39 protein-coding genes and 1 tRNA gene are annotated in these 42,764 nt (G+C 66.0%); 18 read left to right on the top strand and 22 right to left on the bottom strand.

The window, feature by feature from the left end; genetic code table 11:
• Nucleotides 1-329: 329 nt before the first annotated feature.
• From DCO49_RS07980 to DCO49_RS07970, 3 genes are all read right to left on the bottom strand, one after another.
• Entirely contained in the window at nucleotides 330-2,048 is a 1,719-nt protein-coding gene (locus tag DCO49_RS07980; protein WP_116863580.1) for a thiamine pyrophosphate-dependent enzyme, read from the bottom strand.
• A gap of 110 nt (nucleotides 2,049-2,158) precedes the next feature.
• Entirely contained in the window at nucleotides 2,159-3,016 is an 858-nt protein-coding gene (locus tag DCO49_RS07975; RefSeq protein WP_116863582.1) for an SH3 domain-containing protein, read from the bottom strand.
• A gap of 36 nt (nucleotides 3,017-3,052) precedes the next feature.
• The gene (locus tag DCO49_RS07970) at nucleotides 3,053-3,529 is read right to left on the bottom strand and encodes a DUF3574 domain-containing protein (RefSeq protein ID WP_116863579.1); all 477 of its coding nucleotides are present in this window, start codon (nucleotides 3,527-3,529) and stop codon (nucleotides 3,053-3,055) included.
• Nucleotides 3,530-3,773: 244 nt separating this feature from the next.
• Between DCO49_RS07970 and DCO49_RS07965 the strand changes: the two genes are divergently transcribed.
• From DCO49_RS07965 to otsA, 4 genes are all read left to right on the top strand, one after another.
• Entirely contained in the window at nucleotides 3,774-6,206 is a 2,433-nt protein-coding gene (locus DCO49_RS07965) for a TonB-dependent receptor (RefSeq protein WP_116863578.1), read from the top strand.
• A 223-nt stretch (nucleotides 6,207-6,429) separates the two neighbouring features.
• Entirely contained in the window at nucleotides 6,430-7,188 is a 759-nt protein-coding gene (otsB, locus tag DCO49_RS07960) for a trehalose-phosphatase (RefSeq protein WP_116863577.1), read from the top strand.
• A gap of 39 nt (nucleotides 7,189-7,227) precedes the next feature.
• The gene (locus DCO49_RS07955) at nucleotides 7,228-9,009 is read left to right on the top strand and encodes a glycoside hydrolase family 15 protein (RefSeq protein ID WP_116863581.1); all 1,782 of its coding nucleotides are present in this window, start codon (nucleotides 7,228-7,230) and stop codon (nucleotides 9,007-9,009) included.
• The gene (gene otsA / locus DCO49_RS07950) at nucleotides 9,006-10,370 is read left to right on the top strand and encodes an alpha,alpha-trehalose-phosphate synthase (UDP-forming) (RefSeq protein ID WP_079222928.1); all 1,365 of its coding nucleotides are present in this window, start codon (nucleotides 9,006-9,008) and stop codon (nucleotides 10,368-10,370) included. Before DCO49_RS07955 ends, otsA begins: the two co-directional genes overlap by 4 nt.
• Nucleotides 10,371-10,490: 120 nt before the next feature.
• Here otsA and DCO49_RS07945 read toward each other — a convergent pair whose 3' ends face one another.
• From DCO49_RS07945 to rluD, 3 genes are read right to left on the bottom strand one after another with little or no spacing between them, the layout of a single operon-like run.
• Nucleotides 10,491-10,910 carry a thiol-disulfide oxidoreductase DCC family protein gene (locus DCO49_RS07945; RefSeq protein ID WP_116863576.1) on the bottom strand — a complete coding sequence of 140 codons (420 nt, stop codon included), beginning with the start codon at nucleotides 10,908-10,910 and terminating at the stop codon, nucleotides 10,491-10,493.
• A complete protein-coding gene (gene pgeF / locus DCO49_RS07940; protein ID WP_116863575.1) occupies nucleotides 10,907-11,674 on the bottom strand; it encodes a peptidoglycan editing factor PgeF in 768 nt (255 codons plus the stop codon). Before pgeF ends, DCO49_RS07945 begins: the two co-directional genes overlap by 4 nt.
• On the bottom strand, nucleotides 11,674-12,663 hold the full coding sequence (gene rluD, locus DCO49_RS07935; RefSeq protein WP_116863574.1) for a 23S rRNA pseudouridine(1911/1915/1917) synthase RluD: 990 nt from the start codon (nucleotides 12,661-12,663) through the stop codon (nucleotides 11,674-11,676). Before rluD ends, pgeF begins: the two co-directional genes overlap by 1 nt.
• Before the next feature lie 113 nt (nucleotides 12,664-12,776).
• Here rluD and DCO49_RS07930 point away from each other — a divergent pair, with 113 nt between their 5' ends.
• Nucleotides 12,777-13,661, top strand: coding sequence for an outer membrane protein assembly factor BamD (locus DCO49_RS07930; RefSeq protein WP_116863573.1), 885 nt, complete (start codon nucleotides 12,777-12,779; stop codon nucleotides 13,659-13,661).
• 127 nt (nucleotides 13,662-13,788) lie between these two features.
• Here DCO49_RS07930 and DCO49_RS07925 read toward each other — a convergent pair whose 3' ends face one another.
• The 3 genes from DCO49_RS07925 to sucC all read right to left on the bottom strand — a co-directional run bounded on the left by DCO49_RS07925 (nucleotide 13,789) and on the right by sucC (nucleotide 17,695).
• The gene (locus DCO49_RS07925; protein WP_116863572.1) at nucleotides 13,789-15,423 is read right to left on the bottom strand and encodes an NAD+ synthase; all 1,635 of its coding nucleotides are present in this window, start codon (nucleotides 15,421-15,423) and stop codon (nucleotides 13,789-13,791) included.
• Nucleotides 15,424-15,628: 205 nt separating this feature from the next.
• A complete protein-coding gene (gene sucD / locus DCO49_RS07920; protein ID WP_116863571.1) occupies nucleotides 15,629-16,504 on the bottom strand; it encodes a succinate--CoA ligase subunit alpha in 876 nt (291 codons plus the stop codon).
• A 21-nt stretch (nucleotides 16,505-16,525) separates the two neighbouring features.
• Nucleotides 16,526-17,695, bottom strand: coding sequence for an ADP-forming succinate--CoA ligase subunit beta (gene sucC, locus DCO49_RS07915; RefSeq protein WP_079222939.1), 1,170 nt, complete (start codon nucleotides 17,693-17,695; stop codon nucleotides 16,526-16,528).
• Nucleotides 17,696-18,080: 385 nt separating this feature from the next.
• Here sucC and DCO49_RS07910 point away from each other — a divergent pair, with 385 nt between their 5' ends.
• Nucleotides 18,081-19,694: an ATP-binding protein gene (locus tag DCO49_RS07910; RefSeq protein ID WP_116863570.1), complete on the top strand. Its 1,614-nt coding sequence runs from the start codon at nucleotides 18,081-18,083 to the stop codon at nucleotides 19,692-19,694.
• A gap of 55 nt (nucleotides 19,695-19,749) precedes the next feature.
• Nucleotides 19,750-21,123 (top strand): sigma-54 dependent transcriptional regulator, encoded by a 1,374-nt coding sequence (locus DCO49_RS07905; RefSeq protein ID WP_116863569.1) that lies wholly within the window; start codon nucleotides 19,750-19,752, stop codon nucleotides 21,121-21,123.
• A 280-nt stretch (nucleotides 21,124-21,403) separates the two neighbouring features.
• Here DCO49_RS07905 and pilB read toward each other — a convergent pair whose 3' ends face one another.
• The 3 genes from pilB to DCO49_RS07890 form a co-directional block, all read right to left on the bottom strand.
• Nucleotides 21,404-23,134 carry a type IV-A pilus assembly ATPase PilB gene (pilB, locus tag DCO49_RS07900; RefSeq protein ID WP_116863568.1) on the bottom strand — a complete coding sequence of 577 codons (1,731 nt, stop codon included), beginning with the start codon at nucleotides 23,132-23,134 and terminating at the stop codon, nucleotides 21,404-21,406.
• 353 nt (nucleotides 23,135-23,487) lie between these two features.
• Entirely contained in the window at nucleotides 23,488-23,895 is a 408-nt protein-coding gene (locus DCO49_RS07895; RefSeq protein WP_116863567.1) for a pilin, read from the bottom strand.
• 140 nt (nucleotides 23,896-24,035) lie between these two features.
• Nucleotides 24,036-24,482: a pilin gene (locus tag DCO49_RS07890; RefSeq protein WP_116863566.1), complete on the bottom strand. Its 447-nt coding sequence runs from the start codon at nucleotides 24,480-24,482 to the stop codon at nucleotides 24,036-24,038.
• Between the two features lie 356 nt (nucleotides 24,483-24,838).
• On the opposite strand from DCO49_RS07890, the gene DCO49_RS07885 reads away from it, so the two are divergent.
• The 4 genes from DCO49_RS07885 (at nucleotide 24,839) to DCO49_RS07870 (ending at nucleotide 28,763) form a co-directional block, all read left to right on the top strand.
• Nucleotides 24,839-26,098 (top strand): type II secretion system F family protein, encoded by a 1,260-nt coding sequence (locus DCO49_RS07885; RefSeq protein WP_116863565.1) that lies wholly within the window; start codon nucleotides 24,839-24,841, stop codon nucleotides 26,096-26,098.
• An 8-nt stretch (nucleotides 26,099-26,106) separates the two neighbouring features.
• On the top strand, nucleotides 26,107-26,970 hold the full coding sequence (locus DCO49_RS07880; RefSeq protein WP_116863564.1) for an A24 family peptidase: 864 nt from the start codon (nucleotides 26,107-26,109) through the stop codon (nucleotides 26,968-26,970).
• Nucleotides 26,971-26,980: 10 nt separating this feature from the next.
• On the top strand, nucleotides 26,981-27,592 hold the full coding sequence (gene coaE, locus DCO49_RS07875) for a dephospho-CoA kinase (protein ID WP_116863563.1): 612 nt from the start codon (nucleotides 26,981-26,983) through the stop codon (nucleotides 27,590-27,592).
• Nucleotides 27,593-27,695: 103 nt separating this feature from the next.
• Nucleotides 27,696-28,763 (top strand): AI-2E family transporter, encoded by a 1,068-nt coding sequence (locus DCO49_RS07870; protein ID WP_116863562.1) that lies wholly within the window; start codon nucleotides 27,696-27,698, stop codon nucleotides 28,761-28,763.
• A gap of 116 nt (nucleotides 28,764-28,879) precedes the next feature.
• Here the strand turns inward: DCO49_RS07870 and DCO49_RS07865 are convergent, their stop codons facing one another.
• The 9 genes from DCO49_RS07865 to DCO49_RS07825 form a co-directional block, all read right to left on the bottom strand.
• The gene (locus DCO49_RS07865; protein WP_116863561.1) at nucleotides 28,880-29,296 is read right to left on the bottom strand and encodes a hypothetical protein; all 417 of its coding nucleotides are present in this window, start codon (nucleotides 29,294-29,296) and stop codon (nucleotides 28,880-28,882) included.
• 265 nt (nucleotides 29,297-29,561) lie between these two features.
• Nucleotides 29,562-30,890 (bottom strand): HAMP domain-containing sensor histidine kinase, encoded by a 1,329-nt coding sequence (locus DCO49_RS07860; protein WP_116863560.1) that lies wholly within the window; start codon nucleotides 30,888-30,890, stop codon nucleotides 29,562-29,564.
• A 4-nt stretch (nucleotides 30,891-30,894) separates the two neighbouring features.
• The gene (locus tag DCO49_RS07855) at nucleotides 30,895-31,572 is read right to left on the bottom strand and encodes a response regulator transcription factor (RefSeq protein WP_005410804.1); all 678 of its coding nucleotides are present in this window, start codon (nucleotides 31,570-31,572) and stop codon (nucleotides 30,895-30,897) included.
• 127 nt (nucleotides 31,573-31,699) lie between these two features.
• The gene (locus DCO49_RS07850) at nucleotides 31,700-32,182 is read right to left on the bottom strand and encodes a hypothetical protein (protein WP_243402691.1); all 483 of its coding nucleotides are present in this window, start codon (nucleotides 32,180-32,182) and stop codon (nucleotides 31,700-31,702) included.
• Nucleotides 32,183-32,288: 106 nt separating this feature from the next.
• Nucleotides 32,289-32,768 (bottom strand): hypothetical protein, encoded by a 480-nt coding sequence (locus tag DCO49_RS07845; RefSeq protein ID WP_116863558.1) that lies wholly within the window; start codon nucleotides 32,766-32,768, stop codon nucleotides 32,289-32,291.
• A 268-nt stretch (nucleotides 32,769-33,036) separates the two neighbouring features.
• Nucleotides 33,037-33,915, bottom strand: a complete 879-nt coding sequence (gene rimK / locus DCO49_RS07840) for a 30S ribosomal protein S6--L-glutamate ligase (RefSeq protein ID WP_116863557.1) — start codon at nucleotides 33,913-33,915, stop codon at nucleotides 33,037-33,039.
• A gap of 88 nt (nucleotides 33,916-34,003) precedes the next feature.
• Complete coding sequence (locus tag DCO49_RS07835; RefSeq protein WP_116863556.1) at nucleotides 34,004-34,246, bottom strand: hypothetical protein; 243 nt, start codon at nucleotides 34,244-34,246, stop codon at nucleotides 34,004-34,006.
• Nucleotides 34,247-34,379: 133 nt separating this feature from the next.
• Nucleotides 34,380-34,453: transfer RNA gene (locus tag DCO49_RS07830), tRNA-Gly, on the bottom strand.
• A 92-nt stretch (nucleotides 34,454-34,545) separates the two neighbouring features.
• The gene (locus DCO49_RS07825) at nucleotides 34,546-36,378 is read right to left on the bottom strand and encodes an autotransporter domain-containing protein (RefSeq protein ID WP_116863555.1); all 1,833 of its coding nucleotides are present in this window, start codon (nucleotides 36,376-36,378) and stop codon (nucleotides 34,546-34,548) included.
• Nucleotides 36,379-36,584: 206 nt separating this feature from the next.
• Here DCO49_RS07825 and thiS point away from each other — a divergent pair, with 206 nt between their 5' ends.
• The 4 genes from thiS (at nucleotide 36,585) to DCO49_RS07805 (ending at nucleotide 40,280) form a co-directional block, all read left to right on the top strand.
• Nucleotides 36,585-36,785 (top strand): sulfur carrier protein ThiS, encoded by a 201-nt coding sequence (gene thiS, locus DCO49_RS07820; protein ID WP_116863554.1) that lies wholly within the window; start codon nucleotides 36,585-36,587, stop codon nucleotides 36,783-36,785.
• 91 nt (nucleotides 36,786-36,876) lie between these two features.
• Nucleotides 36,877-37,671 (top strand): thiazole synthase, encoded by a 795-nt coding sequence (locus DCO49_RS07815; RefSeq protein ID WP_116863553.1) that lies wholly within the window; start codon nucleotides 36,877-36,879, stop codon nucleotides 37,669-37,671.
• Nucleotides 37,671-38,405: a tRNA (guanosine(46)-N7)-methyltransferase TrmB gene (gene trmB, locus DCO49_RS07810; RefSeq protein ID WP_116863552.1), complete on the top strand. Its 735-nt coding sequence runs from the start codon at nucleotides 37,671-37,673 to the stop codon at nucleotides 38,403-38,405. The genes DCO49_RS07815 and trmB overlap by 1 nt, the downstream gene beginning before the upstream one ends.
• A gap of 27 nt (nucleotides 38,406-38,432) precedes the next feature.
• The gene (locus tag DCO49_RS07805; RefSeq protein ID WP_116863551.1) at nucleotides 38,433-40,280 is read left to right on the top strand and encodes an SLC13 family permease; all 1,848 of its coding nucleotides are present in this window, start codon (nucleotides 38,433-38,435) and stop codon (nucleotides 40,278-40,280) included.
• Nucleotides 40,281-40,585: 305 nt separating this feature from the next.
• On the opposite strand, the gene DCO49_RS07800 is transcribed toward DCO49_RS07805, so the two are convergent.
• Entirely contained in the window at nucleotides 40,586-40,921 is a 336-nt protein-coding gene (locus tag DCO49_RS07800; protein WP_079222968.1) for a Rieske (2Fe-2S) protein, read from the bottom strand.
• A gap of 179 nt (nucleotides 40,922-41,100) precedes the next feature.
• On the opposite strand from DCO49_RS07800, the gene DCO49_RS07795 reads away from it, so the two are divergent.
• From DCO49_RS07795 to mscL, 3 genes are all read left to right on the top strand, one after another.
• Entirely contained in the window at nucleotides 41,101-41,385 is a 285-nt protein-coding gene (locus tag DCO49_RS07795; RefSeq protein ID WP_116863550.1) for a hypothetical protein, read from the top strand.
• Between the two features lie 70 nt (nucleotides 41,386-41,455).
• A complete protein-coding gene (locus DCO49_RS07790) occupies nucleotides 41,456-42,178 on the top strand; it encodes a fumarylacetoacetate hydrolase family protein (protein ID WP_116863549.1) in 723 nt (240 codons plus the stop codon).
• A gap of 53 nt (nucleotides 42,179-42,231) precedes the next feature.
• Nucleotides 42,232-42,636: a large-conductance mechanosensitive channel protein MscL gene (gene mscL / locus DCO49_RS07785; protein WP_116863548.1), complete on the top strand. Its 405-nt coding sequence runs from the start codon at nucleotides 42,232-42,234 to the stop codon at nucleotides 42,634-42,636.
• Nucleotides 42,637-42,764: the final 128 nt, after the last annotated feature.

The following is a 42,764-nucleotide window of genomic DNA, read 5'->3' as shown; positions in this document are numbered from 1 at the left end:
TGCGCACCCCATCCCGCCCGGCCCTGACAGTTTCCTGCGCGCGGCAGCCACGGAAGAGAATCAAAAGATCGAAGGCAGGCTCTCGTTGTAGAGCCGAGCCCATGCTCGGCTGCTGTACGCGCGAGTCTTGAGCCGAGCATGGCTCGGCTCTACAGAAGATCACTCCGATCACTCTTTCGATATCCACGCATGGCGTGGCTCTACTGTGCCGACCAACGGTCGGCCCCCACCCTCAACCGGACCCACCCCGCCATCCCACGAATAGCGGGCTCTTGATCTTGCTCTGGCCTCGGCAGGTGCAGGGCGCAGCCCTGCATCAAAACCCACCCTTACTTCTTCAGGAAGTTGTCCACCAGCAGGTGCTTCACATCATCGAAGCGGCCATTCAACACCGCCTTGGCCGCATACAGCGCCGTGCCCGCCACCTGCTTGGCTTCGATCTGCGGCGGCATCACCAGCTCCGCGCGACTGGTGTGCACATCCAGCAGGGCCGGGCCGCGCTGGGCCAGGAAGTCCAGCACCGCTTCCTCCAGGTCCTCGCTGCGGGTCACCGTGCGGCCGTGGAAGCCGATCACCTCGGCCAGGCGACCGAAATCGGGATTCTTCAGGTCGGTGTAGTTGTCCAGCAGGCCCTCCACCTTCTGCTCCAGCTCGACGAAATTCAGCGAGCCGTTGTTGAACACCACCACCTTGATCGGCAGGTTTTCCTGCACCGCGGTCAGCAGGTCGCCCAGCAGCATCGCCAAGCCACCATCGCCGGACAGGGAAATCACCTGCCGGCTGGGGAATGCCTTCTGCAGGCCCAGCGCCTGCGGCATCGCGTTGGCCATCGTGCCGTGCAGCAGGCTGGTCAGGGTGCGGCGGCGGCCGTTCACCCGGATATGGCGCAGTACCCAGACCATCGGCGAGCCACCATCGGCAGTGAACAGCGCATCGTCGCTGGCGTGCTTCGACAGCAGCGCAGTCAGGTGCTGCGGGTGGATCAGCTCGCCTTCGCCCGGCTGTTCTTCCTGCTCGCGCTTCTGCAGCGCCTTGTCGCGGTGGGTGATGCACTCGTCGAGAAAGGTGCTGTCCTCGCGCGGCGGCAGCATCGGCAGCAGCGCGTCCAGGGTCGGTGCGATATCGCCCACCACGCCGAGGTTGACCGGGTGGCGACGGCCCAGGTGGCTGCCATCGCGGTCGACCTGGATGATCGTCGCCTTGTCCGGGTAGAACTGGCCCCAGGCAAAGTCCGCGCCGAGCAGCAGCAGCGTGTCGCACTCCATCAGCGTGTGGAAGCCCGACTCGATGCCGAAGATGCCGGTCATGCCCATGTTGTAGGGGTTGTCCGGCTCGACGAAATCCTTGGCACGCGAGGTGTGCGCCACCGGCGCCTGCAGCCGCCGTGCGAGTTCCAGCAGCTGCGCATGCGCGCCCTGGCAGCCGGCGCCGGCATAGATGCCGATGCGCTTGCCCTGCCCCAGCAGCTCGGCGATGCGCTGCAGCTCCGCATCGGAGGGGCGAAGTACTGACTGGGCGTAATGCACCGAGAACGGCACATCGTGCTTCACCTCGGCCTCGCTGATGTCCGCCGGCAGGATCACCACCGCCACGCCGCGACGGCTGATCGCAGCCTGGCAGGCCAGCGCCACCACGCGTCGTGCCTGTTCGGGGCTGTGCACCTGCTCGCAGAACACCGTGCAGCTGCCATACACCGCTTTGAAATCCACTTCCTGCGGAAACTCCATGCCCAGTTCGCTGGTGACGATCTGGCTGGCGATCAGCACCATCGGTGCGCGGTTACGGTTGCTTTCGAAGATGCCGTTGATGAAGTGCAGGCCACCGGGCCCGCACGAGCCCGCGCAGGCAGTCAGCTGCCCGCTCACCAGCGAATCGGCACCGGCGGCAAACGCAGCCACCTCTTCGTGGCGCACGTGCACCCATTCGATATCGCTGCGATGCATCGCATCGGTTACGTGGTTCAAGGTATCGCCCACGATGCCGTAACAGCGGCGGACACCCGCCTGCTGGAGGGTGTCGATGACGATCTCTGCAACGCGCTTGGTCATGAGGGCACAGCCGGTTCGGGGGAGAAACCCGAGGCTAGACCCGGCCAGGTGATGCTCCCGTGGGCAAGAAGCCGACCGCCTTGTTGAGCAAACTGCGGACCGGCGACGCGTCAATCGTTGACGTTGATCCAGCCTTCGATCGCGCCGTGCTTGGGGCTGCGGTAGCGCAGCTTCACCCAGCCGTCCTGCTCATCCAGCATCTCCACGCGGTCGCCCTGCACCAGGTAGCGCTTGGTGCTGGCGGCAGCGGGCCGGTCGAACAGGAACAGGCGCTTGGGCACCACCGTGGCCTGCTGGCCGCGCAGCGGTTCGCCAGTGGCGGGCGCGCTCAACCCATCGGCAATGGCACTTTCCAGCACGTGGCCGGATACATCGTGGGTACGCCATACCGCGAGCGGCCCCTGTTCGTCGGCCTGCTCCCACTGCAGGGCGGTATCAAGCGCATCGCCCAGCCGCAGCACGTCTTCGGAGCGATACAGGTACAACTTCGTACCGTCGAACCGATACTGGTCCGTGTACCACATCGGTCCACTGCGGCAGCTGCTGGTCAGGGTGCGGGTGGCGGCGTCGACGGTCAGGCCCATCAGGCCGCCGCAGTTGTCATGCCCGTGGGTTTCGGCCTGCAGCGCGCGGAATCCGCCGCTGGCCGGATCGAGCCGATACACCGCCACCGCTTCGTTGACCATGCCGACCGACGCCCGCGCCACCAGTTCGGCACGCCCGTCGAAATCAACATCCTCGGCCGACAGCCGGGAATTGCCGTCGGCGTCAGGGGCACCCGGCAGGCTCAGCCGTGTGCCCGAGGGCAGAAGCTGCACGTCGATGCTGCCGTCCTCGATTACCTCAGCCTGCACGCGAACGCCGGGCGCTGCCTCGAAGCGCAACGGCGCATCGCTGTCAGCAGCCTGCGCCAGCGGCACCAGCAGACCCGCCAGCAGCATGCCAACCACCGTCTCGCTGTGTTTCATCGTCATTCCCTGCGGCGCCAGGCTGGCGCCTCCAGGTCAGAACGATACGTCAACCGCCTGCCGCGACCACAGCACCGACTGGTGCTTGGTCTGCTGCTTCCACGCCAGGCGGATGGCTTCGATGTCGGCGCGGCGCTGCGGGCTGTCTTCGTGCAGCACCACCAGCACCTTGGTGCGCAGGCGGTTGGGCGAGGCATCGCCGCGGAACAGCCACTGGCCGTAGGCATCAAACACGGTCAGGCCATCGGGGAAGCGCGGGGTCACTTCCTTGTCCAGGAACGCGCGCCATTGCGCCTCGCTGATGGTATCGGCCTGCGGACGGTCGCCGGCACCCTGCTCCTCGCCCACGCCGAAGTACAGCTCGCTGCGCACCCAGCCCGTGCCGTTGGACGGCCGCGCGGCATCGCCCTGCATCTCGGCGGTAGCGGCGTAGGCGCTGGGTGTCTTCGAGGACAGGCTGGCGCAGCCGCTGGTGGCCAGCAGCACGGCAAAGATCAGGCCAAGGTGTTTCATGGGGGACAGCACTCCGGGGAAGGGGAAAAAGCGGATCGAAGGGGCACGGAGGGTACACCTGCGTTTCGGTTGCGGTTGCAACCGATCACTCATGCCACAGGGGCATCAGCTGATGCGATCGGAAACGGGGCTTGCGTCACACCCCCTCCTCACGCCAAGATAATATATCGCTTCATCCGGATGGATGTAAGTGAAACCATCTCTCCCCCCGCCCCTTCCCCACGTCGTAGTTGCTGGAGTCCGCATGTCCCTCCGCCTGTCCGCGTCGCCGCTCGGCCTCGCCATCGCGCTCGCCCTGTCCCCTGCCCTGGCCTCTGCCCAGGATGCAGCCACCAACCTGGACACGGTGATCGTCACCGGTACCCGCGCCGCTGACCGCACCGTGCTCGAATCCACCTCGCCGGTGGACGTGCTCACCGCCGAGGACATCCGCAAGGCCGGCGTGGTCAACGGCGAGCTGGGCAGCGCGCTGCAGGCCCTGCTGCCGTCGTTCAACTTCCCGCGCCAGTCCAACTCCGGCGGTGCCGACCACGTGCGTGCCGCGCAGCTGCGCGGCCTGTCGCCGGACCAGGTGCTGGTGCTGGTGAACGGCAAGCGCCGCCACCACACCGCGCTGGTCAACACCGACAGCAAGATCGGCAAGGGGACCACCCCGGTCGACTTCAACTCGATCCCGGTCAGCGCCATCAAGCGCATCGAAGTGCTGCGTGATGGCGCCGGCGCGCTGTACGGCTCCGATGCGGTGGCCGGCGTCATCAACGTGATCCTGGACAACGGCGGCGACGGCGGCGAGATCGAAGCCAGCTACGGTGCCAACCACACCGATCTCAAGCCGATCGGCCGCACCCTCACCGATGGCCAGACCGGCAACTTCAGCGCCAAGGTCGGCACTTCGCTGGGCGACGATGGCGGTTTCCTGCGCGTGGGCCTGGAATACAAAAAGCGCAACGGCACCAACCGCGCCGGTTTCGACCAGATTCCGCCGTGGGACCAGACCGACGCCAACCTGGCGCTGCAGGGCAAGCGCAATTATGTGCTCGGCGATGGCGCCAGCAAGGACATCAACCTGTGGCTGAACACCGAGATCCCGGTGGGCAAGACCGCCACGTTCTATGCGTTCGGCACCTTCAACCAGCGTGATACCGAAGGCGCGAACTACTTCCGCTACCCCGACAGCGACGCCAACTGGAAGGAGGTGTACCCGAACGGCTACCGCCCGATTTCCGAAGGCGAGAACCGCGACGTGCAGGCCGTGGCAGGCGTGCGCGGCCAGTGGGGCGAATGGAGCTACGACGGCAGCGTGGATTACGGCCAGAACGACTTCACCTACCGCCTGCGCGATTCGATCAACGCTTCGCTGGGCCCGACCAGCCCGACCCGCTTCAAGACCGCTGATTACCAGTACGCACAGACCGTGGGCAACCTCGACCTGAGCCGCGTGTTCTCGCAGAGCGACAGCGTCACCCACACCCTGGGCCTGGGCGCGGAAGTGCGCCATGAGCGCTACCAGACCCGTCCGGGCGACCCGTCCAGCTACGCGGCCGGCCCGTACACCGATCGCCCGACCGGCTCGCAGGCCGGTGGCGGCCTGACCCCGCAGGACGCCGCTTCATTGGCGCGTGACGTGGCCAGTGCCTATGCCAGCCTGGCCAGCCAGTTCGGCGACCACTTCTCCACCGACCTGGCCGCACGCTACGAGCACAGCGACGACTTTGGTGGCGAGCTGACCGGCAAGCTGGGCCTGCGCTACGAGTTCACCCCGGCCTTCGCCCTGCGCGGTGCCATCTCCAACAACTTCCGCGCGCCGTCGCTGGCGCAGATCGGCTACGAATCCACCTCCACCGGCTACAACGCCGCCGGCCAGCTGGTGCAGGGCCGCCTGCTGTCGGTCAACAACCCGATCGCCCGTGGCCTCGGTGCGCAGGACCTGAAGCCGGAGAAGTCGCTGAACACCTCGCTGGGGTTCACCAGCCGCATCGGTGAACACTTCGACCTGTCGCTGGACTTCTTCCAGATCGACATCGACGATCGCATCGCGCTGTCGGAAAGCATCACCGGCGATGCGCTGACCAATTTCGTGGCCGCCAACTACGGCGTTACCGGCCTGCAGAGCGCCAGCTTCTTCGTCAACGCCGCCGACACCCGCACCCGCGGTGCCGAGCTGGTGACCAACTGGCGCCAGGCGCTGGGCGATGGCCAGCTGCTGCTGACCGGCACCTACGCCTACACCAAGACCACGCTGAAGAACGTGCTGGCCACCCCGGCCCAGCTGCAGGCGCTGGACGCGGACTACGTGCTGTTCGGCATCGAAGAAACCAACACGCTGACCGATGCGACCCCGCGTACCCGTGCCAGCCTGTCGGCCGCCTGGAGCAACGACCACTGGTCGCTGAGCAGCCGCGTCAACCGCTACGGCAGTGCCACCCGCGTGTTCAACTTCGGTGATGGCTATATTCCGCGCCAGACCTACCAGGCCGAATGGCAGCTGGATGCCGAAGTGGAATACCGCTTCAGCAAGCAGTGGAGCGTGGCCATCGGCGGGCAGAACCTGACGGACAACTATCCGGACAAGTCCAACGAGGATATCTACTACTACGGCAATCTGCCGTACGACGTACTGTCGCCGATCGGCAGTAACGGCGCGTACTACTACGGCCGCGTGCGTTACACGTTCTGACCGCTCTCGGTGGGTGTGAAACCCACCCCTTCTGGTGGGTGCGGACCGTTGGTCCGCACCACCCTCCGTGCCGACCAACGGTCGGCACCTACTCACCTTTTCTGGTGGGTGCGGACCGGCCGGTTGGCAACGGTCGGCCCCACCGGACAATGATCGGCATCCCCGACGAATTGTCGCCTCGCCTCGACCTGCCCTACACGCCGCTGCTGGCAATCTGGTCGGTATGGCTGAACCGCTCCCCCTGCGTCCGCCACCGCCATTGCTGGACGACGCCTGTGCGTTGTTCCTCGATGTCGACGGCACCCTCATAGAATTCGCTGCGCGCCCGGATGCCGTGCAGCTCCTGCCTGATGTGCGTGAAGCCATCGGCCGTATCAGTGACCGCCTCGAAGGCGCGGTCGCCCTCGTCAGTGGCCGCCCACTGGAACAGCTGGACCAGCTGTTCGCTCCCCTGCAACTGCCGGCCGCCGGCCTGCACGGCCACGAACTGCGTGGCGAGGATGGGCGCGTGCTGCGTGAAGAACAGGACGACGACACCGCCGAATGGCTGCATGCCCTGCACCAGCAGGCCATGCGCTTCGCGCATGGTTACCCCGGCGTGCTTGTGGAAGAAAAAGGCGCTGGCATGGCCCTGCACTGGCGGGGTGCGCCGCATGCCGCCAACGAGGTCCGCACGTTCGCCGAACGCCATGCCCGCGGCCGGCCAAGCTATCGGCTGCAGCCCGGAGACCACGTGATTGAATTCGTGCCCGTCGGCACCGACAAGGGCCGCGCCGTGCGCCGGCTGATGCAGTACCTGCCCTTCCGTGGCCGCCTGCCGGTGTTCCTCGGTGATGACCTCACCGATGAGTTCGGGTTCGAGGCCGCCAACGGACAGCACGGCTGGAGCGTGCTGATCGGCGAACGTGAACCCAGCGCGGCGGTGTTCGCGCTGCCTGACATACGCAGCGTGCACGCCTGGCTGCGTGAAAATGCGTATTGACCCGGCCACCCCACGGCCGCAACCGAGATGTACCGCGTGATGACCCAACCCGATCTTGATCTGGGCGTGGTCGGCAACGGCAGCTTCGGCGCCCTGGTCGACAAACATGCCCGCGTTGTCTGGAGCTGCCTGCCCACCTTCGACGGCGACCCCACCTTCTGCGCCCTGCTCGGGCCCAACCAGCAGACCGGCGGCGACTTCGCCATCGAGCTGGAAGACTTCGCCAGCAGCGAACAGGAATACCTGACCAACACCGCGATCCTGCGCACCGTGCTGCATGACAGCCACGGCGGCTCGCTGGAAATCCTCGATTTCGCCCCGCGCTGGCGGCAGAACGACCGCTTCTACCGGCCGGTCAGCCTGATCCGCCAGGTACGCCCGCTGACCGGCAGCCCGCGCATCACCGTGCTGGCGCGCCCCTTGGCCGACTGGGGCGCACGCGTGCCCGAATCGACCTGGGGCAGCAACCACGTGCGCTGGATCCTGCCCGAGCACGTGCTGCGGCTGACCACCGACGTGCCCGTGCGCATGGTGCGCGAGGGCCTGCCGTTCGTGCTCAACCACCCCGTCCACCTGATCCTGGGCGTGGATGAATCGCTCAACCGCTCCATCAGCGGCTACGTCCAGGAAGCCTTCCAGCGCACCGCCAATTACTGGCGCGAATGGGTGCGCTACCTGTCCATTCCGCTGGAGTGGCAGGACGCGGTCATCCGCAGCGCGATCACCCTGAAGCTGTGCCAGTACGAGGACAGCGGCGCGATCATCGCGGCGATGACCACGTCCATTCCCGAGGCGCCCGGCAGCGTGCGCAACTGGGATTACCGCTACTGCTGGCTGCGCGATGCGGCCTTCGTGGTGCGTGCGCTGAACCGCCTCGGCGCCACCCGCACGATGGAACAGTTCCTCGGCTACATCTTCAACCTGGCCACCACCGACGGCACGTTGCAGCCGCTGTACGGCATCGGCTTCGAAGCCAAGCTGGACGAGGATGAAGTACCCACGCTGTCCGGCTACCGCGGCATGGGCCCGGTGCGCCGCGGCAACCTGGCCTGGGTACAGCGCCAGCACGATGTCTACGGCAGCGTGGTACTGGCATCGACCCAGCTGTTCTTCGACCGCCGCCTGCAGGATCCGGGCGATGCGCACACCTTCGCGCGCCTGGAACCGCTGGGCGAGCAGGCGTTTGCGCTGCACGACGTGCCCGATGCAGGCCTGTGGGAATTCCGCGGCCGCACCGAAGTGCATACCTACACCAGCGCGATGTGCTGGGCGGCCTGTGACCGCCTGTGCAAGATCGCCGTGCGCCTCAAGCTCGACGACCGCGCGAACTACTGGCGCGAGCGTGCCGACACCATCCACGCACGCATCATGGAAAAAGCGTGGAGCGAAGACCTCGGCCACTTCACCGATACCTTCGACGGCCACCGCCTGGATGCCTCGTTGCTGCTCCTGGCCGACATCGGCTTCATCGATGCGCTGGACGCGCGCTTCATTGCCACCGTCGAAGCCATCGGCCGCGATCTCAAGCACGGCAATTCGCTGTACCGCTACGTGGCGCCGGATGACTTCGGCGAACCGGAAACCAGCTTCACCATCTGCACGTTCTGGTACATCGACGCACTGGCAGCGATCGGTCGCATGGACGAAGCGCGCGAGATGTTCGAGCTGCTGCTGAAGCAGCGCAACCACCTGGGCCTGCTGTCCGAGGATCTGGCCTTCGATGGCGGCGAAGCCTGGGGCAACTTCCCGCAGACCTATTCGCACGTCGGCCTGATCACCGCCGCCATGCGCCTGTCGCGTTCCTGGCAGGAGGCCTCGTGAGCCGTCTGGTGGTTGTCTCCAACCGGGTCGCGGTGCCCGGGGAAAGCCGCGCCGGCGGCCTCGCCGTGGGCCTGCTGGCCGCGCTGAAAGAGCGCGGCGGCATGTGGTTCGGTTGGAGCGGCAAGAACGCGAAGGATGCCAGCGGCACGCTGCACCAGCAGAAGGACGGTGACATCGAGTACGTCACCATGGACCTGGCCAAGCGCGATGTGGATGGCTACTACAACGGCTTCTCCAACCGTACGCTGTGGCCGCTGCTGCACTTCCGGCTGGATCTGGTCGACTACGACCGCGGCACCCGCGAGACCTACCACAAGGTCAATGCGCTGTTCGCCGACAAGCTCGCGCCGCTGCTGCGCGAGGACGATATCGTCTGGATCCACGATTACCACCTGATTCCGTTGGGCGCGATGCTGCGCGAGCGTGGCATCGGCTGCAGGATCGGTTTCTTCCTGCACATCCCGATGCCGTCGGCCGACCTGCTCCAGGCCATGCCCGACCACCTGCGGCTGTTCTCTTCGCTGTACGCCTACGACCTGGTCGGCTTCCAGACCCAGCGCGATGCCGACCGCTTCCAGACCTACCTGCGCCTGTTCGGCGGCGGCCGCGTACTGGAAGATGGCCGGCTGGAAGCCCCGGGCGGGCGCCGTTTCCGCGCGGCCGCCTTCCCGATCGGCATCGATACCGACCTGATTGCCCGCCAGGCCGCCACGGCAGCGACCAAGCCCTCGGTGAAGAACCTGCGCAGCAGCCTGCGTGACCGCCAGCTGGCGATCGGCGTGGACCGCCTGGATTATTCCAAGGGCCTGCCCGAACGCTTCCAGGGCTTCGAGCGCTACCTGGAGCGGCACCCCGACCAGCGCGGCTCGCTGACCTACCTGCAGATCGCCCCGGTGTCGCGTGGCGATGTCACCGAGTACCGGCAGCTGCGCAGCCAGCTGGAACAGATCGCCGGGCACATCAACGGCGGCCATGCCGAGCCCGACTGGACGCCCCTGCGCTACGTCAACCAGAACTTCACCCACGCCACGCTGACCGGTTTCTACCGCGCTGCGGCGGTGGGCCTGGTGACTCCGCTGCGTGATGGCATGAACCTGGTGGCCAAGGAGTACGTCGCCTCGCAGGACCCGGACGATCCTGGCGTGCTGGTGCTGTCATTGCTGGCCGGTGCGGCCGACGAACTGAAGCAGGCGCTGCTGGTGAACCCGCACGACCTGGACGGCGTGGCCGATGCCATCGCCACCGCGGCAACGATGTCGCTGCGCCGCCGCCAGGAACGCTGGCACGCGATGATGGACCACCTGCGGACGTACGACATCAACCACTGGCGCCGCAGCTACCTGGAAGCACTGGAAGGGTAACCGCTCCTGTTCTTGTAGAGTCGAGCCATGCTCGACTGCTGGAGGAGCAGTCGAGCATGGCTCGACTCTACAAATACGGCAGAGCATGGCTCGACTCTACAAAAGAGCAGACGGCGTCGGTCAATCGAGGAAGCGCGTGGCCTGTCCGGGAGTGGGCAGGTAGCAGGTGTCGTGGCGGCCGAACCAGCGGTAGCGGTTGCGCGCCAGCGCGCGGTAGGCTACGTCGCGCCAGGCCCGCGGCAGCAGGCGCAGAACGCCTGCCACGCGCCACAGGCCACCCAGTCCCGTCAGCACGCGCAGGATTGCGTCGGTATCGGTCCAGGCACCCTGCGCGTCCACCAGCAGGAACGACAGTGGGTCGTTGGGGTCCAGGCCGTGAGCGCGCAGCAAGGCACTGCCCTGCGCGCCCTGCATCGCCGCGAAGCGGTACCGCCCCTGCCGGTCGAACCGCAGCAGGAAGCGCACCCAGCGGCTGCACAGCGCACAGACGCCGTCGAAGACGATCACCGCCGTCTGGTTGGGACCGCCAACGGGCTTCATTCCATCCACACCAGGGTCGCCATGCGCCCGGTACGGCGGTCGCGACGGTGCGAGTACAGATCCGGGTCGGTCATGGTCGAAACCGTGCCGCCGTGGATGTTGAGCGGGTCCAGCCCTGCCGCCTGCAACCGCTGCCGGGCCAGGGCGAACAGGTCCACTTTCCAGTGCCCTTCGCGGGTGGCGACGAAGGCCTCTTCCGCGCCCGGGCCGTGGCCGACGAAGGCGTGGTAGACCTCTTCGCCGATCTCATAGTCCTGCGGGCCGGCCGCCGGGCCCAGCCACGCCCGCAGCTGCGCCGCCGGAGTGTTCATGGCGGACACGGTGTCTTCCAGGATGCCGTCGGCCAGGCCACGCCAGCCGGCATGCGCCGCACCGATCTCGCTGCCGTCGACGGCGGTGAACACCACCGGCAGGCAGTCGGCGGTGAGGATGGCCAGCACCACGCCCCGCACCGAGGTCACCGCGGCATCGGCCACCGGCTCGCTGGCGCCGGCCACCGGGGCTGCATCGAAACGCAGCACGGTGGTGCCATGCACCTGGCGCAGCCAGTGCGGTGCCGACGGCAGGGACAGGCCCTGCTGCAGCAGCTGCCGGTTGTGCTCGACGTTGGCCGGGGTATCACCATCGGCCGCGTGCCGGTTGCCCAGGTTGAACTGCGCGAACGGCGCCGGCGAGATGCCCGCGCCATGCCGACGCGTGGTCAGCGCGCGGACGCCCGGGGGCGCCGGCCAGTCGGCCTGCAGCAGCGGCAGCGCGGCATCCATCACCAGCGGTCCCGCTCGCGCTCGGCGAAGGCCGCGCTGTCTTCGCGCAGCACCTTCATCAGGTGCAGCATGTCGGCCGGCACCGGTGCGGTGTTGCGCACCTGCTCGCCGGTGATCGGGTGCACGAACTCCAGCGTCTCGGCGTGCAGGGCCTGGCGCTTGAAACCGCGCAGGGTGGCAACCAGCTCGTCGCTGGCACCCTTGGGCAGCTTCAGCGCGCCACCGTACAGCGGGTCACCCACGATCGGGTGGCGGATATGCGCCATGTGCACGCGGATCTGGTGGGTGCGGCCGGTTTCCAGGCGGCATTCCAGCGCGGTGTGCGCACGGAAGCGCTCGCGCAGGCGGTAATGGGTGATCGCTTCCTTGCCGTCCTCGCGCACGCCCATCTTCAGGCGGTCGCGCGGGTGGCGGTCGATCGGGGCATCGGCGGTACCGCCGGCGACCAGGGCGCCCATCACGATGGCCAGGTACTGGCGGTGCACGTCACGGGCGGCCAGCTGCTCGACCAGCGCGGTCTGCGCTTCCAGGGTGCGCGCCACGACCATCACGCCGCTGGTGTCCTTGTCCAGGCGGTGCACGATGCCCGCGCGCGGCAGCACTGCCACCGACGGATCGCGGTACAGCAGCGCGTTGACCAGGGTGCCGCTGTGGTTGCCGGCGCCCGGGTGGACCACCAGGCCGACCGGCTTGTTGATCACCAGCAGGTGCTCGTCCTCGAACAGCACGTCCAGCGGGATGTCCTCCGGCTGGGCGTCGGTCTGGGTTTCCATCACCACGGTCAGGGTGACGACTTCACCGCCGCGCAGCGGATCGCGCGGGCGGGCCTGGGCGCCGTCCAGCAGCACATCGCCGGATTTGATCCATTCAGTCAGGCGCGAGCGCGAGTATTCGGGGAACAGCTCGGCCACGACCGCGTCGAAACGACGGCCGGCGGAGGTATCGGGGACGATGGCCTGGCGGGCCGATTCGGAGGATTGTTCAGACATGGCAGGGGGGTATCTTCGAAATTTTGGGGTCCGGCCGACCGGTTTCAGTCGCTGGACAGGACACTAGGCTATCATCGACCCTTCGTATTCCAGACGCGTCCCGCCTTGACCCCATGATCCGACGCTCCTCCATGCTCTCTGCGCCCGTCCGCCTCACCGCCCTGCTGCTGGTGCTGGTCATCGCCGCCACTGGTTGCCATCGCGGCGCCAAGGGTGATCGCCCCGATGAAGGAACGCCGGTCGAACAACTGTACGACAAGAGCCACAAGCTGATGCAGGGTGGCAACTGGAGTGGCGCCGAAGCCAGCTTCCGCCGCCTGGTGGCCCAGTACCCGTACGGCCCGTACACCGAGCAGGCGATGATCGAAACCGCCTACGCCCAGTACAAGGCCGGCAAGCACGATGACGCCGTGTCGAGCATCGACCGCTTCATCCGTACCTACCCGACCCACCGCAACATCGCGTACCTGTACTACCTGCGCGGCCTGGCCAACTCCAACCGCAATACGGTTTTCCTGCGTCGCGTATGGTCCCTGGACCCGAGCCGCCGCGATCTGTCCACGCCGCACCAGGCGTATTCTGACTTCAACATCGTGGTCGACCGCTACCCGAACAGCCGCTACGCCGCCGATGCGCGCCAGCGCATGATCGAGCTGCGTGACGTGTTCGCCCAGCACGAGCTGGACAACGCCCTGTACTACCTGCGTCGCGGCGCCTACGTCTCGGCCGCCGGCCGCGCCAACTACCTGCTGGAAACCTACCCGCAGAGCGCCTTCCAGTACGACGCCGTGGCGGTGCTTGGCGAGTCCTACACCCATCTGGGCAACAAGACCCTGGCCGACGACGCCCGTCGCGTGCTGACGCTGAACCAGCCGCAGCACCCGTGGCTGGAAGGCAAGTGGCCGAAGTACCCGTGGATGATCCGCAAGCTGAACCCGTTTGCCGGCGAGAAATCGGCCAGCACCGGCCAGCGCAACGCGCGGCTGGAAAAGAAATAAAGAAAAGGGCCCCGCAAGGGGCCCTTTCCTTTTGTAGAGTCGAGCCATGCTCGACTGCTTCCGGCTTCAAGCCGAGCATGGGCTCGGCTCTACAGCAGATCCACGCCATGCGTGGATGGCCGTTACCTCACCCCTCGAACCCATTGCTGATCGGGTACCGACGCTCGCGGCCGAACGCCCGGCGCGAGACCTTCGGGCCCGGCGCGGCCTGGTGCCGCTTCCACTCGCTGATGCGCACCAGGCGCAGCACGCGATCGACCACGGCCGCATCGTAGCCGGCGGCCACGATCTCCGTGCGCGACTGCTCCTGGTCCACGTAGCGGTACAGGATGCCGTCCAGCACGTCGTAGGCCGGCAGCGAATCCTGGTCCAGCTGGTTGTCGCGCAGCTCGGCCGACGGCGGGCGGCTGATCACCGCCGGCGGGATCACCGGCGCGCCGCCCACGGTGTTGCGCCACTTGGACAGGCCGAACACCTCCGTCTTGTAAAGGTCCTTCAGCGGCGCGTAGCCACCGCACATGTCGCCGTAGATGGTGGCGTAGCCCACCGCGTACTCGCTCTTGTTGCCGGTGGTCAGCAGCAGGCCGCCGAACTTGTTGGCCAGCGCCATCAGGATCACCCCACGGCTGCGCGACTGCAGGTTCTCCTCGGTCACGTCCGGCGTGGTGCCTTCGAACATCGGCGCCAGCGCTTCCATCAGGCCCTTGAAGGCCGGCTCGATCGACACCGCTTCCAGCTTCACGCCCAGCGCTTCGCACTGTTCGGCGGCCAGGTCGTTGGACATGCCGGCGGTATAGCGCGACGGCAGGCGCACGGCGGTGACGTTCTCCGCGCCCAGCGCGTCGACCGCCAGGGCCAGCACCAGCGCCGAGTCGATGCCGCCGGACAGGCCCAGCCACACCTTCTTGAAGCCGTTCTTGCGGCAGTAGTCCTGGATGCCGCGGGTCACCGCACGCCAGGCCAGCGCGTCCATGCTCTCGTCGCCATCGTCCATCCACACGTGCGGCAGGAAGCGGCGGGTTTCGCCGTCGTAGTCCACCACCAGCCACTGGTCGACGAAGGCCGCCGCCGCCGGGTGCACGGTGCCGTCGCCGTCGGCAACCACCGAGGCACCGTCGAACACCAGCGCATCCTGGCCACCGACCACGTTGAGGTAGGCAATCGCCGCCCCGCTCTCGCGGGTGCGCGCGGCCAGCACCGCATCGCGTTGGGCATGCTTGCCGCGCTCATACGGCGAGGCGTTGGGCACCACCACCAGCTGCGCACCCTCGCGCACGGTGTCGGCCAGCGGCTCGGCGAACCACAGGTCCTCGCAGATCAGCAGGCCGACCGGCACGCCGTTGACCTCGAACACGCAGCTGCCGCCGTCCGGGTCCACGTCGAAGTAGCGGCGCTCGTCGAATACGGCATAGTTGGGCAGCTCGCGCTTGCGGTAGGTGCGCTCGACCAGGCCATCACGCAGCACGCTGGCAGCGTTATAGACCACCGCACCGGCGGCCTGCGGCCAGCCGACCACGGCGGTGATGCCACGGCAGGCAGCGGCGATGCGGCCCAGCGCCTGTTCGCACTCAAAAAGGAAGCCCGGACGCAGCAGCAGGTCCTCCGGCGGATAGCCGCTCACCGCCAGCTCGGGGAACATCACCAGCTCGGCGCCGTACTCTTCGCGCGCCTGGCCGATCATCTCGATGATGCGCTCGGTGTTGCCGGCGACATCGCCGACGGGAAAGTCGAACTGCGCCATCGCGATGCGGATCGAAGCCATGGGAATCCAGCCTGTGGTTGCAATGACCCATTGTAACGCCGCACCGTGCGCCCGCCTGACCATCCCCAGTAGATCCACGCCATGCGTGGATGGGCCGGCCGGCATACCGCCAGACGCAGAAAAGCCGCCCGGAGGCGGCTCTTCTGTTTCAAGCAAGTCGAGCATGGCTCGACTCTACAAGAGCGTCTGCCAGAGGCAGTCGATCTTATTTCACCAGCTTGGCGATGGCAGCGCCCAGGTCGCCCGGCGAGCGGACGGTGACGACACCGGCAGCTTCCATGGCGGCGAACTTGCCTTCGGCAGTGCCCTTGCCGCCCGAGGCGATCGCACCGGCGTGGCCCATGCGCTTGCCGGCCGGAGCCGACGCACCGGCGATGAAGCCGACGACCGGCTTCTTCACGTGGTTCTTGATGTACTCGGCACCGGCTTCTTCAGCGTCACCGCCGATTTCGCCGACCATGATGATGCCTTCGGTCTGCGGATCTTCGTTGAACAGCTTCAGGCAGTCGACGAAGTTCAGGCCGTTGATCGGGTCACCACCGATGCCGATGCAGGTGGACTGGCCCAGGCCGACTTCGGTGGTCTGCTTGACCGCTTCGTAGGTCAGGGTGCCCGAACGCGACACGATGCCGATCTTGCCCGGCTTGTGGATGTGGCCCGGCATGATGCCGATCTTGCACTCACCCGGGGTGATGACGCCCGGGCAGTTCGGCCCGATCAGCACGGTGTCCGGGTGGGCACGGGTCAGCACGTTCTTGACGCGCAGCATGTCCAGCACCGGGATGCCTTCGGTGATGCAGACGATGACCTTGATGCCGGCAGCCGCGGCTTCCAGGATCGCGTCAGCCGCGTACGGCGGCGGCACGTAGATGACCGAAGCGTTGGCGCCGGTGCTCTGCACGGCGTCGGCAACGGTGTTGAAGACCGGCAGGTCGATATGGGTGGTGCCACCCTTGCCCGGGGTCACGCCGCCGACGACCTGGGTGCCGTACTCGATCATCTGAGTGGCGTGGAAGGTGCCCTGCTGGCCGGTGAAGCCCTGCACGATCACCTTGGTGTTCTTGTTGATCAAAACAGACATTGGAATTCCTTGGTGTCGGTATCAGGCAGCGTTCTTGACAGCTTCAACGATCTTCTTGGCGCCATCGTTGATGTTGTCAGCCGGGATGATGGCCATGCCGCTGTCACGCAGCAGCTGCTTGCCTTCTTCCACGTTGGTGCCTTCCAGGCGGACCACGACCGGAACCTTGACGCCCACTTCCTTCACGGCGGCGATGATGCCTTCGGCAATCATGTCGCAGCGGACGATGCCGCCGAAGATGTTGACGAAGATGCCTTCGACCTTGTCCGAGGACAGGATCAGCTTGAAGGCTTCGATGACGCGCTGCTTGTTGGCACCGCCGCCCACGTCCAGGAAGTTCGCCGGCTCGCCGCCGTTGAGCTTAATGACGTCCATGGTGGCCATGGCCAGGCCGGCGCCGTTCACCATGCAGCCGATGTTGCCGTCCATGGTGACGTAGTTGATGTCCAGTTCCGAAGCGATCACTTCGGTCGGATCTTCCTGGGTCTTGTCGCGCATGGCTACCAGGGCCTTCTGGCGGAAGGCGGCGTTGTCGTCGCTGTCGAACTTGCCGTCCAGCGCGTACAGGTTGCCGTCGTCCAGGATGGCCAGCGGGTTGATTTCAACCAGGGCCAGGTCCTTTTCGTTGAACAGGCGGTACAGGTTCACCATGATGCTGGCGAACTGGCCGGCCTGCTTGGCGGTCAGGCCCAGCTTGAAGCCGAAATCACGGCCGTGGTAACCCTGCACGCCTTCGACGAAGTCGACGTTCAGCGAGTGGATCAGCTCCGGGGTTTCAGCAGCAACCTGCTCGATCTCCACGCCGCCTTCCGAAGAAGCGATGTAGGTGATGGTCTTGGTGCCACGGTCAACCAGCACCGACAGGTACAGTTCCTTGACGATCTCGCCGGCGGTGGTCACCAGCACCAGGTTGACCGGCAGTTCAACGCCTGCGGTCTGGTAGGTAGCCATCTTGGTGCCGAGCATCTTGGCCGCAGCGGCCTTCACGTCGTCAGTGGTCTTGCAGAACTTGACGCCGCCAGCCTTGCCGCGGCCGCCAGCGTGGATCTGCGCCTTGACCATCCAGGGGCCCTGGCCCAGGGAGTTGGCAGCTTCGACTGCTTCGTCCGGGGTCGCCGCGACCTTGCCGGCCGGGACCGGGATGCCGTACTCGGCAAGCAGCTGTTTTGACTGGTATTCGTGGAAATTCATGCGTCACCGTGGGAATAGGAACGACCGCACGCAATTCCTCAGGGGCCCCGGCGGGGCGCCGGCATGGACCGCGGCGGGCCCACTATTGTGGCCGAGCCGGCGCCGGGGCGCAAAGAAGTATGGACAAAAGGCCAGACCCGGCCAGATTTCCACCGTCATTCAGGCAGTTGCGCCGCCCTGGCGGGGCGGCCCCGTGGGCCCGGCCCGGTCCGATTGCGCAGGAAACCGCTTCCACAGGCCTATACTGGGAGGCGTGGCGTCGAGGTAGAGTCGAGCATGGCTCGACTCTACAAAGCATGCGTCCGGTGGTCGGGGGAACATCGGGTACGCTGCAGTGCCAACGCCGTCAGATCCAGTTCCAGGCAGCCAGAAGGGGAGTTCCGGCGTGTCACCCAGTGCTTCATTGATCGACCGCATCGAATCGATTCCCCGGCGCGAGCTGTATTTCTTCGCGCTGTACCGCGTGCTGATCGCCTCGGTCATCGCCGCGCTGCTGTACAGCCCGCTGTCGGCCATGGTCGGCGAAGCGCACCACCCGCGCCTGGCGTACGGCGTCGGGGCCACCTATCTGGCGCTGTCCCTGCTGCTGCTGGTGGTGGGCCGCAGCGAGCGCTGGCTGTTGCCGATCGTGGTCACCGGCGTGCTGCTGGACATCATCGCCGCCAGCCTGCTGGCCCACGCCCTGCCCGGTGCCAGCGCCGGCATCTCGATGTCGCTGCTGTTCAACATCGCCGCCGCGGCCACCCTGCTGCCCCTCAGCTGGGGGCTGGTGCTGGCCCTGGCCGCCAGCGTCGCCACCGCCGCCGAGTACCTGTGGAAGGTGCTGGAGGGCGGTGACCCCACCCGCACCCTGGCCGAACTGGCGATGTTTGCCACCAGCTACCTGGCCCTGGCCTTCATCAGCTACCAGGTCGGCAACCGCGCGCGCCGCAACCAGCAGCTGGCCAACCAGCGCGGCGATGAAGTGGCCAACCTGTTCCAGATCAACGAGCTGATCATCCGCCGCATGCGCACCGGGGTGATCGTCGTTGATGGCGACAACCGCATCACCCTGGCCAACGAAGCAGCCTCCCAGCTGCTGGGCGACAACGACGGGGTCGGCGAGACCGGCCAGCTGGACCTGGCCAGCATCGCCCCCGAACTGGCCCGGCGCCTGACCCGCTGGCGCAACGGCTGGGCCCAGGACGAACTGCCGCTGCAGCTCAACCCCGACCAGCCCGAGGTACAGCCCCGGTTTGCCCGCCTGCTGGCCGGCAGCGAGCTGGCCCTGGTCTTCCTGGACGACTCCAGCGTGGTCTCGCGCCGTGCCGAGTCGCTCACCCTCTCGGCCATGGGCCGCTTCTCGGCCAGCCTGGCGCACGAGATCCGCAACCCGCTGGCGGCCATCAACTACGCCGTGCAGCTGCTGGAAGAAGGCACCGGTTTCAACGAGAGCGACCGCCGCCTGCTGCAGATCATCCACCAGCAGTGCCAGCGTACCAACGGCATCGTCGAGAGCGTACTGGGCCTGGCCCGCCGCGAGCGCGCCAACCCCGAAAACGTCGACCTGGCCGCCTTCGTGCGCCGCTTCGTGCTGGAGTACAAGCAGGGCCAGACCCTGGAAACGGACAGCATTGAGCCGATCATCAACGACACCTCGGTGCCCGCGCTGGTAGACAGCCGCCACCTCTACCAGGTGCTGACCGTACTGGTCCACAACGCGCTGAAGTACGGCCGCATCGGCGAGCAGCCGGCGCGCGTGCGCCTGCGCGTGGCCCAGCACGAGCGCAGCGCGGTGATCGATGTGATGGACCGCGGCCCCGGCATCCCCGAGGCCGTGGCTGCGCAGCTGTTCCGCCCCTTCTTCACCACCTCCGAGCACGGCACCGGTCTGGGGCTGTATATCGCCCGCGAGCTGTGCCGGGCCAACCAGGCGCGCCTGGATTACATCCCCGTGCCGGCCGGCGGCTCCTGCTTCCGCTTGGTTCTGCCCGGCCCGCACACCCTGCTTCCGCATTGATCCGCCGCGTCAAACATTTGTCGCTTCCAGCCCCCCTCGTTTATCTTCCCTGTCCATGAACGAAACCCGCAGCGCCCTCGTCGTCGACGATGAACGCGACATCCGCGAACTGCTGGTGTTGACCCTTGGCCGCATGGGCCTTCGCATCAGCACCGCCGCCAACCTCGCCGAAGCCCGCGAACTGCTGGCCAGCAACCCGTATGACCTGTGCATCACCGACATGCGGCTGCCGGACGGCAACGGCATCGAACTGGTCAGTGAGATCGCCCACCACTACCCGCGTACGCCGGTGGCGATGATCACCGCCTTCGGCAGCATGGACCTGGCCGTGGAGGCGCTGAAGGCCGGCGCCTTCGACTTCGTCAGCAAGCCGGTGGACATCAGCGTGCTGCGTGGCCTGGTGAAGCACGCGCTGGAACTCAACAGCAGCGAGCGCCAGGTGCCGACGGCTGCCACCGAACAGGCCGCCCGCCTGCTCGGGGTTTCCCCCGCCATGGACGTGCTGCGCGCCACCATCGGCAAGGTCGCCCGCAGCCAGGCGCCGGTCTACATCCTCGGCGAATCCGGGGTGGGCAAGGAGCTGGTCGCACGCACCATCCACGCGCAGGGCGCACGCGCCTCGGGCCCGTTCATTCCGGTCAACTGCGGTGCCATTCCGACCGAGCTGATGGAGAGCGAGTTCTTCGGCCATCGCAAGGGCAGCTTCACCGGCGCCCACGCCGACAAGCCCGGCCTGTTCCAGGCCGCGCACGGCGGCACCCTGTTCCTGGATGAAGTGGCCGAGCTGCCCCTGCAGATGCAGGTCAAGCTGCTGCGCGCCATCCAGGAAAAGTCGGTGCGCGCATTGGGCGCAGCCAACGAAGAACCGGTGGATGTGCGCATCCTCTCGGCCACCCACAAGGATCTCGCCGAGCTGGTCGAGGACGGCCGCTTCCGCCACGACCTGTACTACCGCATCAACGTCATCGAGCTGCGGGTCCCGCCGCTGCGCGAGCGCCGCCAGGACCTGCCGGACCTCGCCGGTTCGATCCTCGCCCGGCTGGCCCGCAGCCACGGCCGCGCCACTCCGCTGCTGGCGCCCTCGGCGCTGGATGCGCTGGCTCATTACGGCTTCCCGGGCAATGTGCGCGAACTGGAGAACATCCTTGAGCGCGCCCTGGCCCTGGCCGAGGAAGACCGCATCGGCGCCGACGACCTGCGCCTGCCGCAGCACGCCCCGCGCACCGTCGGCGGCCCTGCCGCACCCGAAGCCGTGGTCGACCTGCCCCCCGGCAGCGCCGCCCTGCCCTCCTACATCGAGCAGCTCGAGCGCAGCGCGATCCAGCGTGCGCTGGAGGAAAACCGCTGGAACAAGACCCGCACGGCCGCACAGCTGGGCATCACCTTCCGGGCGCTGCGCTACAAGCTGAAGAAGCTGGGGATGGAGTGAGAGCCAGGGGCCGCGCCATCCACGCGTGGCGTGGATCTACTGAACCCGGCCATGCATTTGTAGAGCCGAGCCCACGCTCGGCTGCTCTGGCGGCTGCGCCGCCGCCCGAGCATCGGCTCGGGCGCTACAACCCCGTCAATCCTTGGTCACGCGGTTGATCTCGGCCACGCATGGCGTGGATCTACTGAACCCGGCCATGCATGTGTAGAGCCGAGCCCACGCTCGGCTGCCTTGGCGGCTGCGCCGCCGCCCGAGCATCGGCTCGGGCGCTACAACCCCGTCAATCCTTAGTCACGCGGTTGATCTCGGCCAGGCTGGTCACACCCGCCGCCGCCTTCTTCAGCGCGGACTGGCGCAGGTCATTCACCTTGATCGCCTGTGCCGCCTCGGCAATCTGCAGCGCATTGCCGCCGGCCAGGATGATGGTCGAGATCTCGTCGGTCATCGGCATCACCTGGTAGATGCCGGTACGGCCCTTGTAGCCCTCGGTGCACTCGTCGCAGCCCACCGCTTCGTACAGCTGGATGCCGGCATCGAGCTGCTCCTGGGTGAAGCCCTCGGCCAGCAGCGCATGGGCCGGCAGATTGGCCGGCCGCTTGCAGTTGTTGCACAGGCGCCGCGCCAGGCGCTGGGCGATCACCAGGGTCACCGAGCTGGTGATGTTGTACGGCGCGATGCCCATGTTCATCAGGCGCGCGATGGTCTGCGGCGCGTCGTTGGTATGCAGGGTGGACAGCACCATGTGGCCGGTCTGCGCCGCCTTGATCGCAATCTCGGCCGTTTCCAGGTCGCGGATTTCGCCGACCATGATGATGTCCGGATCCTGTCGCAGGAAAGAGCGCAGCGCGGCCGCGAAGGTCATGCCGCGCTTGTTGTTCTGCTGCACCTGGTTGACACCGGGCAGACGGATTTCCACTGGGTCTTCCGCGGTGGAGATGTTGCGGGTCTCGTCGTTGAGGATGCCCAGCGCCGTATACAGCGACACGGTCTTGCCCGAACCGGTCGGGCCAGTCACCAGCACCATGCCGTAGGGCTTGTGAATCGCATCCAGGAACAGCTTCTGCTGGTCCGGCTCGTAACCCAGCTTGTCGATGCCCAGCTTGGCTGCGCTGCCATCCAGGATACGCAGCACCACCTTCTCGCCGAACAGCGTCGGCAAGGTGCTGACGCGGAAGTCGATCTGCTTGGTCTTGGACAGGTTCAGCTTGATGCGTCCGTCCTGCGGCACGCGCTTTTCAGCGATATCCAGCTGCGCCATCACCTTCAGGCGCGCGGCGATGCGCTGGTTCAACTTGACCGGCGCGCGCGCGACCATCTTCAGCAGGCCATCGATGCGCAGGCGCACGCGGTAATCGTCTTCGTAGGGCTCGAAATGGATGTCCGAGGCGCCCTTGCGGATCGCGTCGACCAGCACCTTGTTGACGAACTTGACCACCGGGGTGTCATCGCCCTTGGCGTCGATGCCCGTGTCGCCGCTGGCGGACAGGTCATCGTCGCCGCCGGACGACTCCAGGTTCGCCATGCCCTCGTCATCGCCACCGAGCGCGTCGCCCATGGTGTCGTGGCTGGCGTGCCACTGCTCCAGCGTGCGCCGGATCTGGTCCTCATCGACGAGGATCGGCTCCACCACCAGATTGGTGTGGAACTTGATCTCATCCAGCGAATGGGTCGGGTTGCTGGTACCGACGAACAGCCGGCCGCCGCGCTTGAACAGCGGCAGCACGTTGTGCTTGCGCAGCAGCTCCTCGCTGACCAGCGACATGGCGTTCAGGCTGGCGTCGAACGTGGACACGTCGAACAGCGGCATGCCGAATTCGACCGAGTTGGCAGCTGCCAGCTGTGCAGAGCTGACCAGCTTGTTCTGGGCGAACCAGGTCGGGAGGGGCAGCCGTGCGGCTGCAGCCTTGGCCATCGCATCGCGGGCAGCGGCTTCGTCTAGAGCGCCGTCTTGGACGAGGCGGCGAGCAAGGCCGGTGATGCCGACGAGATTGGCGGTGGTTACGGCGTTCATTGGGATCCTCTCACTGCGCCCTGCGACTGTATGCCGCCACGGAATGTAAGCAATTGGCAGATATGGTAACCGCGCGGACCCCGTTGGAGCGGCTGCCTGACCCAAATGTGGCCCCAAAAATCGTTGGACAGTGCGTCAGGCCAGTGTCGGCGTTGGATCATCACCACATCAAGCCCCGATCCGCTTGGCGCTCAGCGACTGAGAATCAACTTGTCAAAGAGACCAGGGATCCTCGGCAGACGACTATGCAAGTCAACTTGCCAGCGATAGGACAGCTCACAAAGGCCTGTAGTCCAGTACCTCTAGAGCGCGGCGACGACCACCGTCTTCTGAATTGAGATAATCCCCACGCCCTAGCAACCCGAAGGTCGAAAATTCACGTCGAACTCACTTGCGTCACAACTCCAGCCCCCTGCGCTTGAACGACGGAGATAGAGATTTCGCCCCTCAACTGCCGCAATGCCTTTGAGCGTGCAACGTATGAAGCCCTCGCCAGCACTACTCAATTCAACTGTGACGGAAGAACAATGCGCGTTCTGACTTCCTCCGACCGACTCCGCCGTTACGTTCGCTGGCGAACTACCTTCATAGATTGTTGTTTCTATGATGGTCTTGCCAGGCGTCACATCAGCCAAGGCAGCAGCAAGCTGCGTTCGTGCAATGTAAGGCGGAAAAGCAGTCATCGCGATCAACGCGAGTAAGGAGATGATCGCTACGACGATCATCAACTCAATAAGCGTAAAGCCTTTCGAAATCTTCATAGTGAGTCTCTCCACACCCTAGATTTCTCACTTGACGCACCCCAAGAACACCGACCCGACATCGAGCCCATTTAGCACAAGGCCCGCGTTAAGCGGGCCTTGTGTCAAGCAACAGAGACTGGCGTATGCCAGCCACTCCATTAGCTGCCAGTCGAACCTGCAGTGCAGCCCTTCGGCAGGAACTTGGCGTCAATTCCGGTACCGACGCAGACAAAGCCACCAGCTGCAGTAACAACACCAGAAGCCACAGTCGAGTTGCTATAGTTCAGCGCAATCTGAGCACCAGCGCCAATGCGGGTACCCGGATCACGGATCGTGCACGTGATACCAGTGCCGGCAACAGCGATGGTGGAACATGCACCGGTGTTGTTTGCCTGGAAGCCGGACGAAGCAAGAGTCGGAGTCCGGCCCTCACTGACTTCCATCTCGAACTGAGTCTTATGCGACGAGATGTCGGCAAGGGCAGCGGTGACCTTCGACTTCGACACGTAGTCCTGATAAGCCGGCAGTGCGATGGCGGCCAGGATGGCGATGATCGCGACGACGATCATCAGTTCGATGAGGGTGAAGCCCTTCTGGTTCTTCATGTGTACATCCCCAAGATAAGTAGTGGTTGAGTCAGTGCGCAGGATAGACCCGGCCGATTGCCGGTTGAGCGGATCTTGCGCCCTGCGGGTGTATCAACGCAGGTTGCGTGCCAACCCCGGCACGCGCCCCTCTAGATTTCCCCGGCACCAATGATGGCAGCAATTTGTTGTATGTGAAGCATCCCGGGCAAAAAATGCGACGGACCCGCCAGTGTGACGCGCAGCGTCACCTTTCGCCCCGAAACGACTGAAATGCTGCGGCACGTCACGCTGGCAGGCTCCCCGAACAGCTCCGAACCCGCTAACATCCTCGGTCATGATGCCCGCCTGGGGATGGCGGGCCTTGGGGAGACAACATGTCAGTCAGTCGCAGTGCAATCAAGAAGCAGCCCGTGGCGCGAAGCACCATGGAGCTACAGCCGTTTGTCTGGGAGGGGACCGACAAGCGTGGCGTGAAGATGAAAGGCGAACAGCTCGCCAAGAACGCCAACCTGCTTCGCGCCGAGCTACGTCGCCAGGGGATCAACCCAGGCCAAGTGAAGGTGAAGCCAAAGCCGCTGTTTGGATCCGCGGGCAAGCCGGTCGGGCCGAAAGACGTAGCCTTCTTCAGTCGCCAGATGGCCACGATGATGAAGTCCGGCGTCCCGATTGTATCTGCACTGGAGATTATTGGAAGCGGACATAAAAATCCGCGAATGAAAAAGATGGTCGACACCATCCGGACGGACATCGAAGGCGGCTCGTCTCTCTATGAGGCCGTAAGCAAGCATCCCGTCCAGTTCGACGAACTCTATCGAAACCTAGTCCGAGCCGGCGAAGGTGCCGGTGTGCTGGAGACCGTGCTTGATACGGTCGCGACCTATAAAGAGAATATCGAAGCCCTGAAGGGCAAAATCAAAAAAGCGCTGTTCTACCCCGCGATGGTGGTTGTTGTCGCAATGCTGGTTAGCTCCATCATGCTGATCTGGGTGGTGCCGCAATTTGAGGACGTCTTCAAAGGATTTGGCGCCGACCTGCCAGCATTCACCATGCTGGTCGTCAATCTGTCCAAATTCATGGTCTCTTGGTGGTGGCTAATCCTCGCGGTGGTGATTGGCTCTGTGGTTGCAGCGACCATGGCGTACAAGCGCTCACCCAAAATGCAGCACGCCATGGATCGATTCATCCTGAAAGTTCCTGTTATCGGCCAGATCATGCATAACAGCGCCATCGCTCGATTTGCCCGCACCACGGCCGTGACGTTCAAGGCAGGCGTACCGCTCGTGGAGGCACTGAGCATCGTGGCAGGCGCGACAGGCAACAAGATCTACGAAGAAGCGGTGCTCCGTATGCGAGATGACGTTTCGGTGGGCTACCCCGTCAATGTCGCGATGAAACAGCAAAACTTGTTCCCTCACATGGTCATCCAGATGACTGGCATCGGCGAAGAGGCCGGTGCACTTGATGCCATGCTTTTCAAGGTGGCCGAGTACTATGAGCTGGAAGTCAACAATGCGGTCGATGCGCTGAGCAGCCTGCTGGAACCGATGATCATGGTCTTCATCGGCGTGGTCGTAGGCGGTATGGTCATCGCGATGTACCTGCCCATCTTCAAACTCGGCGCCGTCGTCGGCTAAAGGTAACAATGGCATTTCTCGACCAGCATCCCGGCCTCGGCTACCCCGCCGCGGCCGCCCTGGGGCTGCTACTGGGCAGTTTCCTCAACGTGGTCATCCTGCGCCTGCCCAAGCGGATGATGTGGGAGTGGAAGCGCGAGGCGCGCGAGGTCCTGGAGCAGCCGGACATCTACGACCCGCCACCACCAGGCATCGTGGTCGAGCCGTCGCACTGTCCGCACTGCAAGCACAAGCTGTCCTGGTACGAGAACATCCCGCTGTTCAGCTGGATCGTCCAGGGCGGCAAGTGCCGCCATTGCAAGGCGCCCATCTCCATCCAGTACCCGCTGGTGGAAGCGCTGACTGCGGTGATGGTGCTGGGCTGCGTCTGGCAGTTCGGTTTCGGCTGGCAGGGCTTCGGCGCGATCGTGCTGACCTGTTTCCTGATCGCCCTGTCGGGCATTGACCTGCGCACACAGTACCTGCCGGACCAGATCACTCTGCCACTCATGTGGCTGGGCCTGGTCGGGAGCATGGACAACCTGTACATGCCGGCCAAACCGGCCCTGATCGGTGCCGCGGCGGGCTTCCTTGTGCTGTGGATCGTGGCCAGGGCCTACAAGCTGGTGACCAACCGCGACGGCATGGGCGGCGGCGACGCCAAGCTGCTGGCTGCGCTGGGCGCCTGGTGCGGGCTGAAGGGCATCCTGCCCATCATCCTGCTGTCGTCGGTGCTGGGCGCCGTCATCGGCTCGATCTGGCTGTATACCCGCGGCCGCGACAAGGCAACGCCGATTCCGTTCGGCCCTTACCTGGCGCTGGCTGGCTGGGTGTACTTCATGTGGGGCGAGCCGGTGGTGAACCAGTACCTGGTCATGAGCGGGCTGCGCTGACGCTGTCGCCATGAGCCGCTATGTGGTAGGCCTGACCGGCGGCATCGCCGCCGGCAAGAGCGAGGTGACCCGGCGCTTCGAGGCGCTGGGGATCGTCGTGGCCGACGCGGACCTGGCCGCGCGCGAGGTCGTTGCGGCCGGTAGCCCGGCCCTCGCCACCATCGCCGAACGCTTCGGTGCGGAGATGCTGCTGGCCGATGGCAGCCTGGACCGGGCCCGCCTGCGGGCCCATGTGTTCGCCGACCCCGCCGAACGGGTCGCCCTGGAGGCAGTCACCCATCCGGCCATCCGGCGCGTGATGCAGCAGCAGTGCGAGCAGGCCGCCAGCCCCTACGCGCTGGCGGCGATTCCGCTGTTGACCGAGGTTGGCGGCCGCCAGGCGTACCCGTGGCTGGACCGGATTCTGCTGGTCGATGCGCCCGAGGCCGTGCAGCACGCGCGGTTGATGCGGCGCGACGGCATCGATGCCGCCTTGGCTGACCGGATGATTGCCGCCCAGGCCAGCCGCACAAAGCGCCAGGCACTGGCCGATGACGTGGTGGTCAACGATGGCCATCCCGATGACCTGCAGGCGCAGGTGGAAGCGCTGCATGCGCGGTATCTGCAACTCGCCTCGACCTGAGGCGTTGGCAACCACCCCGCTGTAACCCCGCAGACACACACCGTCTTCTCACGCGCCCCGCTATGGTCCTGCGCCTGTATTGCGCCTGCCTGTGAGATCGACCGTGCCCACCGCCTCCCTCCGTTCCTATACCGCCCGCGTGGTGGTGACCCTGGCGCTGGTCGCCCTCGGCCTCCTGCTGTGGCAGCTGTCGCAACTGGTCCTGCTGATCTTCGGGGCGGTGGTGGTGGCGGCACTGTTGCGGACGATTGTCGGCGCGGTGCTGCGCTACACGCCGCTCTCGGAGGGTTGGGCGCTGGGCCTGACCGTGCTGCTGCTGGTGGTGCTGTTCACTGCGGCCATGTGGTTGTTCGGTTCGCAACTGGGGGCACAGATGGCGACGCTGCGGCAGACGTTGCCGGCCGCCTGGGAAAATTTCCAGACCTGGCTGGCGGACAGTCCGGTCGGCTCCACCGTGCATGAGCTGACCCAGAACGCGCAATCCAGCGTATCGACGATGGCGGCCCGCGCCGGGTCGCTGGCAATGTCGGCCACCGGCGGGATCGCGGACCTGTTCCTGGTACTGATTGGCGGCATCTATCTGGCGGCGCAACCGGATCTGTACCGCACGGGCCTGCTCAAGCTGCTGCCCACGCGTCAGCGCCCGGCCGTGGCAGACGCGCTTCATGCCAGCGGCAATGCACTGAAGGCCTGGCTGGGCGGGCAGTTGCTGGCCATGGCCGTGGTCGGGCTGCTCACCGGGTTGGGGCTGTGGGCGCTGGGTGTGCCGGTGGCGTTCGGGCTCGGCATCATCACCGCGCTGCTGGACTTCGTGCCGATCGTCGGCCCGATCCTGGCCGCAGTACCGGCCATCCTGCTGGCGTTTACGGTCAGCCCGGAAATCGCCCTGGCCACGGTGGCGCTGTTCGTGGTGGTGCAGCAGGTGGAGGGGCATCTGCTGCAGCCGCTCATCCAGCAGCGTGCCGTCGACCTGCCCCCTGCCCTGCTGCTTTTCTCGCTGTTCGGCATCGGTGCACTGCTGGGGCCGGCCGGGATACTGCTGGCTGCACCATTGACCGTGGTGTTGTTCGTACTGGTCAAGCGCCTGTATGTGGTGGAGATGTTGGGCACGCCGACACCCATTCCCGGCGACACCGCTTCCAGCAAAGCAGCTGAGACATCGCAGGCGTAGCGCCCGAGCCGATGCTCGGGCGGCGGCGCAGCCGCATAAGCAGCCGAGCGTGGGCTCGGCTCTACAGTGGAGGCCCTGCAGCCGCCAAGGCAGCCGAGCGCGGACTCGGCTCTACATTACTGCAGCGTCGCCGCACCGCGCATGCGCTCGGCCTGCAGTTGCTGCTGCACATGGCGGGTCAGCTCGCGTGCGGCCACCATCAGGCCCTCCATCGTCTGCGGCGGCACGGCCTGCAGCGGACCGCCATGCGTGCGCGCGATGTGCGCGGCATGCATGAGCCTGGTCAGCGTACTGATACCGGACACGGTGCGCCTGAGACCGGCCACCGTACCGCTCTGCTGGTCGGTCAGCCCGGCACGCGTCGCCGCGTGGTCGGTGGCATCGTCGGCCTCCATCCTTTCCTGCAGGATGGACATCAGGTCACCAGGATCCTTCAGCACGGCTTCGATGCGTGCAGCGACATCGGCGGAAAGCACGTCGATGGAATCGCCGACCAGCTGGTGCAGGTTGGGGTAACGGGTACGGTGTGACATGGCCAAGTTCCTCGCAGTTGACATGGCATCTGGCCATCCGCGCGGGCGGATGTCAGGAGGCAAATGCGTCACAGCACTGCGTGGCACGGGAAAGCATGGGCGTCCACCGGCGGAAGCCGGGCCCATGAACGCCGGTTACGACAATGGACCCATGCCATGCGTGGATGAGGACAACTGTAGAGTCGAGCCATGCTCGACTGCATTGCTGCCAACCAAGGTTGGCATCTACCAGTGCGGACCAACGGTCCGCACCCACCACTCATCGTCAGAGCGGCTTCGGCGAGAACGTCAGCGTCGCGATCACGCCGCGATCGCCACCGGGCCGCACGCTCACCTGCCACCCGTACAGATCGCACAGGCGGCTGACGATCGACAGGCCGATGCCACCGCCCTGCGAGTGGCCGGCATGGGTGCCGCGATAACCGCGCTGGAACAGCTTGGCGGCGTCTTCTTCGCTCAGGCCGGGGCCACTGTCGGTCACCGACACCGCATTGCTGCTGACGTGCACGCGCACGCTGCCATCCTGCGAATACTTCACGGCATTGCCGATGAGGTTGCCCAGCGCCACCGACAAGGCCGCTTCCGGTGCATCGATCACCAGGCCGCGCTCGCCTTCCAGAACCAACTCCAGCGGCTTGCCGCCAAGCTGCGCGCGGTGCGCATCCAGCAGCTGCTCGGCCACCCGCGCCACGTTGCTGGTGCCCTGCCCGCGCTCGTTGCGCGACAGCAGCAACAAGGCGCCGATGAGATCGCTGCACTGCTGTTCGGCACGCTGGATGCGCTGCAGGCGCTGCAGCACTTTCTCGTCCAGGCCGGGACGGGTCAGCAGCAGCTCGGTCGCGCCGCGGATCACCGCCAGTGGCGTGCGCAGTTCGTGGCTGACGTCGGCATTGAACTCACGGTCGCGCTGCACGACTTCGGTCAGGCGCGAGGAATAGTCATCCAGCGCCTGCGCCAGCTGCCCCACTTCGTCGTCGGGGAAGCGCGGCGCCAACGGCTCGGGATCACTGGTGCCGCCGCGGTAGGCGCGCAGCCGCGCGGCCAGGTCGGACACCGGCTTCATCACCTTCGACGCCGACCACCAGCCCAGCACCAGCGACAGCAGGCTGAACACCAGCACCGACAGCACCAGCGCGCGGTTGAGCTGCTGCCCGCCGCGCACGCTGTCAGTCATGTCATAGGCGAGGAAGAACCAGGCGTCGTCCGCCTTGCGCACGGCCAGCTTGTAGGCATATGGCTGGTTCTGTTCGTCGATGCCGCTGAGGTTGTAATTGCCATTGGGCAACGCCGCCCAATCCGGCTGGTTCTCGCGCACGCGGTCGAACTTGTCGCTCGAATACGCGTATGCCCGGATCTGCTGCACCGGTACTTCGGGGTTGCGTCCAGGGTGCTCGTAGAAGCGCCGCGCGTACTCGTTGATGTTGCGGTTCATGACGTCTTCCACCAGCTGGTTTTCCACGCGCATGCGGGCCCAGTTGGTGGCGAACGCGAACAGTGTCGTCAGGCAGAAGCCCAACAACACGAACGAGACGATGATGCGACTGCGCAGGCGCCGCCGATAGGGCGTGCGCCGACGCTCCCCCTTGGTTGCCACCGAATCAGGCTTCCGGGGTGGCGATGCGGTATCCGATGCCATGGCGGGTCTGGATCAGCGGCACTTCGAACGGCTTGTCGACCACCGCACGCAGGCCGTGGATGTGTACGCGCAGGGAGTCCGAATCCGGCAGTTCTTCGCCCCAGACGCGGGTTTCCAGTTCCTGGCGGGTCACCACCGCCGGAGCGGCCTCCATCAGCGCCTGCAGGATCTTCAACGCAGTCGGGTTGAGCTGCAGCAGCTTGCCCTGGCGGCGCACTTCCAGCGTGTCGAGGTTGTACTCCAGGTCGCCGGTTTCCAGCACGCGGGTCTGCACGCCCTTGCCGCGGCGCGACAGGGCATTGAGGCGGACTTCCACTTCCTGCAGGGCGAACGGCTTGATCAGGTAGTCATCTGCACCCGAATCAAAACCCGCCAGCTTGTTGTCCAGCGAATCGCGCGCGGTCAGCATCAGCACCGGGGTCTGCTTGCGCGCTTCATTGCGAAGCTTGCGGCAGACTTCGATGCCGTCCATGCCCGGCAGGTTGAGATCCAGCACGATCGCGTCGAATTCGTGCACCACGGCCAGGTGCAACCCGGTCACGCCGTCGGCAGCGAAGTCCACCGTGTGGCCCCGGTCCTCGAGGTAATCGCCAAGGTTGGCTGCGATGTCGCTGTTGTCTTCGATTACGAGAATACGCACTGGGACCTCTGATTCATTAAGGGTCGTCGGGGGATGCCAACGCGCTCAGGATGCTCTCGAGCGGGTGGACGCGACGTCTACCCGCTGAACGATACAGGTTGCAGTCTTAACATTTCGTGCGCGCCACTTACAGCCCCCCTGACGGATTCAGATTGTTGAGAGACTGGCTGTCGCGCATCGTCTTGCGGGCAGCTTCCAGGGCCTCGCGCCGCTGCGCCACCGTCATGCATACCCGCTGCGCCATGTTGCTGCCCGTAGAGCGCTCGCGACGGCACACCATGCGGCTGTCGGCGTGGGCCTGTGTGAGGATCGTATTGACCCTGTCCTGATCGTTGAAGATCTCGACACGCGCTTGCGGGCTCAGTTCTTCCACCCGCTGATGGTCCCCCATCTTGAGCCGAATGCGCCCCAGCGCCTGCTGCACGGTGCTCTTCTGCTCCATGCTGATCTCAGAGTAATTGTCTGAACTCATCGCTTTTTCGATAGCGGCGATCTGCTCGGCCACCGGCGCGGTTGAGTCAAGTTTGACCTCGGCGTCCTTGTCGACGCGGGCATGTGCCGTAAACGCCAAGGTCATTGCCAGGCTCAAGGCCAGGCCAAGCGTGGTCATGCTATGCATCGTGCTTGCCTCCTGTCGTCCATGAAGAATCCCCGACTCTACGGCCCGGCAGGCAAGCCCACAAGGGACCACCGGCAGGATCACCAATAGCCGTCGGTCAGCGCCCTGCGGGCGGCGGCGAGAGCGTCCTGTAGCTGCGCTGGTCGTTGAGCAGCGCCTTGCCTTTTTCCTCGATCCTGCGGCGTTCGGCCACGCTCAGGCAGCGGCTCTTGGGCATGTTGCTGCCGGTGGTGCGGGTGTGCTGGCAGACCAGGCGGCTGTCCGCATGGGCGCGGATAAGGATGGTGTTGATCCGCTCCTGGTCGTTGAAGACCTCGTTCTGCACCGTCGGCGGCAGTTCCTGCGCCGTCTGCCGGTCGCCCATGCGAAGGGTGATGCGCTCCAGCGACTGCCGGACCTGGGCACGGTCATCGGCTGAAATCTCGGCGTACTCGCCGTTGTCCAGCGCCTTTTCGATCTGGCGCACCTGCTCGGCCACCGGGGCCTGCCGATCCATCTGGACCACGGGTTTTTCCGATGCGGCCTGGGCGGCCGCAGACAGGCCCAGCAACATCGCAACCATGGTGATGCGGTACATCGCCAACCTCCCGATCCATCCCGGAACGAAGGCCCAACTCTACGAGTCGCCCCGCCCCGCCACAAGGGACCTTTGACCGGGGTCCACCACGGCCGGGCCGGACATAAAAATGGCCCAGGCGGTCTACCCGCCTGGGCCTGAAGTCGTATCCCGATTACCGATCCTGCTGAGAGGCAGAGCTGCGGTTGGCTGAAGCGTACGCCGGGCCCGATTAAAGGCGTGTTAAATCCGGCGGCGATCCTTCAGGAAAATTTCAAGCCCTTGATAATCAATGCTTTTTAATCTTCTCGACGTGGGCAATGATGCGCGACGCCACGTCCACCTGGCAGGCCGCTTCGATGCCTTCCAGGCCCGGCGTGGAGTTGACCTCCAGCACCAGCGGGCCGCGCTCGGAGCGGATCAGATCGACCCCGCACACCGACAGGCCCAGCGCCTTGGCCGAGCGCACCGCCATCTGCTGTTCAGCCCGGCTGGCCTTGGCCGGCACTGCGGTGCCACCGGCATGCAGGTTGGAGCGGAAGTCCCCTTCCGGTGCCTGCCGCTGCATGGAGGCCACCACCTGGTCGCCCACCACGAAGCAGCGCAGGTCCGCGCCCTTGGCCTCGCCGATGAACTCCTGCATGAGGAAGTTGGCGTACAGGCCGCGCAGGGCCTCGACGATGCCGCGCGAGGCGCTGGCCTTCTCGGTCAGGATGACGCCGCGGCCCTGGGTGCCCTCGTTGAGTTTCACCACGTGCGGCGGCGGGCCGAGCATCGACAGCAGGTCGACCGTATCGTCCGGGTTGTCGCCGAACACCGTCACCGGCATGTCGATGCCCTTGGCCGCCAGCAGCTGGTGCGCGCGCAGCTTGTCGCGCGAGCGCAGGATCGCGTCGGACGGATTGGGGGTGCGCGCGCCCATCAGTTCGAACTGGCGCAGCACGGCGGTGCCGTAGCGGGTGATGGAGGCACCGATGCGCGGGATGACCACGTCCACGCCGGTCATCGGCCGACCCTTGTAGTGCATGGAAAAGCCATCGGCGGCGATGCGCATGTAGCAGCGCAGCGGGTCGAGGATGCGGACGGTGTGGCCACGTGCACGGGCCGCCTCGACCAGCCGACGGGTGGAGTACAGCGAGCTGTTGCGGGACAGGATGGCGAGCTTCATCGCGGTGGCAGTGGACGGCAGGCGCGCAGCATAGCGCGGCGGCGTTGCGGCGGGATGATGCTGCCCACACAGGCCTGTCGACGCGCCTTCAGTCGCTGTCCTCCGCACCTGCGGCGCAGCCCCGCGCGGCTTCACCCAGCGCTGCCACGCAGGCCATCTGCAGGGTCGAACCACTGAAGGCTTCGCGGTAGATCTGTTCGATCAGCTGCGCAGCACGCGGGCCACCGGCCCGACCCAGCGCGCGCACCGCTTCGAGCTGCTTGTTTGAGCCGGTGCCGGCCGACAGGAAGATCTCATGCAGCAGGGCGACGACGTCCTTGTGGTTCTTCATGCTTCGGGTTTCCCTTGACGATGAAGAACGCTAGCGGGCCGCTGGCCCCGCCCGCCATGAGGATTGTTGAAACCCTCACCCTCGGCCGATAAAAAAAACCGGCAACGGCGCAGCCGTTACCGGGGTTGGAAGCTGGAGCGGGCGAAGGGAATCGAACCCTCGTCAGTAGCTTGGGAAGCTACAGCTCTACCATTGAGCTACGCCCGCATTGCAGGGTGAAAGTCTATGCGGAGCGGACGGTGTTGGGCAATGGGGTCAGAGCCCTTTCCTGGCGGAAAGGGATCCGACCCCGACCTGGATCAGAAGCTGCCGCTGAAGTTGGCGAACAGCGTCGCGTCCTGCGCACGCTTCTGCAGGGTGGTGGCGCTCAGGCCGATGTTGCTCTGCAGGCCGAACAGCTGCATGCGCGCGCCGAAGATGGCGGTTGCATAGTTCTTGTCGAAGTCCATGCCCGGCACGCGGTACATGCCCACGTCCGGCAGGCTCTGCACCCAGGCGCTGGCCTGCTTGGTGTCCTCGAACTCGTGGTCGTAGGTCACCTGCACGTACGGCTTGACGGCGCCGCCATCGAAGCGGGCCTGCCAGCCGATGCGGCCGACGGTGGAATCGACATCCTGCTTGCCGTAGCCCAGCGCGGTAGCCAGGGTGTTGGCATCGGCGGTTTCGGTGTAGCCGTCGATCTTCACCTTCTGCCAGATCACCGAGGCGATCGGGCCGTGGCGGAAGCCGCCTTCGGTGCCGAACTCGTAACCGGCGTTCAGGGCCGCGGTCAGGTTGCTGCCGTCCGGCGAGCCGCCGTGTTCGCGGGTGGCCGGGCCGAGCTGGACCTTGCGGTTCACGTCATAGGACAGCCAGGTGTAGCTGACCTGGCCGTTGACCCAGATGCGGTCGCCGTACCAGCCCGCGAACAGACCGGCGGTGGTGTCCTTCTGGGTGAAGTCGCCACGGTTGTTGCCGAAGTCGGCATTCATCCGGCCGAAGCCGGCGAAGCCGCCGACGACCATGCCGTCACGCGCCCAGTCGACACCGAACAGGCCGGCCGGCGCGAGGCCGTCGTACACATCGGCGTGGTCGTAGCGCTGCATGTCGCCACGCACGCCCCCCCACCAGGACATGCCGTCGGCCGGACGGCCGACCTGGTGCAGGCTGACCTGGTCGGCACGCGAACGGCCGATGGTCTGTGCCGAATGGGTCAGGATCTGCTGCAGGCGCGGGCCTTCCAGGATCGAGATGGCGTACTGGCCGAGCATTTCATGGGCGGCCGAGGTCGGGTGTACGTCATCGGCGAACAGGTAGCTGCTGGCCGCATCCGGACGCACATAGGCCAGCGGACTGCAGGTCAGCGACGAGGCGACCAGGCAGGCGCGGCCGGTGACGTTGCTGAAGCCGTACATGCCCGGGTTGGCGGTGATTTCGCGCAGCAGGGTGTAGGTATCGAGCGGGATGAACTCGATGCCGGCCTGCTTCAGGCCACCGTACAGGGCGTTGTTGTAGGCGGTGGACAGGGCGGTGCCCTGTGCCTGGCCGGCGGCGCCGCGGTCGATGAACCCCGGGGTGATACCGACGTCGGGCAGGTTGGGCACCATCACGTACTGCGCGCCGGCCTGCTTCAGGCTGGTCACGATGCCGATCTGGGTGGTGACCGCTGCGCCGATCACGGCCGGCGCCTGGGCCGGGGCGGTGATCGAGAACAGATCGTTGGCGCCGCCCCACACGGTGTACAGCGCGTTCGGGTCGGCCTTGCCACCGTTGGCGGCCAGGTAGTTGGCATACTGGGTCTTCAGCGACGGCACCGGCACGTTGCCGAACGCCGGCTGGGTCAGGTCGACGCCCACGCGGGCGCCACCGACGGCGTAGTTGTCACCGGTCTGGCCGTTGCCGTTGGGGCTGGCGTTGGTGCCGTAGTAGTCGGCGACGAACTGCGACCACTCCCAGCCCGGGTTGGTGGTGAACTGGCCGGTGACCGGACGCACGTCGGCCGGCAGCAGCGGGCGGTAGTAACCGCTGTCGGTCAGGCTGTCGCCGAAGAACACGGTGCGGGTGAACGGGGATTCGCCTGCCATGGCCGGCAGCGCGGCGAGCGCGATCGCGGCCGCCATCAGGGAGCGGATCGGGCGTTTGCTGAGCAGCATGTAGAAACTCCTGGGGGAAATGTTGGGGATCCAGCGCACACGTACGCCGACGCACGGTGAATGGTTTCACCGTGCCGCCGATTGCTCACGCTGCGCCGCCGCATGAATTGTCGCCTGAACCTGCGCGTACGGGGTGTGCTGGGGGTGGCGTGCGGGCCAGAATGCAACTGTTCCGATCCCGGCGGGCCATCGGCGACAATGCCCCGATGAACATCCATCTCAATGGCGAACCCCGCACCCTGCCCGCTTCGGCGACCCTCCACGACCTGCTCGCCGCCGAGCAGTTGCTGCAGCGCCGGGTGGCGGTGGAAGTGAATGGCGAGATCGTCAGCCGCAGCCGCCATGGCGAGCATGTGCTGGCCGAAGGTGATGTGGTGGAGATCGTGCACGCGTTGGGCGGTGGTTGAGTCAAGGCCCCCGCGCTTCGCTCTCGCCGGGCCATGCCCGGCGGCCTCGCAAGGTGACCCCATCTTCAGGCGGATAAGCGATAATCGCGTCATGAACCTCCCTGTCTCCCCCGATTCGCTGGTGATCGCCGGCAAGACCTACGGCTCGCGGCTGCTTACCGGCACCGGCAAGTTCAAGGATCTGGAAGAAACCCGCCTGGCCACCGAGGCCGCTGGCGCCCAGATCGTCACCGTGGCCATCCGCCGCACCAACATCGGCCAGAACCCGGGCGAACCGAACCTGCTGGACGTGCTGCCGCCGGAACGCTACACCATCCTGCCCAACACCGCCGGCTGCTACACCGCCGAAGACGCCGTGCGCACCTGCCGCCTGGCCCGTGAGCTGCTGGACGGCCACAACCTGACCAAGCTGGAAGTGCTGGGCGACCAGAAGTCGCTGTACCCGGACGTGGTGCAGACCCTCAAGGCCGCCGAGCAGCTGGTCAAGGACGGCTTCGAGGTGATGGTCTACACCTCCGACGACCCGATCCTGGCCAAGCGCCTGGAAGAGATCGGCTGCGCCGCGGTGATGCCGCTGGCCGCGCCGATCGGCTCGGGCCTGGGCATCCAGAACAAGTACAACCTGCTGCAGATCATCGAAGACTCCAAGGTGCCGATCATCGTCGACGCCGGCGTGGGCACCGCTTCCGATGCCGCCATCGCGATGGAACTGGGCTGCGACGGCGTGCTGATGAACACCGCCATTGCCGGTGCGCGCCATCCGGTGCTGATGGCCAGCGCCATGCGCAAGGCCGTCGAAGCCGGGCGCGAGGCCTTCCTGGCCGGCCGCATCCCGCGCAAGCGCTACGCCAGCGCCTCCTCCCCGATTGATGGGCTGATCGGCTGATGACCAATCCTTTTGACAGCGCCGGCTCCAAGGCCCCGCCCAAGCCCTTCACCGTGAGCGAGGGCCGCCGCGAAGTGCGCAGCTTCGTGCTGCGCCAGGGCCGCTTCACCCCCGCCCAGCAGCGCGCGTTCGACGAACGCTGGCCGCGCTTCGGCATCGACTACAACGGCCAGCCGCGCGACCTGGACGCCACCTTCGGCCGTCCGGCGCACAAGGTGCTGGAAATCGGCTTCGGCAATGGTGCGGCCATGCGCTTCGCCGCGCAGCACGATCCGTCGCGCGACTACATCGGCATCGAAGTCCACGCCCCGGGCGTGGGCCGCCTGCTGAACGCGCTGGCCGATGACAACGCCGACCACGTGCGCCTGTACCACCACGATGCCGTGGAAGTGCTGCAGAACGAGATCGCCGACGGTGCGCTGGATGAAGTACGCATCTACTTCCCGGACCCGTGGCACAAGAAGCGCCACAACAAGCGCCGCCTGCTGCAGCCGGCGTTCGCCGCGCTGATCGTGCGCAAACTGCGCCCGGGCGGCCGCCTGCACTGCGCCACCGACTGGGAAGACTACGCCGAGCAGATGTGGGACGTGCTCGACGCCACCGCCGGCCTGGTCAACCGTGCCGGCCCGCGTGGCAGCGTGCCGCGTCCGGACTGGCGCCCGCAGACGCACTTCGAGACCCGCGGCCAGAACCTGGGCCACGGCGTCTGGGACCTGCTGTACGACCGCACCTGACCCACGCACGAGGACGCTGCGCCCCACATGGATACCGCGCTGACGCTGACCAACGACATGAAGCTCGTGCTCGGGCTGGTCGGCTTCACGATGGCGATGTTCCTGTTCGAGCGCATCCGCGCCGACGTGGTCGCGCTGGTGGTGCTGGTGGTGCTCGGTGTCACCGGCCTGATCGCCCCGGAAGAAATCTTCGGTGGCTTCTCGGGTAACGCGGTGATGAGCATCATCGCCACCACCATCCTCGGTGCGGGCCTGGACCGCACCGGGGCGCTGAACCGGCTGGCGGCGTGGCTGCTGCGGCGCGGCCACGGCGTGGAGCAGCGGCTGCTGATGATGACCACGGCCATCGCCGGCCTGAACTCGTCCTTCATGCAGAACCCCTCGGTGATGGCGCTGTACCTGCCGGTGGCCTCGCGCCTGGTCGCGCGGACCGGCCTGACCCTGCAGCGGCTGCTGCTGCCGATCTCGGCGGCGATCGTGATGGGCGGCGCGCTGACCATGGTCGGCAACTCGCCGCTGATCCTGCTGAACGATCTGCTGGCCTCGGCCAACAACAACCTGCCCTCGGGCCTGGCCACCATCGAGCCGCTGCGCATGTTCGCGCCGCTGCCGATCGGCGTGGCTCTGCTGATCGCATCGCTGCTGTACTTCCGCTACTACGGCGACCGCAAGCTGATCGAAGAGGAAAGCCTGGTCAACGACGGGGTGACCCCGGCGCGCACCGAGAGCTACTTCGCCAAGACCTACGGCATCGAAGGCGATGTGTTCGAACTGGTGGTGACCGCTGAAAGCCCGCTGGTGGGCATGACCCTGGGCGAGGCCGAGACCCTGCACGATGCGCCGCTGCTGCTGGCGCTGAAGACCGGCAACGACACCCGCCTGGCGCCACCGGCGGAGATGCGCATCTGGGTGGGCAGCGTACTGGGCGTGATGGGGCCGCGCCAGGAAGTGCACGATTTCGCACAGAACCAGTTCCTGCGCATGTCTTCGCGGCTGAAGCATCTGGGCGACCTGTTCAACCCCAGCCGCGCCGGCATCTCCGAGGCGGTGGTGCCACCGACCTCCAACGTCATCGGCAAGAGCGCGGCCGACCTGCGCCTGCGCAAGGAGCGCGGCATCAGCCTGCTGGCGATCAACCGCGACAAACAGGTGATCCGCGAGGACGTGCGCGACGTGCAGCTGCGCGCCGGCGACATGCTGGTCTTCCACAGCATCTGGACCGACCTGGCGCAGGCCGCCAAGAGCCGCGACTTCGTGGTGGTGACCGACTACCCGACCGGCGAGCAGCGCCCGCACAAGTTCAAGATCGCGATGTCGATCTTCGCCCTGACCATCCTCATCGCGCTGACCAGCAAGCTGCCGGTGGCGCTGACCCTGATGACCGGCGTGGCCGGCATGCTGCTGACCGGCGTGCTGCGCATGGACGAGGCCTATGCCTCGATCAACTGGAAAACGGTGTTCATGATGGCCGGGCTGATTCCGCTCGGCTGGGCGATGGATTCCAGTGGTGCGGCGGCATGGGTGGCCGGCCACACGATCGACAAGCTGCCGACCGGTATTCCACTGTGGGTACTGGAGGTGGCATTGGCGCTGCTGACCACCGCGTTCTCGCTGGTGATCAGCCATGTGGGCGCGACGATCGTGATGGTACCCATCGCGGTGAACCTGGCGCTGGCGGCGGGCGGCAACCCGACGGCGTTCGCGCTGATCGTGGCGCTGTCGGCGTCCAACAACCTGATGACGGCCTCCAATCCGGTGATTTCGATGATCACCGGCCCGGCCAACTACACCCCGCGCGAGATGTGGCGGGTCGGCGGACCGCTGTCGCTGATCTACACGCTGGTCGTGGTGGTGATGATCAACCTGATGTTCTGAGGTTGGGGTGTGTGGCAGGGCTGCGCCCTGCACCTGCAGAAGCCACGTCAACGTCAACCGCCTGCATTCCGTGGGATGGCGGGGCACTGTGGGTTTGCGGGGACGCCGTCAACCCGTCCATGGGGGCTTGGTCGCGGCATCCATGCCGCTCACACCCCGCAAACCCACAGTGCCCCGCCTTCGACAGGTTCCCGCTGCTGATGGTGGGTGCCGACCGTTGGTCGGCAAGGATCTCGCTCTGGTAGCTGTCGACCTTGGTCGACACGGCTTTTGTAGAGTCGAGCCGTGCTCGACTGCTTCTGGCCTCAGGCCAGGTAGACCTGGCCGTCGCGGATGTCGACCGGTACCGCGCGCAGGCGGTCGCCCTTGCAGGGGCCGGCGATGCAGTCGCCGCTGTCCAGGGCAAACGAGGCACCGTGGGCGGCACACACCAGATGGCCCTCGCGGCTCTTCAGGAACTGGCCCGGTGCCCAGTCCAGGCGGCGGCCGGCGTGCGGACAGATGTTCAGGAACGCACGCACCTGCGCGCCGTCGCGGTACAGCACCAGCGATTCGGCATCGCCCTCGACCACCGCTTCGACCTCGGCAAACGCCCCATCGGCAAGGGCATCAAGGGCGATCAGGGCAGCGGCAGCAGTCATGGCGGGAGGCTCTTGCGGAAAACCGGATTGTCGCATGCCCGCTCATATGACTGGCTGCGACATGAATACAAGTCATTGATTAGTAATAAGCAGAGGCTATATTTAACGAGTTTTTCACTCAATGGCAGTGGCGCATCCCGATACTCTGGTTTCGCTGATCCCAGCCCTATCGAGCCGCCATGTTTACTCGCGCTTCCGCCTTCAAACAGTTCCGCACCCTGTTCGCGCCGCGCAAGCCGCGCCACCCGCTGGTGCGCGTTGCCGTGGGCCTGCTCGGCCTGGCGATCCTGGCAGCGATGGTGTTCATCGGCGTGTTCGTGGGTGCGGCGATGATCCTGATCGGCCTGGCGTGGAAGCTGCTGGCCTCGCGCAAGACTGTCGGCGCTCGCCGTGCAGCCGATGCCAACGTCGTCGAAGGCGAATACCGCGTGGTGCGCAAGTCAGCTTTGCCGATGTCGCGCTGATGCGGTCGCCCGCTGACGTGGGCGCCACACCGTTCTAGACTGCATGGGCCTTCCGACTGGAACCCCCCGCATGTCCACTGCCGCTGTTTCCGATGTCATCCCCGCCCCCGTCGTGCCGCGTGTGCCGGTGGTAGGTGGTGGCACGTTCCCGGTCCACCGCATCTACTGCGTCGGCCGCAACTTCGCCGACCATGCGCGTGAGATGGGCGCTGCGGTGCCGGCCGCCGATGACCGCGGCCGCCCGATGTTCTTCTGCAAGCCGGCCGATGCCATCGTCGTCGGCCACGACGATGTGATCCCCTACCCGCCCACCACCAGCAACCTGCACCACGAAGTGGAGCTGGTGGTGGCCATCGGCGTTGACGCGCCGGCCGGCGAACTGGCCGTGGCTGATGCCGACGCGCTGATCTATGGCTATGCCGTGGGCCTGGACCTGACCCGCCGCGACCTGCAGGCCGCCGCCAAGGAAAAGGGCCACCCGTGGGATTCGGCGAAGGGCTTCGATGCCTCCGCGCCGATCAGCGAAATCGTGCATGCCGGCGAAGTGGGCGACCTGGCCGCGTTGAACCTGTCGCTGGAAGTGAACGGCGAAGTGCGCCAGCAGTCGCTGCTCGACCAGATGATCTGGAACGTACCGGAAATCCTGCATGAGCTGTCCAAGCTATGGCAGCTGCGCGCCGGCGACCTGGTCTTCATGGGCACCCCGTCGGGCGTGGCCGCATTGAAGCCGGGCGACCGTTTCAGTGCTCGACTGGAAAACGTGGCCGAACGCCACGGCGTCATCGCAGGCTGACATCGGCTGCGTTAACCTGCGCTCGAACCCTCGCCCTCAGGAGAAGAACAAGAATGGGAATGCTCACCGAGTTCAAGGAATTCGCGATGCGTGGCAACGTCATCGACCTCGCCGTCGGCGTGGTCATTGGCGCGGCCTTTGGCAAGATCGTCACCGCCTTGGTGGAGAAGATCATCATGCCGCCGATGGGCATGCTGATCGGCAAGGTGGATTTCTCCGATCTGGCCTGGACGTTGGCGCCTGCACGTGTCGGCGCCGACGGCACCGAGATCCCCGCTGTGGTCATCGGCTACGGTGATTTCCTCAACACGCTGGTGCAGTTCATCATCGTGGCGTTCGCCATCTTCATGGTGATCAAGGTGATCAACCGCCTGTCGCGCAAGAAGGACGCCGCCCCGGCCGCACCGAAGGAAGAAGTGGTGCTGCTGCGCGAGATCCGCGACAGCCTGAAGAAGTAACGCGCCGGGCGCCATCGCGCGCCCCGCGTACCTGTAGAGTCGAGCCGTGCTCGACTGGGCGGAACGATAATCAAGGTAGCGCCGGGCCATGCCCGGCGAGCGAACCGGATCGTGGACCTCCGCCGGGC

The organism is Stenotrophomonas sp. SPM, from assembly GCF_003105135.1.
Classification (GTDB): Bacteria; Pseudomonadota; Gammaproteobacteria; order Xanthomonadales; family Xanthomonadaceae; genus Stenotrophomonas.
The sequence above is the reverse complement of the archived record's forward strand: the minus strand, read 5'-3'. Positions and strand labels throughout refer to the sequence as shown.

Excerpts from the sequence above, each read along its gene's own strand:
- DCO49_RS07980 (WP_116863580.1), bottom strand. The coding sequence starts at position 2,048 with ATGACCAAGCGCGTTGCAGAGATCGTCATCGACACCCTCCAGCAGGCG.
- mscL (WP_116863548.1), top strand. The coding sequence starts at position 42,232 with ATGGGAATGCTCACCGAGTTCAAGGAATTCGCGATGCGTGGCAACGTC.
- DCO49_RS07945 (WP_116863576.1), bottom strand. The coding sequence starts at position 10,910 with ATGAAGCCCGTTGGCGGTCCCAACCAGACGGCGGTGATCGTCTTCGAC.
- DCO49_RS07970 (WP_116863579.1), bottom strand. The coding sequence starts at position 3,529 with ATGAAACACCTTGGCCTGATCTTTGCCGTGCTGCTGGCCACCAGCGGC.
- rluD (WP_116863574.1), bottom strand. The coding sequence starts at position 12,663 with ATGTCTGAACAATCCTCCGAATCGGCCCGCCAGGCCATCGTCCCCGAT.
- DCO49_RS07815 (WP_116863553.1), top strand. The coding sequence starts at position 36,877 with ATGAACCTCCCTGTCTCCCCCGATTCGCTGGTGATCGCCGGCAAGACC.
- pgeF (WP_116863575.1), bottom strand. The coding sequence starts at position 11,674 with ATGGATGCCGCGCTGCCGCTGCTGCAGGCCGACTGGCCGGCGCCCCCG.
- thiS (WP_116863554.1), top strand. The coding sequence starts at position 36,585 with ATGAACATCCATCTCAATGGCGAACCCCGCACCCTGCCCGCTTCGGCG.
- DCO49_RS07905 (WP_116863569.1), top strand. The coding sequence starts at position 19,750 with ATGAACGAAACCCGCAGCGCCCTCGTCGTCGACGATGAACGCGACATC.
- pilB (WP_116863568.1), bottom strand. The coding sequence starts at position 23,134 with ATGAACGCCGTAACCACCGCCAATCTCGTCGGCATCACCGGCCTTGCT.
- sucD (WP_116863571.1), bottom strand. The coding sequence starts at position 16,504 with ATGTCTGTTTTGATCAACAAGAACACCAAGGTGATCGTGCAGGGCTTC.
- DCO49_RS07890 (WP_116863566.1), bottom strand. The coding sequence starts at position 24,482 with ATGAAGAACCAGAAGGGCTTCACCCTCATCGAACTGATGATCGTCGTC.
- DCO49_RS07865 (WP_116863561.1), bottom strand. The coding sequence starts at position 29,296 with ATGTCACACCGTACCCGTTACCCCAACCTGCACCAGCTGGTCGGCGAT.
- DCO49_RS07835 (WP_116863556.1), bottom strand. The coding sequence starts at position 34,246 with ATGAAGAACCACAAGGACGTCGTCGCCCTGCTGCATGAGATCTTCCTG.
- DCO49_RS07965 (WP_116863578.1), top strand. The coding sequence starts at position 3,774 with ATGTCCCTCCGCCTGTCCGCGTCGCCGCTCGGCCTCGCCATCGCGCTC.
- otsB (WP_116863577.1), top strand. The coding sequence starts at position 6,430 with ATGGCTGAACCGCTCCCCCTGCGTCCGCCACCGCCATTGCTGGACGAC.
- DCO49_RS07825 (WP_116863555.1), bottom strand. The coding sequence starts at position 36,378 with ATGCTGCTCAGCAAACGCCCGATCCGCTCCCTGATGGCGGCCGCGATC.
- DCO49_RS07850 (WP_243402691.1), bottom strand. The coding sequence starts at position 32,182 with ATGACCACGCTTGGCCTGGCCTTGAGCCTGGCAATGACCTTGGCGTTT.
- DCO49_RS07795 (WP_116863550.1), top strand. The coding sequence starts at position 41,101 with ATGTTTACTCGCGCTTCCGCCTTCAAACAGTTCCGCACCCTGTTCGCG.
- trmB (WP_116863552.1), top strand. The coding sequence starts at position 37,671 with ATGACCAATCCTTTTGACAGCGCCGGCTCCAAGGCCCCGCCCAAGCCC.
- DCO49_RS07975 (WP_116863582.1), bottom strand. The coding sequence starts at position 3,016 with ATGAAACACAGCGAGACGGTGGTTGGCATGCTGCTGGCGGGTCTGCTG.
- DCO49_RS07885 (WP_116863565.1), top strand. The coding sequence starts at position 24,839 with ATGTCAGTCAGTCGCAGTGCAATCAAGAAGCAGCCCGTGGCGCGAAGC.
- DCO49_RS07895 (WP_116863567.1), bottom strand. The coding sequence starts at position 23,895 with ATGAAGATTTCGAAAGGCTTTACGCTTATTGAGTTGATGATCGTCGTA.
- coaE (WP_116863563.1), top strand. The coding sequence starts at position 26,981 with ATGAGCCGCTATGTGGTAGGCCTGACCGGCGGCATCGCCGCCGGCAAG.
- DCO49_RS07925 (WP_116863572.1), bottom strand. The coding sequence starts at position 15,423 with ATGGCTTCGATCCGCATCGCGATGGCGCAGTTCGACTTTCCCGTCGGC.
- DCO49_RS07930 (WP_116863573.1), top strand. The coding sequence starts at position 12,777 with ATGATCCGACGCTCCTCCATGCTCTCTGCGCCCGTCCGCCTCACCGCC.
- DCO49_RS07805 (WP_116863551.1), top strand. The coding sequence starts at position 38,433 with ATGGATACCGCGCTGACGCTGACCAACGACATGAAGCTCGTGCTCGGG.
- DCO49_RS07790 (WP_116863549.1), top strand. The coding sequence starts at position 41,456 with ATGTCCACTGCCGCTGTTTCCGATGTCATCCCCGCCCCCGTCGTGCCG.
- DCO49_RS07880 (WP_116863564.1), top strand. The coding sequence starts at position 26,107 with ATGGCATTTCTCGACCAGCATCCCGGCCTCGGCTACCCCGCCGCGGCC.
- DCO49_RS07845 (WP_116863558.1), bottom strand. The coding sequence starts at position 32,768 with ATGTACCGCATCACCATGGTTGCGATGTTGCTGGGCCTGTCTGCGGCC.
- DCO49_RS07800 (WP_079222968.1), bottom strand. The coding sequence starts at position 40,921 with ATGACTGCTGCCGCTGCCCTGATCGCCCTTGATGCCCTTGCCGATGGG.
- rimK (WP_116863557.1), bottom strand. The coding sequence starts at position 33,915 with ATGAAGCTCGCCATCCTGTCCCGCAACAGCTCGCTGTACTCCACCCGT.
- sucC (WP_079222939.1), bottom strand. The coding sequence starts at position 17,695 with ATGAATTTCCACGAATACCAGTCAAAACAGCTGCTTGCCGAGTACGGC.
- DCO49_RS07955 (WP_116863581.1), top strand. The coding sequence starts at position 7,228 with ATGACCCAACCCGATCTTGATCTGGGCGTGGTCGGCAACGGCAGCTTC.